Source organism: Sinorhizobium terangae, from assembly GCF_029714365.1.
Classification (GTDB): Bacteria; Pseudomonadota; Alphaproteobacteria; order Rhizobiales; family Rhizobiaceae; genus Sinorhizobium; species Sinorhizobium terangae.
This window is the reverse complement of sequence record NZ_CP121659.1, coordinates 3746627-3802523: the sequence shown is the minus strand read 5'-3', so window position 1 is coordinate 3802523 and position 55897 is coordinate 3746627. Positions and strand designations below refer to the sequence as shown.

The following is a 55897-nucleotide window of genomic DNA, read 5'->3' as shown; positions in this document are numbered from 1 at the left end:
CATGTAGGCCTGGGCGATGCGGCCGGTCTCGAAGGCGTTGGTAAGCGTGCGCACCATCGGCTCCTGCCCGACCATAAGGTCGGAGAAGTCCTTGGGCCGATATTTACGCGCCAGAACACGGTAGGCGGCTGGCTTCTGCTCGGATGAAATGGACTTTTCGTCGCTCATCGACCCTGCCGCTGCTCGAACTCTTGTCCCGACAGGACGGAGATACGAAGATAAGGTGGGAGGCTGGCACGATGACCCGTGCCGGGGCTCGTTAGGGCTGCTTCCTTCCGGACCTGACCCGGTTGGCGAGTGGCTCGTCCACCACCAACCTCCCGGCCTCCATATCGGCAATATCGCAAGCAAATGCAAGCCAAGGCATCAAAAAACTGGTATCGATATAAAAAACAAGGCGAATCCGCGCCTTCTAACAAGTTGAGACGCGGGATGCGGGCGGAAAACCGAACACACTTTTCCTCATCCCGCTCCTGGCTAGGAGAATCCGTTGACGACCTTCCCTCTTGACGAGCGACTTCAGCGCGACGGCATCCCGATCGCCTCTATCGGGCTGTGCCAGTTGCGGCTGATGAACGACCGCCGTTGGCCGTGGCTGATCCTCATTCCCCAGCGCCCGAACGTGACCGAGATTTTCGAGCTGTCACCCCTCGACCAGACGATGCTAACCTTCGAGACCAACTTGGTGGCAACAGCGCTCAAGAAGATCACCGCCGCCGACAAGATCAATATCGGCGCGCTCGGCAATATCGTCCGCCAGCTTCATGTGCATATCATAGCCCGCCGGGAAGGCGATCCGAACTGGCCGGGACCGGTTTGGGGCTTCGGCAAGGCCGAGCCGTGGCCGGCCGATGAGCAGCAGGCATTCGCAGCACGAATTCTGGAAAATCTCTGAAGATGACGAAATCGATCTTTGACCTTCGAAGCCCGCATCCGGAGCCGAGCACCCTCGTCGCCTTTGCGGAAAATCACCTGGACCGCCAGTCCGAGCACCGTCCCGACGATTGCGTCGAGGTGGCGTCGAGGCATCCGGGCGCACATTTCCTCGCCTTTTCCGGCGCGAAGCTGATCGTCAAGCACGACGAGAAGATCATCGATCCGCTCTTCGCGCCCTATGAGCTCGAAGGCCTCGAACCGGCACTCGACGAGGCGATTCTGCTCGGTTTTCTGCCGAACGGCGAGCCGCGGCTTGCCGTGCCGTCGGGGCTCACTGAAGAGAACTTGCCCGAGCCGTTCAAGATCGCCGATGCGCGAACGCTCTACCGCCAGCAGATGCTGCCGGAGGAATTGCTCGGCCAGTTCGCGCAAGGCTCCAGCCTGATCGTCTGGAACGCCAACAACCGGTTCTGCGGCCGCTGTGGCGGGCCGATGGACGGCGCGGCGGGTGGTTACCGGCGCGTATGCACGGCCTGCAACCACATGGTCTTTCCCCGCACCGACCCCGTCGTCATCATGCTGACAATCGATCTCGAGCGCGATCTCTGCCTGCTCGGCCGCAGTCCGCATTTTCCGCCGGGCATGTATTCCTGCCTTGCCGGCTTCGTCGAACCGGGCGAAACGATCGAAAACGCCGTGCGCCGGGAAACGCAGGAGGAATCGGGTATCCGCATCGGCCGGGTCCGCTACCATGCCTCGCAGCCCTGGCCGCTGCCGCATTCGCTGATGATCGGCTGCTACGCAGAGGCCAAATCGACTGTCATTAAACGCGACGAACAGGAGCTCGAAGACGTCCGCTGGTTCACGCGCGCGGAGACCGAAGCGATGCTGGAGCGCACGACCGGTGTGGCCGACACCGGAGACGAACACATCCCGCCGCCGAAGGGGGCGATTGCCCACCAGTTGATGCGCGACTGGCTGGCCTGGCCCGAGCGGAGCTGACCGGCCGGTCGCCTCGCGCGGAGAGAAAGAAGCCATGTCCAGATCGGAACGCTTGCTCGATCTCCTGCAGCTGCTGCGACGGCACCGTCTGCCGGTGAGCGGCCGACGGCTGGCGGAGGAGACCGGCGTCAGCCTCAGGACGCTCTACCGGGACATCGCCAGCCTGCAGGCCCAGGGTGCCCACATCGAGGGGGAACCGGGCCTCGGCTATGTTCTGAAGCCGGGATTCCTGCTGCCGCCGATGATGTTTTCGGAAGAAGAAGTCGAGGCGCTGGTGCTCGGCTCGCGCTGGGTGGCGAAACGCGGCGACAGCCGCCTCGCAATCGCGGCCGCCGACGCGCTTGCCAAGATCGCTTCCGTTCTGCCGCCCGATATGCGCGAAAGTCTCGACGCCTCGCCCCTTCTCGTCGGGCCGCGCGCACCGATCGCCGAAGGCATCGATCTCGCCCTCCTGCGCAAGGCGATCCGCAGCGAGCGCAAGCTCGATATCAGCTATGTCGACAACGAGGGGAGCGAAAGCCGCCGCATGGTCTGGCCTTTTGCGCTCGGTTTCTTCGAACAGGTGCGCGTGCTGGTCGCCTGGTGCGAACTCAGGCAGGACTTTCGCCATTTCCGGACGGACCGGATCAGTGGTGCGCAGGTGAGCGATCAGCGCTACCCGCGCCGCCGCCAGGCCCTGCTCAAGAACTGGCGCGCTGCGCAGCACGCGGCCCCCGGCTGAGAGATGAGACGCGGGCACACCGCTGCTGACAAAAATTGTCAGCAGCCTGCGCTAGTTTGCGGCCTCCAACCAAGGAGGCCGAACATGGCAAAACCCAATCTGATTGTGCTCTACGTCGCGAACCCGCTCGCGAGCGTCGATTTCTACAGCAAGCTTCTGGGCAGGGAGCCGACTGTCGCTTTCCCGACCTTCTCCTCCTTTGAACTGCCCGGCGGCTTCACGCTGGGGCTCTGGGCACAGGAATCCGTTGCACCAAAACCGTCGGTAGCGGGCGGCCGTTCCGAACTGGCGTTCATGATGGAAGGGGAAGAGGCCGTGCGCGTGCACTACGAGGAGTGGCGGGCGATGGGCCTGCCGATCGCGCAGGAACTGACGAAAATGGATTTTGGCCCGACATTCGTCGCACTCGATCCCGACGGCCACCGCCTCAGGGTTTGTCTTTACGACGACTGACGCATTTGCTGCGGATAAAACACTCGCACCCCGCACGGAATACCGGCGGGGTGCGGAAGACTTAACAGCGCCGCGCATCTTTTGCGACGCGCGCTGGTCGCTGCAGGACTTTTGTTATTAGCGGCCGAAAACGGCGGCTTGAATCTGAGAACGGGAAATACCGATGTCGCTCAGCACACGATCGTCGAGAGCGTTCAGCTCGCGGACAGCGCGGCGCAACTTTGCGTATTCCATGATCTTCTGGCGGATCTTCATCTTTGACACTCCATATCTTTCACAGGTGTCAAATAGGCATTTGCCTAAGATTTAAGTAGTTCCATGATTGCAAATTAGGCATGCGCCAAACGAATAGCCAGTTAACGAAATTCCACCATCCCCCTTCCGCTGCGGGATGGACAAAATCAGCTCATGGCAAGGCGTGATCGCCCGTTCAGAGCACACCGCGCATGGGATGCGCCCGGTAGGTGCCGAGGATGCGCACCTTTTCGGAGAAGAAACGCAGTTCGTCCATGGCGTGGCGGACACCCTCATCGTCCGGATGTCCCTCGATATCGGCATAGAACTGGGTTGCGACGAACTTGCCGCCGAGCTGATAGCTCTCGAGCTTCGTCATGTTGATGCCGTTTGTGGCGAAGCCGCCCATCGCCTTGTAGAGCGCAGCCGGAATGTTGCGCACGTTGAAAACGAAAGTGGTGATGATCAGCTCGTCGTCTGAAGTACGGGCGATCCGCTGCTCTTCGCGCGAAAGCACGACGAAGCGCGTGACGTTGCTATCCGTGTCCTCGACATTCTCGGCGATGATATCGAGCCCATAGAGATCCGCGGCAAGGCGCGGGGCAAGCGCCGCCATGGAGCGGTCTCCGGTTTCCTTGACAAGCTTGGCGGCACCGGCCGTGTCGCCCGCCACCACCGGCTTCCAGCCATTGGCGCGAACGATCTTGCGGCATTGGCCGAGTGCGTGGATATGGCTGTGCACCGTGCGGATCTCTTCATGCGAGACGCCCGGCAGCACCATCAGCTGGAAGCGGATCGGCATGAAATATTCGCCGACAATGTGCAGGCGCGATTCCGGCAGCAGGTGATGGATGTCGGCGACGCGCCCGGCAATCGTGTTTTCGATCGGGATCATCGCGAGATCGGCGTCGCCATTCTCCACCGCCACGAAGGCATCCTCGAAGGTCTGGCATGGCAGCGGCTCCATCGACGGGAACATGTCGCGGCAGGCCATGTCGGAATTGGCGCCGAAGTCGCCCTGGAAGGAGATCCTGTTGGTCTTGACGGTCACTTTCGAATTCCTTCTCAGGCTTTGACGGAGAGAATGCGACGGGCCTTTTCGAGATCGTCGGGCGTGTCGACGCCGAGAGGGACCGAGTTGACGATCTCCACGTCGATGCGCATCCCGGCCTCGAGCGCCCGCAATTGCTCGAGCGACTCGCGCTTTTCAAGGACCGAGGGCTTCAGCGAGACGAAGGTTTCGAGCGCCTTGCGCCGATAGGCATAGAGGCCGATGTGGTGATAGAGCGGCCCGGCACCATGCGGTGCGGTGGCACGGGTAAAATAAAGTGCGCGCAGGCGGCTCTCGGAAAGCGGCGAGCCCACGACCTTCACGACATTGGGGTTGGTCTTTTCGTGTTCGTCGGTGATCTCGACGGTCAGTGTCGCGATATCGGTCGCGGCATTCTCGAGGGGTTTCAGCGCCGCGCGGATCGGTCCGGGCTCGATCGTCGGCAAGTCGCCCTGCACGTTGATCACGATCTCGGTCTCGCCGCGAGGATCCGCCTTCAGCAGGGCTTCATGGATGCGGTCCGAGCCGGACTGATGGTCGACTCGCGTCATGATCGCCTCGAAGCCGGCATCGCTGACCGCTTCGAAGACGTCGCGATGGTCGACGGCGACGACGATTCGACCGACATCCGCTTCGGCCGCCCGCTTGGCCACCTGCACGATCATCGGCAGGCCGCAGATGTCTGCGAGCGGCTTGCCGGGCAGGCGTGTGGACGCCATCCGCGCCGGAATGAGCACGAGAGCTTTGGCAGAATTTCCCTGATTCATCGTCTAGCCCTAAAAAACCCCACTGAAAGTGTCAAAAAGTCTCACTTCAGGGTCGATAATCTCTGTTGCAACGCAGAGCCAAAAGACATAGGTTCCGCGCGATTTCAAGATGGGCCGGGTTTTTGTTGACGCCGGTGGCAAAGGGAGCGTTTGCAGATGAATTCATATGTGAACATGGGCATGGGTGCCTTGCTGGGTACGGTCTTCGTTCTGATGTCTGTATCCATTGCATCGGAAGGCATTTTCCATTCCGAAGCTCCCGAGAAGCCGGGCTTCACCATCGTGGCCGAGGAAACCGCGGGCGAAGGCGGTGAGGCCGGTGGCGGCGAACAGGCGACGTCCGAGCCGATCGCCCCGCTGCTCGCCAAGGCCGATCCGGCCGCCGGCGAGGCGATCTTCAAGAAATGCGCAAGCTGTCACACCGTGGAGAAGGGCGGACCGAACAAGGTCGGCCCGAATCTTTGGGGCGTCGTCAACCGCCCGGTCGCCTCGCACGAGGGCTTCAGCTACTCCGCCGGCATGCAGACCTTCTCCGAAGGCGGCAAGGTCGTTTGGGACTTTGACCACCTGAGCTTCTTCCTCGAAGCACCGAAGAAGCATGTTCCGGGCACGGCGATGGGTTTCGCGGGCCTCAAGAAGGCGGAAGAGCGCGCCAACCTGCTCGCTTGGCTGCGCGAACAGTCCGATAATCCGGCACCGCTTCCGGCGGAGGGCGGCTCCAGCGAAGCCAAGCCCGCAGAAGGACAGGCCGCCCAGGACGGCCAAGGCCAGGCCCCGGCGCCAGCACCGGCGAACTAAAGCGCCGTTGTTCCAAAACCGCTGCACACTTTTGGGCGACAGCGAGAGAGATGACTAAAAGCCCGGCCTCTGGCCGGGTTTTTTCGTTCCCGGACCGAGATGAGGCTATGCGCGGTTTTGCGCCGCATCCCCGCCCCCTAACTCACTGGAGTCGATCACAGCAGCAGGTAGGCCCAGGCCGAAACGCTGAGCACCCCCAGCGCCGTCGTCAGCGTGATCGTCGAGGAGGCGAGCGCATGGCCGACATTGAAATGATTGGCGATCAGCCAGGCATTGACGCCGGTCGGCACCGAGGAGGTCAAAACCAGCGCGGCCGTCCAGCTGTCGCTGAGCCCCAGGAGATGGCAGGCGCCAAACACGACGCCGGGCAGCACAAGCAGCTTTAGCGCGCTGGTGACGGCCGCAAGCCCGGTGTTTCCGGCCAGGCCGTATTTATCGAGCGCCATGCCGATCGACACGAGTGCGGCCGGCGCCGCAGTCGCCGCGAGTTGATCGACGACGGCCTTCACCGGGCCGCCAAGCGGCTGGTTCAGAAGATGGAAGAGCGCGCCGAAGGCGAGACCGATCACCAGCGGATTGCGAACGAGATTGCGTCCGACGCCGGCAAGCAGCTTCAACGGGCTTTGCCTCGGCTTGCCGCTCGTTTTGCGATCCGCACGCTCCATCAGCACGGTGCCGGCGATCATCATGACGGGCAGATGGACGGAGAGCAGGATCGACAGCGCCACCAGGCCGTCCTCGCCGACCACGCGCGAAACCAGCGGCAGCCCTATGAAAACGGTGTTGGCGAAGGCGGAGGACACGCCTGCGAGCACCCCCACGCGCGCGTCACGCCCGAAGGCAAAGGTCGCCGCCAGGTGGCCGGCTGTCCAGGTAACGGCGACACCGGAAAAATAGGCGACCCAAAGCGGCCAGGGCGAGCCCTCCTTGAAATCGGCTTCGGCAATCGTGCGGAACAAGAGGACCGGAACGGCGATGCGAAAGACAAAATCGCCGAGCGCATCGCCGACAGCCGGATTCAGATAGCCGAGCCGCACGACCAGCCAGCCGGTCAGGATCAGGACGAAGATCGGAAGAACATTCAGGAAAATATCGGACATGGTGAGCCTTGAGTGGAGGCAGAGGCATAGACCTGTTCTGTCGATCGAGGCAAGGGTGCATTGGAGGACAGACGGCAGCCCACAGCGCCGTGCGCCTTTTCAGAGGCGCAAAGCACGCCGTAGCACTTTGAATTGCTGCATGTTTTTGGAAACATGCAGTAGGTTGTGGTGCTGCTCGCCGGCAGCTCGGGCCCGGAACATTCGGTTGGCGCAAGCGTTTTTATGAACGACCGGGAAAACGCTGATGTCGACAGAGAAGACCATTTACTCACATCGGGACGACGATCCGCATCTCACCGACGACGATCTGGCCGAGAAGGTCCTGCGCTACATTCGCTATGCGACCTTCGTGGACACGAGCGGAATTTCCGTCATGGCGCTGCGCGGGACGGTCGTGCTTTCCGGCAATGTCGCCGAGGAGGCTGACATTGCCAGCGCCGGAGAGGCCGCCGCCTCGGTGATCGGCGTTTCGGGTGTCGAAAACCGGCTGACCGTACGGCCGGGCGACTCAACCGACTGAGCGCACTCTCTCGGAAGACACCAATTCCATAAAAGGCAACCTTTTGGTTGCCTTTTTCGTTTCCACCTGCAAGAATATTGGCAACCAGGAGGTTGCATCATGACAGATCGCATCGAGAAGAGCATTGAGCTCAACGCGCCGATCGAAAAGGTTTGGCATGCGCTGACGGATCATAAGGCGTTCGGCGAATGGTTCCGGGTAAGGCTCGACGGACCCTTCGTCGTAGGCGAAAAAACGACCGGGGAAATGACCTATCCCGGCCACGAGGGCACCAAGTGGACGTCGGTGACGGAGCGGATGGAGGCTCCGACATTGTTTTCCTTCCGATGGCCGCACGGCGAGGATCTTTCGACATCCCCATCCACGCTCGTGGAATTCCGCCTCGAGCCAACGACGCAGGGCACGCGTCTCACCATCGTCGAATCCGGCTTCGAAGCGCTGCCGGAAGATCGCCGCATGGAGACCTTGCGCGGCAACGAAGGCGGATGGGAGATCCAGGCGGGAAACATCAAGGCCTATGTCGAAGCCTGAACCTATCGATCGCGGCCCGGTCGAGGTCTTCGCCGCGCTCGGCGACCCGACCCGCCTTTCGCTTCTGACGAAACTCAGCGATGGCGCGACACGATCGATCGCCATGCTTTCGGCCGACACGAAGCTGACGCGGCAGGCCGTGACCAAACACCTGCACGTGCTGGAACGCGCCGGCCTCGTCCAAAGCATCCGCGTCGGCCGCGAAAGCCAGTTCGGCTACCGGCCCGGCCCGATCGCCGAGGCACGATCGTATCTCGACAGAGTTTCCGCACAGTGGGACGAGGCACTGGCGCGGCTCAAGGCACTGGTGGAGCGATGAATGCGTCGATGGGCGCTGCGCCAGCTGAATTCGAGCGCTCCGCTAGATCACGATGTTTTTAGGTCGAATCGACCTAAAATCATAAACGTGACCGATTCTAATAAGACGCGGGATGCGGGCGGAAAACCGCTCACGCTTTTCCTCATCCCGCTCTAACGATTGATCAGCCACAGTATGACCGAGAGCACGATGCTGAAAAGCAAGCCGGTGGTGATCGGGATGTATATGGTGAAATTCTCGCGCTCGATGAGGATATCGCCGGGCAATCGACCGAGGCCGATACGCGTGAGCCAAGGCCAGAAAATACCGACCGCAACGATAACAAGTCCGACGATGATCAGCACACGGGACATGGCGAAGGCACGTCGTATTTCACGCATTCAGCAGCCAACATCATGTTTGAATTCGCAACGCAGAGCAACGCGCTACAGCGCCGCGCGTCTTATCAGACGCGCAAGCGACACTTTGGATCATTGGTGATGGTGCGCTCCGCACCGACCGCACCGACGCTGACCGTGCTCGTCGGGGCGGTACCGGCGAAGGTGTAGGTCGTGCCGCCGATCACGGTGTTGGGCGTTGCCACCGCCGCCGAGACGGTCGAACCATTGCCGAGCACCACCGCGCCGGCGAGACCGGAGGCGACCGTCACGCCGCTGCCAACCACGAATGCGTTGTTGGCGTTTATGGTGTTGTTGTTGCCGAGCGACTAGGAGCCGGAGCCGGTAATGGTACTCGGATCGCCGATGGCGGCGGAATTTGCGCCGCTGACGATATTGCCCGTGCCAATGCTGATGCTGTTTGCACCCGTCGCCTGCGCGCCAGTGCCCATGGCGATGGCGTGCAGGCGATCGGCCTGCTGTTCATCTTCTCCGGCATCGTCAGAATGCTGCTCAGCATAAGCCACTGGCGTGAGGCAGGATGGACCATGATGCTGTCGGGAGTCTTCGGCGCCGGCGCAGGGTTGGTGATCCTGGCCGAATTCCCGAAGATGGTTCCTTGGGTCCTGGCGCTCTTGCTCGGGATCGATTTCCTGGCGCATGGCTTGGCGTGGCTGCGATATGCCTATTTCCCGCAGCCGAATGGAGGTGAAGACAAAGCGGCTTCACCGCCCGCATGACCGGACTGCAGCGATCACCGCTCACGCCGCAGCGCGATCCTGCTGCCTGTTTCCTTGGATGCCGGCTCTCGTCACAGCAGCCTTATCTTTCAGCCGCAAGCAGGCCGGAGGCCATTGACCGGAAAGCGTCGATGGCCTTTGGCAGGACTTCCTTCGGATTGTCGCTGGCGGCAACCCAAAGGGCTGCGTTCAGCGCCGCACCACTAAGGAGTCTCGCCGCGGCCTCCGCGTCAACCGGTTTGAAAACTTCAGCTTCCAGCAACCGCTCCACTGTCAGCCGTGTCGCATGAAGGCAACTGCTCTGACTGGGCCATTTCGACGGATCGCCGAGCACCGCAGGTCCATCGAGCAGTACGACCCGCTGCACTTCAGGATCGAGGGCCATCTCGATATAGGCGATGCCCTCGGCGAGCAGCCCCTGCCAATCGTTTTCTGCCCGAGCGCCGATCTCTTTGGCTCGTGAGGCCATTTCACCGTCAATCTGGTTTACGACCGCAGCCAGAAGCCCACGCTTGTCTCCGAAATTGTGGTAAAGCGCGCCTCGCGTCAGGCCGACATCGGCTGTCAGCTCGTCCATAGATGCCCCGGCATAACCCTTCTCGGCGAAGGCCTTTCGCGCCGCGGTAATCAGCTTGGCGCGATTCTCTTCCATCATCTCGTGGCGGCGTTTTGCCATCCTGCCCTCAAATTTCATATACGCTACGTATGTTGATTGACATACCCGTCGTATCCGAACTAGTCTGTATACGCGACGTATATCAAATAAGGCGAAGTTTGTGAAGCTCCCCGCAACGTCGCGCGTATCTCATCAGCTTCAAAGGCGCCAGCAATTTCAAGGAAACCAGACAAATGACCAAACGCGATGCGATCTTTCCCGCAAACAGACATGCTCTTTACGAGGCGCACGGCTATTCCGCGGCGATCCGGTCCGGTGACCTGTTGTTCGTCTCCGGCCAGGTGGGCAGCCGCGAGGATGGAACGCCTGAACCGGACTTCGGACGCCAGGTGCAACTCGCATTCGATAATCTTGAAGCGACCCTGAAGGCGGCAGGCTGCACCTTCGACGATATCGTTGACATCACAACCTTCCACACCGATCCCGAAAGGCAGTTCGAGACAATAATGGGCGTAAAGAACAAGATATTCAGCGAGGCTCCCTATCCGAACTGGACGGCAGTCGGTGTCAATTGGCTCGCCGGCTTTGATTTCGAAATCAAGGTCATCGCGCGCGTCACCGACGCTGTGCAATCCGTCCGGTAGCGGCAGCCTTCGGCGCCGCGTCCAAGGGGCGCATAAAGCACCGCCAGATCGCATGTCCGTACCCCGGGGGCGGAGTTTCCAGCGGCCGACGGTGCGCCGATCAGGTTGAGAGGCGGGAACGGCTGGCGCGAAGTCTGCCGCGCCGACCCGTTCAACTCGCGCTGCCATAGCGAGAGGCGGAGGTATCGCGCACGCGATCGGCGAGTGATCGGGCCTGCATCTTGCGCATCAGGTTGCCGCGATGGATTTTGACGAACAAGTGGCTTTGCGAAATCCGGTTTCGGCGATGGGAAGCGGCAAGATCGATCCACTGAGGTCAATGATGGCAAGCATGGTCCGGCAGCGATAGATGGCTTGCTGCGTCGCTGCAGCCTGCAGGCGTTACATACGATCAGTTCCTGCGCTCGCCCGAGACAGCCATCCGTTCAAGACCTCCCGCAAGGAAACTTACCGGGGCGGACCGAGACGTTGCTCCGAGCCAGTGGTTTCCTGTCCGGAGAAGCGCCGCGGCCGGCATCCGTCCAGGAAAAGGCGCGCGCAATAGCGAGCCCGCCCGGCGATCTCGGCGCGATCTGGCGGCCTACGCTGGCCCAGCATGACGGCGCGCTGCGGTTCCATGATCATCATGCCTCTGAGCATTCCGATGGCTGTCGACGGATCGTCGATCTCGATTTCTCGGCGGTCGAGCTGTCGCTTCAGCCACGCCTCCATGCTTTCGGTCGTGCGACGGATAGCGAGCTCCGAGAAAGCCGCGGCGATCTCCGGAAAGCGATCGCATTCGGCGAAGACGAGACGAAGACTTAAGACCGTGTCCTCGTCCAGGGTCAGGGTCCCGTAGGTGAAGAGTATGTGCTCGAGGGCTCGCTCGAGCGGAAGCATGTCGAGATGCTCCTCGTCCAGTTCCAGCATATAGCGCGAAATGCGCTCGGAGATGACACTTCCGAACAACTCCTCCTTGGTTGGGATCAAACGATACATCGTCTTGGTGGAGACGCCGGCGCGCTCCGCCACACGTGCCATGCTGGCGCCGGCATAGCCATTGGCGTGAAACTCCTGGCGCGCGGCGTCAATGACCAGCCGTCGCGTCTCCTCGTCCGGCCGGATCTGCGGTCGTCCGCGGCGTTTTGCGACTTTGGTATTATGAACCATGATCATTTTCCAAATTCCGTTGACTTCCGGAATATTCCTGCATATTTTAGAAAATGTCAATTTTCCTAATTTGCGGACGGCGCATTTCGCCCGCGACACCGGGAAGGAACCGGACATGAGCCAGCACCAGTCAGTCTTCACTGCCGAGAATCCCTTGCCTACTGCCGAGGCGGCGCCGGGGATAGACATGCCCCGCGAGCTTGTTCCCATGCCTCCCGCGACGGCTGAGACTGGGCCGAACGCGTCACGCAAGCGGTGGCTGCGTGCCCTGCTGTTCGCGTCGGTGGGCGTCGCTGCCTTGGCGGGCACAGCCGATTTCGGGTGGCAGTACTGGACCGTCGGCCGCTTCGAAATTTCGACGGACGACGCCTACGTCAAGGCTGACAGCACGACGATTGCTCCGAAGGTCTCCGGTTACATCGCCGCGGTGCTCGTGGGCGACAACGAGCCGGTAAAGGCGGGGCAGATCCTCGCCCACATCGATGACCGTGACTACAAGGTCAACCTCGAGCAGGCAAAAGCCGAGGTTGAGGCGGCCAAGGCCAATATCGCCAACAAGCAGTCGGCTCTCATCGCCCAGCAATCCGCGATCGACGCGGCGAAGGCGACGGTCGAGGCCGATAAGGCCGACGAGACCTTCGCCGAGCATGACGACAAGCGCTATGCCGAGCTCGCGAAGCAGGGTTTCGGCACTATCCAGAACGCGCAGCAGGCCGCCTCCCGCATCGCCGCCGCGCGGGCGGCGGTGACGCGCGATAGCGCAGCGCTCGCCAATGCAACCAAGCAGCTCGACGTGATAAAGGCGGAGCTCGCCCAAGCGAAGGCGGCGCTCGACAGCGCCAAGGCGGCCGAGGATCAGGCCGAATTGAACCTCTCCTACACCGCTCTCGCAGCGCCCATCGACGGCGTGATCGGCAACCGCACCTTGCGTGTCGGTCAATATGTCCAGGCGGGTACGCAGCTTATGGCGGTCGTGCCGACGGATGCCGCCTATATCGTCGCAAACTACAAGGAAACCCAGCTCACCGACGTCCGCCCCGGACAGAGGGTGGAAATCGAGGTGGACACGTTTCCCGGGCTGGTCTTCAAGGGGCACGTGGACAGCATCTCGCCGGCGAGCGGTCAGGAGTTTGCGCTGCTGCCGCCGGACAATGCCACGGGCAACTTCACGAAGGTGGTGCAGCGCATACCTGTGAAGATCGCGCTTGATCACGACAGCCCGGCTTCGGTGGTGCTGCGGCCGGGTATGTCTGTCTACCCGACCATCGACACCAAATCCGCCGCGACCGAGGTTGCCTCGGTGCCGAAACACATAAACTGAGGGCGTCAGACGCCCGTCTCACCAGCCAAAACTTGGCAGGAGGGTGCGATGTCCAACACGACGCAAACGCTTTCGTCCGGCTCCCCCGGCGCCGTCGCAACGGCTGCGACTCTTTCCGAGAACGCGAGCACCACAGCATGGATCGCAGTGCTCGCCGGCCTGATCGGCGCGTTCATGGCGATCCTCAACATCCAGATCACCAACGCCTCGCTGCTCGATATCGAGGGCGGCATCGGCACCGGCGTCGATAATGGCGCCTGGATATCGACCTCCTATCTAATCGGCGAGATCGTGGTGATCCCGCTCACCGATTACCTCAGTCGGGTCTTTTCCTTCCGACGCTACATGCTGGCGAACGCCATCCTGTTCCCTCTTTTTTCCGCCGCCTGCGCCTTCGCCCATGATCTCGGCTCGATGATCGCGCTGCGCGGCCTGCAGGGCTTCGCCGGCGGCGTGCTCATCCCCATGGCCTTCACCATGGTTTTGACCAAGCTGCCAAAGGCGCAGCAACCGTTCGGGTTGGCACTGTTTGCGCTGTCGGTCACCTTCGCGCCGGCGATCGGCCCGACCATTGGCGGCTATCTCACGGAGAACTACGGCTGGCAGTCCATCTTCTTCGTCAATACACCGCCCAGCCTCGTGATGGTCATCGCGCTCTATTTTACGCTCGAGAAGAAGCCCATGCAGCTTTCGCTGCTCAAGGAAGGCGACTGGGCCGGCATCGTCACTATGGCGATCGGGCTTTCGGCGCTGCAGACGGTGCTCGAAGAGGGCAACAAGGACGACTGGTTCCAGTCGCCGTTCATCGTCAAGCTCGCCGTGACAGCAGCCGTGTTCCTCACCGCCTTCGTCGTCATCGAGCTGACGGTTGCAAAGCCACTGGTTCAGTTGCGCCTGCTCAAGCAACGCAACTTCGGCGTGGGCGTTCTCGTCAACGTGCTGGTCGGCGTCGCGCTGTTCGGCACTGTCTACATCCTGCCCCAGTACCTCGGCCAGGTGCAGCGTTATAATGCCGAGCAGATCGGGTTCGTGCTCGCCTGGACCGGCTTGCCACAGCTCCTCATCATTCCGCTCGTGCCGCTGCTAATGAAGCGGTTTGACGCACGCTACATCGGCTTCGTCGGCATCAGCATCTTTGCGGCAAGCTGTTTCATGAACATTACCCTGTCGCTCGATAGCGCCGGCGACCAGTTTTTCGTGCCCAACATCGTGCGCGCCATAGGTCAGGCGTTAGTGTTGACGCCAATCACCGTGATCACGACAGCCGGCATTGCCCCGAGCGAGGCGGCTGCCGCTTCGGGCCTTTCCAACATGCTGCGCAATTTGGGTGGTGCAGTTGGCACAGCTACGCTCGCAACGGTATTGACCAAGCGCGAGCAGTTCCATTCGAACATCATCGGCCAATCCGTCACGATTTATCGCGATGAGGTGCGCGACAGGATCGGCGATTTGACGCAATACTTCATGGCACATGGTGTTTCCGACATCGCTGTTGCGCAACACAAGGCGATCGCCGCGATCGGCGCGACGGTGCGCCGCCAGGCTCTGATCCTCGGATTCAGCGACACGTTCGCCGTGATCGGAACGGTCCTTGCGCTCGCCGCCGTCGTGCTGCTCTTTACGAGAAAGATCCAGGTCGGAGCCGGCGCTGCGGGCGGCGCCCACTGAGCGGTCGATCGTCTCTCGCGGCAAGGTGATCAAATGAAGTGGCCTGCCCCAACGCGTCCTGGCGATACATGCACGTCGAGAGCGAGGTCGTCGAGATCACGCCTTCCCGCTCGAGGCCCGATCGGGGCATTGCAATCATTCTAAGCCGCACGATCAACCAGCGTGGCGAGGTCGTCCAAATTCTCGGATAAGGGCGCTTGGGAAAGGTTGATGGCGGACAGAGAGGGATTCGAACCCTCGATACGCTTTCACGTATACACGCGTTCCAGGCGTGCGCCTTCAACCACTCGGCCACCTGTCCATCCTTGAAGCAGCCGCTGGTCAATCCGGCTGGATGGGGAAGAGCAAGCTCTTCCGGCGTGCGCCGGACGAAGCGGCGGACGGGCGCGATATATACCGATGATCGACGCGGGATCAACTGCTTTCTGACAGTTTATTGACATCTTGTGCGATGGCCTTGGCGAAGTCGACCGTTGCACTCGCAACTTGCGGCGACTATTTCTTGGCGCACAAGCGTAAATGATCGGAGAAGCGCGCATCGGCGCGCATCGGGCTATGGAGGCCGAAGGGACGAAGATGCGGTTGCTGCTGAGGCTTGCAAGCTTTCTCGCGCTGGCGGTGGCCGTGCTTGCCGGGACCGTCGACGCGATCCAGTCGGTTGCCGCCTCGCAGCCGGCAATGACCTCGCTCGCCGATGCCATAGCCGCCCTTGGCCCGGATGCACTCAACTGGGTGCACGGCCTGCAGCGCACCGACGCCGGCCCTGCCATCTGGCTGGCGGCGCTGCAATGGCTCCTTGCCCGGCCCGCTTTCGCGGTGTTCTTGGCGCTCGCCCTGCTGCTGTGGATGGCAGGTTACAAGAAACGCCCCGCCGCCGGGCGATTTGCCGCCTGATCGCGGCTATAGCGCCGAGTCTGGTTAGATGCGCGGCGCTGTAGGAACGGCGTGCCGATTGCCCCTTGGAATGAGCGTCCGGCGACCTCTCGCCGGGCGCCGTATCTTTTTTACCATCCGAAAAATTTTGAGTGTTTTTTTGCGGAAGCCGTGCAAGGATGCGCCCACCCAAGCCTTAACAAGAGAGGGGCGGGTTGCGCGGAGGGGGCCTTGGCTGGGCTGCCGCCAGACCCGATAAGATCAATAGCACAACAGGGCTGCACGATGAAAAAAACCATTCTCGGTCTCTTTGCTTTCTCCATGATGTCCGCGACGGCACTGGCCGCCGACATCAAGCCGGCGATCATCTACGATCTCGGCGGCAAGTTCGACAAATCCTTCAACGAAGCGGCATTTAACGGCGCCGAAAAGTTCAAGACCGAATCCGGTATCGAATACCGCGAATTCGAGATCGCCAACGATGCCCAGCGCGAACAGGCGCTGCGCCGCTTCGCCAGCGACGGCAACAGCCCGATCGTGATGGCCGGCTTCAACTGGGCGGCATCGCTCGAGAAGATTGCCGCGGAATATCCGGATACGAAATTCGCGATCATCGACATGGTGGTCGAAAAGCCGAACGTCAAATCGATCGTCTTCAAGGAGCAGGAAGGCTCCTATCTCGTCGGCGTGCTTGCCGGTCTCGCCTCCAAGTCGAAGACAGTCAGCTTTGTCGGAGGCATGGACATCCCGCTGATCCACAAGTTCGCCTGCGGCTATGTCGGCGGCGCCAAGTCGGTTGGCGCGGACGTCAAGGTGCTCGAGGCCTATACCGGCACGACGCCGGACGCCTGGAACGATCCGGTCAAGGGCGGTGAAATCGCGAAGTCCCAGATCGACCAGGGCGCGGACGTCGTCTACCACGCCGCCGGCGGTACCGGCGTGGGCGTTCTGCAGGCAGCAGCGGATGCCGGCAAGCTCGGTATCGGCGTCGACTCCAACCAGAACATGCTGCAGCCAGGCAAGGTTTTGACCTCGATGCTGAAGCGCGTCGACGTCGCCGTCTATGAATCCTTCATGGCGGCCAAGAACGACAAGTTCGAGTTCGGCATTTCCAACCTCGGCCTCAAGGAAGACGGCGTCGGCTATGCCCTCGACGACAACAACAAGGCCCTGATCACGCCCGAGATGCACGACGCGGTCGAAAAGGTGAAGGCCGACATCATTGCCGGCAAGGTCCAGGTGCACGACTACATGAGCACCGAATCCTGCCCCTACTAATTGCGGTGACCTGACATCAAGAGGCCGCCTGCTTCGAGTGAAGCAGGCGGCCTATTCGTTTCGACTGTTACGGATCTTTGCGCGTCTCAAAAGACGCGCGGCGCTGTCGGCGGAGCATCATGAAACGCGGCTTGCGCCCCGTTCTCTCGACTGGCTTAGTAATGCGGCGGGCGGGTCACCGGTATCGCATCGCGCGTCTGCTCCTCGAGACTCAGGAAGCGCTCCGTCAGGCGGTCGAGCTTCGCCCGGGCCTGTTCGACCACCTTCCACTGCTCGGCCAACTGGTCCGACAGTTCCTCGATGACCTTCGTCTGGTGCGCCACCATTTCTTCGAGACGCGTGATCCGGTCGTCTGCGTCGCTCATATGATTGCTCCTGCGCCTGTGGTTATCGGCAAGTTGTCCAAGACGAACGCGCTGTCAAGCGATCGACACTACGCGCCGACTGCTGCCTTTTGAGGCGAAAAACCGGGATCGCGTGCCGAAAGCCTCTTGTGGAGATGCACCATCATGCCGGCAGCAAAGAGCGGTGTCAGCAGGTTGAGCAGCGGCACAGCCAGGAAGGCCGCCAGCACAAGCCCCGCCAGAAACACGGTCGAGCGGTGCTTGACACGAAAGAGCCGGGCCTCGGCAGGCGGACGATAGCGCATGGCGGCGAACTCAAAAAATTCCCGCCCGAGCAGATAGCCGTTGACGAGAAAGAAGGCGATGAGATTGACGCCCGGGACGAGCAGCAGCAGGAGCGCAACGATGTTGCCGAGGATGACGACGCCCAGGAATTTCGCCGATCCGGTCATTGCCGCCACGAGCGGCAGCGGCTTGCCCGGCGCGCTATCGGGATAGTCGCGCGTCTCGATCACCTCGGCAACGTCATCGAGGAAGAAGCCGGCGATGAGTGCGGTGACCGGCGCGAGTAGTAGGGCGAGCGCCAGAGCCAGGCCCAGGCTCGCGAAGATGCCAACGATGAATGTGAGCCAGCCGGCCCATTCTGGCGTGCCCGGCATCAGCGTGTCGAACCAAGGCAGCGCCAGCCAGACGAACAGCTCGCGCACCGCAAACCAGAGTGCGACGAGCGCCAGCAACGTCAGTCCGATGACCTTCCAGAAGACCGCGCGGGTCTCCGCCGCAAAGAGATTGGCGAAGGCAAGCCGCGCCGCATCGAGAATCATGACCGCTCTCCATCGAGAACAGCGCCGCGCGTCTGATAAGACGCGCAAAGGACGCTGCAGCACTTTCAGTTGCTGCATGTTTCATCCTTCAATCGGGCTATGATTGACGGAAACATGCAGAAGGTGGCTCAAGCCCATGTAGGCAGGTCGATTGCGAACGGCAAGATAGGCAGCAATTGCCGCCAGCGACGGTCCACGGGGCGCTGCCGGCCGTACCGCACCGCCGTCTCGCCACGCAAAAATCGCGGATCATTCTCCCGGCCGCTGGCAAACGGGGCGCAGGGCGATATGCTATGCCTAAAATCGATGCAGGGCTGCGTTGCGCCGGAAATGTCCCGCGGCCAGCCAGGGAGACCAAATGACCAATCAGAAAACGCTCGCGAGCCTCGCGGTCCTTGTTCAGTCGGGCAAGCTCGATCCTGTCAAACTCGTCGAAGAGACGTTTCATCGCATCGAAGCGCATCCGGACCGGTCGATCTTCGTTGGGCTGACGCGCGAGCGTGCAATCAAGGAAGCGCAGGCCGCCTCGATCCGCCTCAAGGCCGGGCGCTCGCTCGGGCTGCTCGATGGGCTGCCCGTCGCCTGGAAGGATCTTTTCGACCTTGCCGGCAGCGTGACGACGGCGGGTTCCGTCGTCTTCAAGGACAACCCGCCCGCAGCGGCGGACGCTCCCGTGGTCGGCGCGCTTGCGGCCGCCGGCATGGTCAGCGTCGGCCGTACGAACATGAGCGAGTTTGCCTTCTCCGGCCTCGGCATCAACCCGCACTATGGAACGCCGCGCAATCCCGCCTCGCCCGGTGTGCATCGGATCCCCGGCGGCTCTTCCTCCGGTTCGGCCGCGGCTGTCGCCGCCGGCCTTGTGCCGCTCGCGATCGGCACGGACACGGGCGGCTCGGTGCGCATCCCGGCGGCGATGACCGGCATCGTCGGCTACAAGGCGACGCGCGGCCGCTATGCGATCAAGGGCGTGTTTCCGCTCGCCGAGAGCCTCGATGCGCTCGGCCCCCTCTGCCATACGGTGCAGGACGCGGTGTGGGCGGATGCCGCCATGCACAGCCTGACGGCGCCGGTCATCCGCCGCGCCGAGCTTGCCGATCTCTCGCTTGTCATTCCGGAAACGATCGTCTTCGACGAGGCCGAACCGGAGGTGGTCGCGGCCTTCGAGGCGGCGATCAAGAGGCTGGAAGCAGCCGGCGTCAGAGTCAGGCGCGCAGCCTTCCCGAGCTTTGCCGCCGTGTTCGATCTGATGGCGCGCCATGGCGCACTGGTGACGGCTGAAGCCTACGCCCTCCACCGCGAGCGCCTCGCCGGCCCCGAAGCGGCAAAGATCGATCCGCGTGTCGTCACCCGCACCCGGCTCGGCGAGAAGATCACCCTCAGTGATTACATCGCCCTTCTCGACGCACGCGATCAATTGATTCATGAAACGGTCGAGAGCCTGGCGCTCGGCGAGCTGATCGCGCATCCGACATTGCCGCATGTCGCCCCGCCGGTCGCACCGCTTCTTTCCGACGACGAGCTTTTCTTCAAGATCAACGCGAAGACGTTGCGCAATACGTTGATCGGCAATTTCCTCGATTTCTGCGGCGTTTCCATCCCGTGCGGGACGGGCGCTGCCGGCATGCCGGTCGGCTTCCTGCTCTCCGCACCGCATCACCAGGACGACCGGCTGCTTGGCGCGGCGCTTGCTGCCGAGGCGACCATCCGGGGTGAGGCATGATCATCTGCTTCGACATCGGCGGATCTGCGATCAAGGGTGCCATTACGCACTCGCCGGAACGGATATTCCCTCTGCCGCGGCGCACCACGCCGCTTAACGACTTTCGCCGCTTTGTCGCGACACTCGAGTCGGTGCTCGACGAGGCGGGCGGCCTGCCGCAAAGGGTCGCGATCTCGATCACCGGCGTCATCGATCCGCAGACCCGCCGGATCAAATGCGCCAACATTCCCTGCATCGACGGCCGGGAGCTTGCCGCCGAGCTCGAGGCCGCGTTGCACCTGCCCGTGGTGATAGCCAATGACGCCGATTGCTTTGCGCTTGCGGAGGCCGGCATCGGTGCAGGGCGCGGTCACCGGATCGTCTTCGGTGCGATCCTTGGTACCGGGGTCGGTGGCGGCCTGGTGGTCGACGGCAAGCTGATCAATGCCGATGGCGGCTTTGCCGGCGAATGGGGGCATGCGCCCGCCGTCGCCTCCGAGGCGGGACATCCGCCCATTTCCATACCGATCTTCGACTGCGGTTGCGGGCAGCGCGGCTGCGTCGACACCGTCGGCGGTGCGCGCGGGCTCGAAAGGCTGCACATGACGGTGCACGGCAAGTCCCTCTCCAGCCACGAGATCATCGAGGCCTGGCAGAACGGCAACGAAGAAGCAGCACGCACGATCGATGTTTTTGTCGATCTCATCAGTTCGCCCCTGGCGCTCGTCATCAACATAACCGGCGCGACCGTCGTGCCGGTCGGCGGCGGCCTTTCCAACTCGGAAGCCCTGCTTGGCGAAATCGACGGCGCCGTGCGCGACCGAATCCTCCGGCAGTTTGATCGGCCGCTGGTCGTGCGCGGGGAATGCCGGCTGGAATCGGGCCTGATCGGCGCGGCGTTGCTCGGCTTTGGAGGAAAGGGCGCATGAGCGGCATCCTGCTCGAAGTCTGCGTCGACGACCCCGACGGCCTGGCGGCAGCGATCGAGGGCGGCGCCGATCGGATCGAGCTCTGCTCGGCCCTTGCCGTCGGCGGCTTGACGCCAAGCCCGGGATTGATGGCGCTCGCCGGTCCCCCTCCGGTGCCGGTCTACGCAATGATCCGTCCCCGCCCCGGCGATTTCGTCTACGGCCCAACCGATCTCGACGCCATGCGCCGGGACATCGATGCGGCCCGCGACGCCGGGCTTGCAGGGGTCGTCCTCGGCGCATCGCTCGCAGATGGCCGGCTCGACGCGCGGATGCTCCGCAAGCTTACCGGCCACGCGGCGGGATTGGGGCTGACACTTCATCGAGCCTTCGATCTCGTTCCGGATTTCGCCGAGGCGATAGCGATCGCAGAAGACTTGGGATTTGAAAGAATTTTGACCTCGGGCGGCGCGAAAAGCGCGCCGGAAGCGGTCGACACCCTGGCGCGCCTCGTCGAACTGGCGGCAGGCCGGATTTCCGTGATACCCGGCGCCGGCGTTAGCGTCGACACGATCGATGCGCTGCTGCCGAGGCTCGCCGTAACGGAGGTCCACTCCTCCTGCTCTGTTCGTGAGCCGGCTCAGGACCCGCGGCTGGTGGCAATGGGCTTCGTCTCGGGAGAGGGGCGCCGGACGGATGCGGCGACCGTCAAGGCACTGAAGGCGCGGATTGGTGCCGTCCGCATCTAAATTGAGTCGAACCGCCCGGAGACCACCCCTCCCCAACCCCTCCCCACAAAGGGGAGGGACTTAATCCGCCGCACCGTCTTCGCGCCCTTTTCCGCGTTGCGACAAACCCGGTGGTTCAAAGATGGTGGGCCGTTGCGCCGGCGCAAAAGCCCCTCCCCCTTGTGGGGAGGGGTTGGGGAGGGGACTCAAAGCCGCCTCCACTAATCCCAGCTACAGCCGAGGCATTACGCCGAAAAGACCTGCTCTCCGCCGATCCAGGTGGAACTCATGCCAAGTTCCGGCGTCAACAGCACGAAGTCGGCGTCCGTCCCGGGCAAGAGCCGTCCCTTATGGGAGGCAATGCCCATGACATCGGCCGGGTAGGCGGAGGCCATGCGGATCGCCTCCTCGATCGGCAGGCCGAGTTTTTCGTGTACGAAGCGGACCGAGGACAGCATGTCGATGTCTGCTCCGGCAAGCGTCCCGTCGGCGAGCGTCAGGCGGCCGCCCTGGCGCAGGATTTCGCGGCCGTTGAGATGGAAGGTGGTCATGTCGGTGCCGATCGGCGACATCGCGTCGGTCACCAGGAAAATCTGCCCCGGACCCTTCTTGCCCCTAAGCGCGATGCCCATCGACGCCGGATCGACATGGAAGCCGTCGGCGATCAAACCGGCATGCAGCGTGCCCGTCGCGAGCGCCGCGCCGACGACGCCGGGTTCGCGGTGGCCGAGACCGCTCATCGCGTTGAAGAGATGGGTGACCGTGCGGGCGCCGGCCCTGGCGTAGCTGCAAGCCGTGTCGTAGCCGACATCCGTATGACCCAGGCTGACGACGACGCCGGCGTCACAAAGGGCGCGCACCTGCTCTCGCGTCGCGGTTTCCGGGGCAACCGTCACCATCAGGCAGCCCAGGGCACGCGCGCAGGCGACCATTTCCCCAAGGTCGGCATCGTCCATCGGGCGAATGAGCGACGGATCATGCGCCCCCTTGCGGGCGATCGAAAGATGGGGGCCTTCAAGATGCAGGCCGAGAAAGCCGGCGACGGCAGCCTTCTTCGCCTCGAGGCCGGCCTGAATGGCCGCAGTCCGCACTTCGCGGGTGTCGGTGATCAGCGTCGGCAGCAGCGCGGTGGTGCCGAATTTCGCATGCGCGGCGCAAATTTGCCGAATGCCGTCGAGCGTCGGTTGCTCGTTGAGGAGCGCGCCGCCGCCGCCGTTGACCTGCAGGTCGATGAAACCCGGAACGAGAAGCAGGCCGTGCGCGTCGACCATATCGGCATCGGCGGGTGCGGCGGATGCCGGAACGATCGCCTTCACCCGGCCCGCCTCTACAACGAGGACCGCGCCGTCGTGCCAGTCGATGCCGTCGAAGATCCGCGCGCCGGTGATTTTCTTCTTCGCAGTCATCGTGTCTCCGTTACCTTCTTGAGGCTTTCCGGCGCATCCGGATTGAGGCCGCGCGAACGCGACCAGGCTTCGACGAAACCGTAGAACGGCAGAATCAGCGTCAGCGCATCGGTGATCGGATGTCCCGTTTCGACGAAGGGCAGGCGTTTCGCCTTCTGGGCCCGCGCCGAAGTGACATGCACGACCGCACCCTTGGTGCTCATGCCATCGGCGCTTTCGGCCACCGAGGCCTCTGCCGCGTCCCGGGCGGCGAGCGCCAGCACTGGAAATTTGGCCCCGACCAGCGCCACCGGACCATGCAGCACCTCCGCCGAGGAATAGGCTTCGGCATGCACGCCGGACGTTTCCTTGAACTTCAACGCCGCTTCGCTGGCGATCGCCAGCGCCGGGCCACGGCCAAGCACGTAAAGCGATTCGGCCTCGCCGAGATCGGCGGCGAAGTCCTGCCAATCGAGCTTCACAGCCTTGGCGAACTGGTTCGGCAGGTCGGCGACGGCACGCTTGAGTGCCGCGTCTCCCGTCCATTCGCCGAGTACGGTGAGGCCCGCGACGATCGAGTTAACATAGGACTTTGTCGCGGCGACGGCGAGTTCGGGACCGGCAAGAATATCGAGCGGATGGGTGCAGACCTCGGCGATCGGCGAGGGCACCGTGTTCGTGAGCGCGATCGACACCGCACCGGCGCGTGTCGCCGATTGCGCCATCGCCACGATGTCGGGACTCTTGCCTGACTGGGAAATCGCGATTGCCGCCGCGCTGCCGAGTTTGAGGTTGGCGCCATAGATCGAGGCGAGCGACGGCCCGAGCGAAGCGACCGGGCGGCCGGCCGTGAGCTCGATCGCATATTTCAGGAACAGCGCCGCATGATCGGAGGAGCCGCGGGCGATCGTCACCAGGAACGCGGGATCCTTGGCGTTCAGCGCCGCACCGGCCGCTTTCAGCGCGTTGGCAGAACCCTCCAGCAACCGCGCAGCGGCTTCCGGGATCTCATCGATTTCTCGCCGCATGTTGGTTTGCATCATCCATTCCTTTTTGTTGGCCATTTCCTGGCACGGGCGGATCAGGACTCCGAAAGCGTCAGTTCCGCGACAAAGTCATAGGCATCGCCCCGATAGAGCGAGCGGGTGAATTCAACGACGCGTCCGGACGCAAGATAGGAGACACGTTCGATCGAAAGGCCGGCGGCGCCGACCGGAACGCCGAGCATCGACGCGTCGGGATCCTTGATATTGCAGGCGGAAATACGCTGCACCGCCCGGACGGGTCGGGAGCGGGTCTTGTCGAGGGCGGCATAGAGCGACGAGGTCACGGCCAGCGGATCAGGCAGGAATTCGGTCGAGATGCTGGCGCGCTCGATCGCCAGCGGCATGCCGTCGGCGATGCGCAGGCGGCCGAGACGCGCGACCAGGGCATCGGCCGGAAGACCAAGCGTCATCATTTCGTCGGGCGACGGGTGGAACAGTCCCCGCTCCAGCCACTCCGCCCGTGCATTCAGGCCCCGCCGGGCCATGTCCTCGGTAAAGGACGTCAGCCTCGACAGCGACTGCTCGACGCGCGAGACGGGCCTGACGACGAAGGTACCGGAGCCATGCCGGCGCACGAGCAGCCCATCGCGCACGAGGTCATCGACCGCTTTGCGCACAGTCACCCGGCTGATATTGGCATAATCCGCGAGATCCCTCTCTGGCGGCAGCGCATCTCCATGGTTGAGCTTGCCCGAGAGGATCGCCTCCTCGAGCGACTGCCGGAGCTTCAGATAGAGCGGGCCAGCCCCGCCCGACTGCAGGCTTTCCAGCGGCAGGATGGCGGCAAGCTGCTGGGTCATGCACCAACCTCCGGCCTGGAGCCGAAGCGTTGGGCAGCGAGCGCCACCGCTCCGGTTAAGGCGTCGGCCTCGGCTTCGACAAAATGCTTCTGGTGGCGTTCGGCGAGCCACGGCCGATAAAGCGGCGCCAGACCGCCGAGCAGGCAGAGCCGCTCGCTTCCTCTCGACACCACCACGTCGAGCGCCTCGTCGACAGTGGTCGCAGCTGCCTTCAGCAGGCGCAGCGCCACGGCATCGCCGCGTGCGGCATGTTCGAAGACGCGCGGGGCGTAGCGTCCGAATTCGCCGGGCCTGGCCAGCCGTGCGAAGTCGACGACATCCCTCGGATCGTTGTTGAATTCTGCCATGACGGAGTCGGTTACCGGCGAGCCCTCGTGGATGCCATCGAAGGCAAGCAGGCTTTCCTGCAGCAGCGCATGGCCGATGCGCGCACCGCTGCCGTGGTCGCCGATCGTGAAGCCCCAGCCGCCGATATAGCTCACGGCCTCGCCGTGGCGCGCGATATAGATGGTACCCGTACCAAGAATGGCGACCGCGCCGTCCTTTTCGCCGAGCGCGCCCTGAAGCGCGATCAGTCCATCGGACTCGATCTCTGCCGCCGCAAAGGGAAGGCGCCGCTTCACGTAATGCACGGCATCGCCGACGTTGTGGCCCGCAACACCCAAGATCGCGCTGGCCGCGGTGATCCCAGACGGATCGAGGCCGGCCTCTTCAAACGCGGCCCGCGAGGCTTCTGCTATATTCGCGAGTGCCGTCTCCGGATCGGTAAGGATATTTGCGGCGCCAGCCTTTCCGCGGCCGAGAATCCGCCCGTCCGGCGCGGCCACGGCCGCCCGGCAACTCGTTCCGCCACCATCGATACCGATCAGATAAGACGTCATGGGCACCTCCGTCAGATAAGATACCAAAAAAAGACCAATAACCAAGCGAGATTTCCTCAAGCGTCTAACATTTGAAATAACTCATTGTTTTTTCGCGGCTATTTTCAGCATCTACCGCCCAAAACCACAAAACTTAAAATTCTCCTAGACAATTGGTATTTTTTTGGCATTAATTCACGGGAGAGGAGACACAGCCAATGCCGTCAGCGAGGACCGAAGAGCGCCACGACAAAGCCAAGGGCCTGGATGTGATGCATCCCGCGCTCGCGCTTCGACTGCTCGCCGCCGGCCAGCAGGCCGCGGCGAAATCGGTCGATGCGGCGATCGAGCAGATCTCGGCAGCGGCAGCGCTTGCGGCGCAAGTCCTCTCTGCCGGCGGACGGCTTGCCTATGCGGGGGCGGGAAGCTCCGGCCTCATGGCGATGGCCGACGCACTCGAACTGCCCGGCACCTACGGCATTCCGCAGGCGCAGATCGTCATTCTTCTCGCAGGAGGCGCGGCAAGCCTTACCGATCTCGCCGGTGGTTACGAAGACGACATGGATCTCGCTCGCGAGGATGTGCGCAACGCCGGGATCGCGGCCGGCGACTGCCTCGTCTCCGTCTCCGCCAGCGGCTCGACGCCCTATGCGCTCGCCGCCGCTGACGAGGCAAAGAAGCGCGGCGCAAAAGTCATCGCGATTGCCAACAATGCCGGCGCGCCGCTTTTCAAGGACGCCGACGTCTCCATTCTGCTGCAGACGCCGCCGGAAGTCGTATCCGGCTCGACCCGGATGGGCGCCGGCACGGCGCAGAAAATTGCCTTCAACATGTTTTCGACGCTGGTCGGCATCCATCTCGGCCACGTGCTCGACGGCCACATGGTCAACCTGCGCGCCGACAACATCAAGCTGCAAGGGCGCGCAATGCGCATCGTCTGCGACATCACCGGCGTCAGTGCTGCCGAGGCCGGCCGGCTGATCAAGGCGGCCTCTGGCTCCGTCAAGGTAGCGATCCTGCTCGCGTCAGGGGCCGACAATGTTGCTGCCGCCGAAACGGCACTCAAAGACGCCGATCAGAATTTGCGCCGGGCGATCGAAACCGTCTCGCGCTGATAAAACTGGGATCCAAACCGCGCCGTGGCGCGCCTATAAAAGGGAGAACATGCATGACCCGCACAACAATGAAAGGCTTGCTGCTCGCGTCGAGCATCCTCGGCTCGGCCGGGCTTGCGCACGCAGACACCACGCTCACCATCGAGAGCTGGCGTAATGACGACCTGGCCATCTGGCAGGAAAAGCTGATCCCCGCCTTCGAGGCGAAGAATCCAGGCATCAAGGTCATCTTCTCGCCGTCCGCGCCGACCGAATACAACGCCGCCCTCAACGCCAAGCTCGACGCCGGATCCGCGGGCGACCTTATCACCTGCCGACCCTTCGACCCTTCGCTCGAAGTCTACAACCGGAAGCACCTCGCCGACCTCACCGACCTGCCCGGCATGGAAAACTTCTCCGATGTCGCCAAAGCCGCCTGGACAACTGATGACGGCAAGACAACCTTCTGCGTGCCGATGGCTTCGGTCATCCACGGCTTCATCTACAACAAGGACGCCTTCGAACAGCTCGGCCTCTCCGTTCCGACGACCGAGGAAGAGTTCTTCGCCGTTCTCGACAAGATCAAGGCGGACGGCAACTACATCCCGATGGCGATGGGCACCAAGGATCTCTGGGAAGCCGCGACGATGGGCTACCAGAACATCGGCCCAACCTACTGGAAGGGCGAGGAAGGCCGCCTGGCGCTGATCAAGGGCGAGCAGAAGCTGACCGACGAACCATGGGTCGAGCCTTTCCGCGTGCTCGCCAAGTGGAAGGATTATCTCGGCGACGGCTTCGAGGCCCAGACCTATCCGGACAGCCAGAACCTCTTCACGCTCGGTCGCGCGGCGATCTATCCGGCCGGTTCTTGGGAAATCTCCGGCTTCAATACCCAAGCGCAGTTCAAGATGGGCGCCTTCCCGCCGCCGGTGAAGAAGGCCGGCGACACCTGCTACATCTCCGACCATAACGATATCGGCATCGGCCTCAACGCCAAAAGCCCGAATGCCGAGGCCGCCAAGACCTTCTTGAGCTGGGTCGCCTCGCCGGAGTTTGCGGAAATCTATGCGAACGCGCTCCCCGGTTTCTTCAGCCTGAATTCCACGCCGGTGAAGATGTCCGATCCGCTCGCCCAGGAGTTCGTCTCCTGGCGTGAAAAGTGCAAGCCGACGATCCGCTCGACCTACAAGATCCTGTCGCGCGGCACGCCGAATCTCGAGAACGAGACCTGGGTCGAGTCGGCGAACGTCATCAATGGCACCGACACGCCCGAGGCGGCTGCCAAGAAGCTTCAGGACGGCCTCGACAGCTGGTTCAAGCCGGCCAAGTAACGATGAAATGGGCGCGTGATCCCGCGTGGCTCACGCGCCCCTTCTTCTCGCACGAATTTACCGTCGTGCGCTGTGAACGACGCCGTATTTGTGTTTGGGTATCCGGCGAGAAGCCGGACGTGAGGGGACCTGGGAGCTCGGCTCAGCCGGCATTTTCCATGGTCGAGGCGGTGCCTTCGCCTGCACCACACCCTCATACTCGGCCTACAGCGCCGCACGTCTTTGGAGACGCGCAAGGGACGCTGTAGCACTTTGAATTGCTGCATGTTTTATCCTTAAATCGGTTGGGATTTAAGGATAAATGCAGTAGCCGGGCACCCGCGCCACGCTCCAGTGGAGAGGCGCAAGGGCGAACCGATCATGACCGGAAATCCCACGTTCGGACAAGATCGCCGAACGTGAAGGAGGACCTGAACCAAGGGACTGGGACGTCTCGACGCGTCATGCGGGCGCGCTGCATTTCGGATGAAACCGGAGCTGTGCCGATAACGGCCAGCCAATTTCTAGAGCGGGCCAGAGGCCGATGAACGCAAGCGACACTAAAAAGATGGACATCAGCGAGATCAAGCGTCCCCGGCGCTGGCACATCCTGGTATTCCTGCTGCCGGCGCTGATCGTCTACACCGCGGTGATGATCCTGCCGCTGATCGAGACGCTCAGGCAGTCCTTCTTCAACACCGTCGAAGGCCAGTACACCTTCGTGGGCTTAGGCAATTTCAAGGTGCTCTTCGGCGACCCGCGCTGGGCGGCGGACTTCTGGAATGCGCTCAAGAACAACTTCATCTTCTTCCTGATCCACATGGCGGTGCAGAACCCGATCGGTATTGCGCTCGCCGCCATGCTGTCGATGCCCAAGCTGCGCTTCAGCGCCTTCTATCGCACCGCCATCTTCCTGCCGACGCTCCTATCCTTCGTCATCGTCGGCTTCATCTGGAAGCTGATCCTGTCGCCGATCTGGGGCGTCGCACCATTCCTGCTCGATACCGTCGGTCTGAAATGGCTGTTCGCGCCCTGGCTCGGCAAGCCGGATACCGCGCTGATCGCGGTCTCGCTGATCTCCGTCTGGCAATATATCGGCATCCCGATGATGCTGATCTATGCCGCCCTGCTCAACATTCCCGACGAGGTGATCGAAGCGGCGGAATGCGACGGCGTCACCGGCTGGAGCCAGTTCTGGAAGATCAAGCTGCCCTTGATCCTGCCAGCGATCGGCATCGTCTCGATCCTCACCTTCGTCGGCAACTTCAACGCCTTCGACCTGATCTACACCGTTCAGGGTGCGCTCGCCGGCCCGGACAAGTCGACCGACATTCTCGGCACACTGCTCTACCGCACCTTCTTCGGTTTCCAGCTCCAGCTCGGCGACCGGTCGATGGGCGCGACCATAGCGGCGATCATGTTCCTGATCATCCTCGCCGGCGTCTCGCTCTACCTCTTCGCAATCCAGCGCCGCATGCGCCGCTACCAGTTCTAAGGGAGGATCCGAAATGTCGAAAGCACGCGCCTCCCTTGGCCGGACCGCCGGCGCTCATATCGCGCTGATCGCCTACACGCTCGTCGCGCTGTTTCCGGTGTTCCTGACGATCGTCAACTCGTTCAAGAGCCGCAACGCGATCTTCCGCGAGCCCTTAGCGCTGCCGACGCCCGAAAGCTTCAGCCTCATCGGTTACCAGACGGTGCTAAAGCAGGGCGACTTCCTCGGCTATTTCCAGAACAGCACCATCGTCACGGTCGTCTCGATCGCGCTCGTGCTGCTCTTCGGCGCCATGGCCGCCTTCGCGCTCTCCGAATACCGCTTCCGCGGCAATGCCCTGATGGGCCTCTATCTGGCGCTCGGCATCATGATCCCGATCCGCCTCGGCACCGTCGCCATCCTGCAGGGCATGGTCGCAACCGGCCTCGTCAACACGCTGACGGCACTGATCCTGGTCTATACGGCGCAAGGGCTGCCGCTTGCCGTCTTCATTCTTTCCGAATTCATGCGCACCGTATCGGATGACCTGAAGAATGCCGGACGCATCGACGGGCTTTCGGAATATGCGATCTTCTTCCGGCTGGTGCTGCCGCTGGTGCGCCCGGCGATGGCGACCGTCGCCGTCTTCACCATGATCCCGATCTGGAACGACCTCTGGTTCCCGCTCATCCTGGCGCCGGCGGAGACGACCAAGACGGTGACACTCGGCTCGCAAATCTTCATCGGGCAGTTCGTCACCAACTGGAATGCGGTGCTCTCGGCGCTGTCGCTGGCGATCTTCCCGGTTCTCATCCTCTACGTCATCTTCTCGCGGCAGCTGATCCGCGGCATCACGGCAGGAGCAGTCAAGTGAACTCACCCGTCAACCCGGTTCGCGTGCTGTGCGCAGGCCTCGGCAATATGGGGCGCAGCCACGCGCTCGCCTACCATGAAAACCCCGGATTCGAGATCGCCGGTCTGGTCAATCGCTCGAAGGTGCCGCTGCCGGACGCGCTTTCCGGTTACGAGATCCTGCCATCCTTCCCGGAGGCGCTCGCCGAGTTCAAGCCGGAGCTCTGCTCGATCAACACCTATTCCGACAGCCATGCGGACTATGCCGTCACGGCTATGGAGGCAGGCTGCCATGTCTTCGTCGAAAAGCCGCTCGCAACGACCGTCGCCGATGCCGAACGGGTCGTCGCGTGCGCCCGGGCCAACGGCCGCAAGCTGGTGATCGGCTACATCCTGCGCCACCATCCCTCCTGGATGCGGCTGATCGCCGAGGCGCGGAAACTGGGCGGCCCTTATGTCTTCCGCATGAACCTGAACCAGCAGTCCAGCGGACCGACCTGGGCGACGCACAAATCGCTGATGCAGACGACGCCACCGATCGTCGACTGCGGGGTGCATTATGTCGACGTCATGTGCCAGATCACCGACGCAAAACCGGTCGAGGTCCGCGGCATGGGCTTGAGGCTCTCGAACGAGATCGCCGCTGACATGTACAACTACGGGCATCTGCAGGTGATCTTCGATGACGGTTCCGTCGGCTGGTACGAGGCCGGCTGGGGACCGATGATCTCGGAGACCGCCTTCTTCGTGAAGGACGTGATCTCGCCGAATGGTTCGGTTTCGATCGTCATGGACCAGAACGCGAAATCCGATGATATCGACGTCCACACCAAGACAGCCGTCATTCGCCTCCACAGCGCCGCGACCGCCCCGGACGGCAGCTTCCTCAGGTCCGACGAGGACCTGACGATGGAAGGAGAGCCGGGCCACCAGGAACTCTGCGACCGCGAGCAGGCCTTCGTGCTCAAGGCCATTCGCGAAAACATCAATCTCGACCGCCACATGGAAGACGCCGTGCAGTCGCTCAAGATCTGCCTGGCAGCGGACGAAAGCGTGCGCGCCGGCGTGCCGATCAAGCTTTAACCAAGAGGGGCAACACGTGGGATCACTTGAGCTCAAATCCATCCGCAAGGCCTTCGGCGGCCATGAAGTGCTGAAAGGTATCGACCTCGAGGTGAAGGACGGCGAGTTCGTCATTTTCGTCGGCCCGTCGGGCTGCGGAAAATCGACGCTGTTGCGCACGATTGCCGGTCTCGAAGACGCCACCTCGGGCAGCGTACAGATCGACGGCGCGGAAGTCGGCCACGTCGCCCCGGCCAAGCGCGGTATCGCCATGGTGTTCCAGTCCTATGCGCTTTATCCGCACCTGACGGTCAAGGACAATATGGGGCTTGGCCTCAAACAGGCGGGCGCGCCAAAGAAAGAGATCGACGAGAAGGTCGCCAAGGCGGCCGACATGCTGTCGCTCGAGCCTTATCTCGCGCGCCGTCCGGCCGAACTTTCCGGCGGGCAGCGGCAGCGCGTGGCGATCGGCCGCGCGATTGTTCGCGAGCCAAAACTGTTCCTCTTCGACGAGCCGCTGTCGAACCTCGATGCGGCGCTGCGCGTCAACACGCGTCTGGAGATCGCCCGGCTGCACCGCAGCCTCAAGGCAACGATGATCTACGTCACCCATGACCAGGTCGAGGCGATGACGCTCGCCGACAAGATCGTCGTGCTCAATGCCGGCCGTGTCGAGCAGGTCGGTTCGCCGATGGAGCTCTACAATCGGCCGGCCAACGTCTTCGTCGCCGGCTTCATCGGTTCGCCGCAGATGAATTTCATCGAGGGCGAGCGGCTCGGCGATGCGCAAGCCAAGACCATCGGAATCCGGCCTGAGCATATCGGCCTTTCCCGCGAGAGCGGCCAGTGGAAGGGCAAGGTCATCCACGTCGAACATCTCGGCGCCGACACGATCGTCTATCTCGATTCGGAAGAGGTCGGCACGATCACCGTGCGGCTGTTCGGCGAACATCGCTATGCCGAGGACGATATCGTCTACGCGACGCCGGTCATCGGCGGCATACACCGTTTCGACGCGGACGGCCGGGTGATCAATTCCGGGCAGTGAGGGCGATGCCAGTGTGACTGCCCCTCTCCTCGGGTTTAATCCGAGGTTTAACCCTCTCCCGCGTACGTACAGGGAGAGGGACTTGCGGCGGGGTGAGGGGCTGATTGCCACCCTCAACACCGCTTCGACGCGGATCACGGCTGTGTGATCGCCGACAGCCACAGCGATCAAATCATTGCGACTCCTCGCTTTTTTCCCCTCCTACCGATCTTCGGAAATGGTGTTGCACTGCGGAAAAAATTAACATACATTTGTGTCTGTATATTAGATTTCCGGTATGTTCCCACGCCGATACCGGATCCGCTTCATCTCACAATCGGACCGCGCAACACTGCAAGGTGCAACGGCTGCGGGCGGTCCTTTGATTATGGACATTGCGATGCGCATGAACCGACCGACACTGGCCGCGACCCTGGCAACCGTGATTTTTCTCGCCGGCTGCCAGAAGAACGAAGAACAACAGGCAGCCCAGGCATTCCCACCCTCGGCCGTGGCCGTTTACACGACCGCCGCGGAAGCTTTGCCGATCACCAATGAACTGCCGGGCCGCATCACCGCGACGCGCATCGCCGAGGTTCGGCCGCGAGTTTCCGGCATCGTGGTCGAGCGCGTGTTCGAACAAGGCACCATCGTCAAGGAAGGCGATGTGCTCTATCGGATCGACCCGGCCCCCTTCCAGGTGAAGGTCGACAGCGCCGAGGCCACGCTGAAGCGGGCGCAGGCGGTGCTCGACCAGGCCAAGCGGACCGCCGATCGGCAGTCGCGGCTGAAGGACGCGCAGTTCACGGCAATTCAACAGTTCGACGACGCGATTGCGGCGGTCGCCCAGGCGGAGGCCGATGTCGGCATCGCCGAGGCGGGCCTCGCCGACGCAAAGCTCAACCTGCAATACGCGAATGTCACGGCGCCGATCGGCGGCCGCATCGGCCGGGCGCTCATCACCGAGGGCGCTTTGGTCAGTGCGAGCGACACGCAGAACCTCGCGACGATCCAGCAGCTCGACCCGATCTATGCCGACTTCACCCAATCGGCGACCGACCTCATCCGCCTGCGCAAGGCGCTCAAGGACGGCCAGATGATGAGCTCCGACAACGAAGCCGAAGTGCAGCTCATCCTCGACGACGGAACGCCCTATGCGCTGAAAGGCAAGCTGCTCTTCTCCGAAGCGGCCGTGGACGCGACCACCGGTCAGGTGACGTTGCGCGGCGAGTTCCCCAATCCCAACAACGATCTGCTGCCGGGCATGTATGTGCGCGTGCAGATCCAGCAGGGCCTGGAGAAAGATGCGATCACCGTTCCGCAGCAGGCTGTCCAGCGCAACAATGCCGGCCAGTCCCAGGTCTACGTCGTGAATGCCGACAACAAGGTCGAATTCCGCAACGTCACGCTTGGACGCACCGTCGGCGACCGCTGGCAGGTGACCTCCGGTCTCAAGGCCGGCGAAAAGGTGATCGTCGAGGGCTTCCAGAAGGTCGGCCCCGGCGCGCCCGTACAGCCGTCCGCCTGGGACCCGAATGCAAAGCCCGCGGCCGAACAGGCCAGCGCTTCGGCAGCCGACGGCGAAAAGCCCGCCACTGAAGTGAAGTGAGAGCTTGAACATGCCCAGTTTCTTTATCGACAGGCCGATCTTTGCCTGGGTGGTGGCGATCTTCATCATGGTCGCCGGCATCATTGCGATCCCGCTCCTGCCGGTTTCGCAATACCCGAGCGTCGCGCCGCCGCAAATCTCGATCAACACGAGCTACCCCGGTGCCTCGTCGCAGGACACCTATCAGAGCGTCACGCGTCTGATCGAGGATGAGCTGAACGGCGTCGAAGGCCTGCTTTATTTCGAGTCGACCACGAGTTCTTCCGGCTCGGCCGAAATCAGCGCAACCTTCGCACCGGGCACCGATCCCAGCCAGGCCTCGGTGGACATCCAGAACCGCGTCCAACGCGTCGAGCCGCGCCTGCCCGATTCGGTCAGGCAGCAGGGCGTGCAGGTCGATGAGGCCGGCTCCGGCTTCCTGCTGATCATCTCGCTCACCTCGACCGACGGTTCGTTGGATGCGACGGGCCTCGGCGACTATCTGAGCCGCAACGTCTTGAGCGAGATCCAGCGCGTGCCCGGCGTCGGCCGCGCGCAGCTGTTTGCGACCGAGCGCTCGATGCGCATCTGGCTCGATCCGGACAAGATGCTCGGCCTCAATCTGACGGCGGCCGACGTGACGGCGGCGATCCAGGCGCAGAACGCCCAGATCGCTTCGGGCTCGATCGGCGCCCAGCCGAACCCGATCACCCAGCAGGTCGCCGCTCCCGTTGTGATCAAGGGCCAACTCTCCAGCCCGGAAGAGTTCGGCGCGATCGTTCTTCGCGCCAATGCCGACGGCTCCGCCGTGCGGCTGCGCGACGTCGCCCGGGTCGAGTTCGGTGGTGAGAGCTACTCTTTCTCGACGCGCCTCAACGGCAAGCCTTCGGCGGCCATCGCAGTGCAGCTCTCGCCGAGCGGCAACGCGATGTCGACTTCGGCTGCGATCAAGGCGCGCATGGACGAACTCGCAGAATTCTTCCCTGAGGGGCTGGAATACTCCATTCCCTACGACACCTCGCCCTTCGTCGCGGTATCGATCGAGAAGGTGCTGCATACCCTTGTCGAGGCCGTCGGTCTCGTCTTCCTGGTGATGTTCCTGTTCTTGCAGAACATCCGCTACACCATCATCCCGACAATCGTCGTGCCAGTCGCCCTTCTCGGCACCTGCGCGGTCATGCTGGCGATGGGCTTCTCGATCAACGTGCTCACGATGTTCGGCATGGTGCTGGCGATCGGCATCCTCGTCGACGACGCGATCATTGTCGTCGAGAACGTCGAGCGCATCATGTCTGAAGAGGGGCTGACACCGAAGGAAGCGGCCCGCAAGGCAATGAAGCAGATCACCGGCGCGGTGATCGGTATCACGCTGGTGCTGGCTTCCGTGTTCATCCCGATGGCCTTCTTCCCGGGCGCCGTCGGCATGATCTACCGCCAGTTCAGCCTGACCATGGTCGTCTCGATCCTGTTCTCGGCGCTGCTCGCGCTGTCGCTGACGCCGGCGCTCTGCGCGAGCTTCCTGAAGCAGGTTCCGAAGGGACATCATCACGCCAAGCGCGGCTTCTTCGGTTGGTTCAACCGCAGCTTCGACCGCACTTCGCATGGCTATAGCCGCGTCGTCGGGGGCCTCGTTCGTCGCGCAGGCCGCTTCATGATCATCTATGTCGCGCTGCTTGCGGGCCTCGGCTGGGCCTTCCTGCAGCTTCCCTCGTCCTTCCTCCCGGACGAGGACCAGGGCTTTGTCATCGTCATGATGCAATTGCCTTCGGAAGCGACCGGAAACCGCACGACCGAGGTGATCGAGCAGGCGGAGAAGATGTTCGGCCAGGAGCCGTCGGTCGACACGATCGTTGCGATCAACGGCTTCTCCTTCTTCGGCACCGGGCAGAATGCGGGCCTTGCCTTCGTGACGCTCAAGGACTGGAGTGAACGTGACGCGAACAATGCAGCGCAGTCGATCGCCGGCCGCGCGACGATGGCCATGAGCCAGATCAAGGACGCGATCAGCTTCGCGCTGTCGCCGCCGGCGATCCAGGGCCTCGGCACCACCGGCGGCTTCTCGTTCCGCCTGCAGGATCGCGGCGGTCTCGGCGAGGCGGCCCTTGCCCAAGCACGCGACCAACTGCTCGGTCTCGCCGCGCAGAGCAAGGTGCTGGCCGGCGTTCGCTTCGAGGGCATGCCCGATGCGGCACAGGTCAGCGTCAATATCGACCGCGAGAAGGCCAACACCTTCGGCGTGACCTTTGCCGACATCAACTCGACCATCTCGACCAATCTCGGTTCGTCCTATGTCAACGACTTCCCGAATGCTGGCCGTATGCAGCGCGTGACGGTGCAGGCGGACGAGACGAAGCGCATGCAGACCGCGGACCTCCTGAACCTCAATGTTCGCAACTCGAACGGCGGCATGGTTCCGCTCTCCGCTTTCGCAAGCGTCGAGTGGGTCAAGGCGCCGACGCAGACGGTCGGCTACAACGGCTACCCGGCGGTGCGCATCAGCGGCCAAGCCGCTCCCGGTTATTCTTCCGGCGACGCGATTGCCGAAATGGAACGGTTGGCGGCCCAGCTTCCGGCGGGCTTCGGTTACGAGTGGACCGGTCAGTCGCTGCAGGAAATCCAGTCTGGCTCGCAGGCGCCGCTCTTGATTGCGCTCTCCTGCCTGCTCGTCTTCCTGTGCCTGGCCGCCCTCTATGAGAGCTGGTCCATTCCTGTCTCGGTCATCATGGTCGTGCCGCTCGGCGTCATCGGCGCAGTGCTCGCCGTCATGATGCGCGACATGCCGAACGATGTGTACTTCAAGGTCGGCCTGATCGCGATCATCGGGCTGTCGGCGAAGAACGCCATCCTGATCATCGAGTTTGCCAAGGAACTGCGTGACCAGGGCAAGTCGTTGATCGACGCAACGCTCGAAGCCGCGCATCTGCGCTTCCGGCCGATCCTCATGACCTCGCTCGCCTTCACCCTCGGCGTTCTGCCGCTGGCGATCGCGACGGGTGCAAGCTCCGGCAGCCAACGCGCCATCGGCACCGGCGTCATGGGCGGCATGATCTCGGCAACGGTGCTGGCGATCTTCTTCGTCCCGATCTTCTTCGTGTTCATCATGAAGATCTTCGGGCGAAAGAGCGCGTCAACGACCGGGCCGCAAACGGCCCCGGCTGACGCTAGCGCACCCGAAATCGCCGACGCTGCCGAGTGATCAATCATCGGCGGCCCGCCTCACCGGCGGGCCGTCGCGCTAGCGCATCGGCCCGAAAATCGGACCCGATTTCGGAAAGCACGATGCGTGGAATCAAAGAGTTACAGCGTCCTTTGTGTGTCCTAAAGGACGCACGGCGCTGTAATGCATGATTCCTTAAATCGGAAGCGATTTAAGGGCAAAATCATGCGGCAATTGAAAGTGCTGCAGCGATCTTTGCGCGTCCGATTGGACGCGCGGCGCTGTAGAGCGGGATGAGGAAAAGTGCGTGCGGTTTTCCGCCCGCATCCCGCTCTAACTTCTTGGAATCGATCACGTTTAAGACTTTGGGTCGATCCGACCCAAAATCACGTGATCTGGGAGGTACGCATGCGCAGAACCAAGGCCGAGGCCGAGGCCACACGAAGCCGGATATTGAACGCCGCCGAGCGGATGTTTTACGCCAAGGGTGTTTCCAATACGACGCTCGAGGAGGTGGCCAAGGCGGCCGGGGTCACGCGCGGCGCCATCTACTGGCACTTCGCCAACAAGACCGATCTTTTCCTGGCGCTCTACGATGCCGTTCCGCTGCCCCAGGAAGACATGATCGCGCGCGAGATCGAGGCCGAGGCCTCCGACACGCTCGCGATCGTCGAAAGCGCCACGGCCGACTGGCTGGACATGCTGGCCAAGGACGAGCAGCGGCAGCGCATTCTTGCGATCATGCTCCGGTGCGACTACGACAGCGAAATGTCCGCCGTGCTCGACCGGCAGAAGGAAATCGACGAGCGACACGACGCAGTGCTCGAACGTGCCTTCGCGCGTGCGCTTGAACGAGGGCAACTGCAAGTCACCTGGACGCCGGCATCCGCCGCACGCACCTTGCGCTGGACGATGATGGGTCTGTGCACCGAATGGCTGCTGTTTGGACGCCGGTTCGATCTGGCGGCCGAGGGACGCGACGCACTCAAACACCTCTTCGCCAGCTTCCGGCCGGCGCACCCCACAGAAACTGCCGCCTGAGGGCACCTCCAGCCGCTACACCCTGGATTTGGGCCTGGGTCACGATGGTTTTGGGTCGCGGCGCTTTAAGCGGCCAGCACTTTGGCGGCGGCGTCTACGAGATCCTGCTGGGTGGCCGGTTTGTCGACAATGACCGCGCCGTCACACTTCCGTTGCATCTCCGCGGGTAAGGTTTGTCCGGTGTAGAAGAGGAACGGGATGCCCCGTTCGGAGAGGAGATCGCTGACCTCCTCGGTCGTGGCCGCGCCAAGGCGAACATCGAGCACGGCGAGCGAGAGTGCTTCTTTCCTGACTGCGTCCAACGCTGACGCGAGTGTCGCACACGGGCCGACGATATCAGCGCCGGCATCTCGAAATGCCGCCTCCATGTCGAGTGCAATCAGCATCTCGTCCTCAGCGATCAGAATTCTTGCGCCGCAAAGAAGTTGGTTTTCGTCAGCGATCCGCTCCATTTTGTGAGGTCTCCGGAAGCTCGATGTCGATCGTGCAGACCACCCCGTCCGGGTGGAAATCACGATGAACCGTAGCTCCGGGCAAACTCTTTTCGATCAACACGCCGCCGAAACCTTGCTCTCCTGGCGGCTCGACCGGCGGGCCACCGCGTTCCCTCCAGGTAACAATCAGTTGGCGGTCATTGTTCCCGCGCTTCCAACTGAGTTGGACCCGTCCGTTTGCCGTGGCGAAAGCTCCGTATTTCGCTGAATTGGTGGCAAGCTCGTGGAGAACGAGGCCGAAGGGCGTCGCAGTATCCGCCGGAAGGGTCACAGGCTCGCCCTCAAGCTGCAGTCTGTGCCGATCACCGCTCGCATAGGCCTCAAGCTGGCTGCGCGCCAGTGCGCCAAGCTCCGCGCCGCTCCATTCCGATTCGACGAGCAGCTTGTGCGCGCTTGAGAGTGCTGTGAGGCGCCCTTCGAAACGCTCGACGAAGTCCTCCTGCGAATCCGAGGTGCGCATCGTCTGGCGCGCCAGCGATTGGACGACGGCCAGCGTGTTCTTGATGCGATGGCTCAGCTCGTTCACAAGGAGCTGCCGGCGCCGTTCCCATCGCCTGTGGTCGGTCACGTCCCGGGTGCTTTCGAGAACGAGGCGCCGCTCTCCCATTGACAGGAGCTCGATGTGGCTCTCCACCGTCAAGACCTGCCCGTCCTTTGTCGTGTGGTGCAGTTCGCCGCTCCAGTGGCCGCTCTCCAAAAGGGTCTGTCGCAGATTCTCGAAGGAGGAGCCGGGCACCTCGGTCTTGAGCAGCTTTTCCTTTGGCTTTCCGATGGCCTCTTCCCGCGAGTAGCCGTAGAGCTCCTCGCTGCCTCGGTTCCACTGCTTGATGCCGTCGTCGAAGTCCCAGACGAATATCGGTGCCCGCGACAGCTCCACAAGTCGCGCTTCTTGTTCGAGGCGCTGTTTGCTCTCCCGCGCATCCTCTTCGGCCTGACGCCGCTCGGTGATGTCGACGAAGGTCGCCACGACGCCGTCGATCTTGTCGTCTATCGTCCGGTAGGGGCGCATCCGCACCAGATACCAGCGACCGTTGCGGCCCTTGACCTCGTGTTCTGTGGGCGCGAGGTGCTCCAACACCGCGCGCGCGTCATCGGCCAGGGCGTCATATTCGAGCTGATGGGTGAAGTCGGTGATTGGTCGCCCTTCATCACTGGCGGTGACGTTGAAGATCTCCATCAGACGTGGGGTGAAACGCTTGATGCGCAGCGATGGATTGAGAAAGAGCGTCGCGACGTCGGTCGCCGCCATGAGATTCTGCAAGTCGCTATGGGCGCGCGAGACGCTTTCCAGTTTCAGTTTCAGCTCGTTGTTGACCGTCTGCAGTTCTTCGTTGATCGACTGGAGTTCCTCCTTGCTCGTCTCGAGTTCCTCCCCGGTCGAACGGTATTCCTCGTTCATCGACTGGAGTTCTTCGTTTGCGGCGCGCAGCTCTTCGTTGGCCGCTTCGGATTCCTCCCGCACCACCCGCAGCCGGTTCTGCGCAAGCTGGAGTTCCTCCTGCAACTGCCGGATCGTCTGGCTGGTAGCCGGGTGCCCGTCAATTGTCTCGGAAACGGCGCCGTCGCTCTTGTCGATCGCCTCGCCTTCTATGAAAAGCACCAGGGCATGCCGCGTCGGGTCGCTTCCCTGAATAACCGGCTTCACCTGAAGGTAGACGCGATGCGCCTGTCCGTTAACCTGGGCCAGGATCGGCATGCTCAAGGTAGCTTCGTTTCGCTCGAAGGCGCGATGCAGCGCCGCCCTGAGGTCGAAGCGAAACTCGTCGCGCACCAGATCGATAGCATCCGTGCTGACTGGCCCGCCCGACGGCTGCAGGAAGCGGCCGGCGTTTTCGGAAAGATGGACCGCGCGATGGCTCTCGTCCACCAGCATGCTCGGTGGGGCGATCTTCTCGAGCATCTGGCGGTGCAGGACAGCATCGCTTAAGCTGGCGGAGGGCGACGGCGGGCGGGCGACGACTGGAGCTCTTTCCGCCGTCTGGTACGGGCCGAGCAGCGCCGGCAGCGTCGGGCGCCGCTCTCCGGTGCCCGCCACCGACCGGTAAATGCGCGCCTCGCGGTCGACCGTGCGAAAGAGCCCGGCCGGATAGTCCGCGCTTTCCGACGATCCGAGGAAAAGGAACCCGCCCGGATTGAGCGCGTAATGAAATGTGCTGCACACCTGTTGCTGCAGCTGCCGGTCGAGATAGATCAGCAGGTTGCGGCACGAAATCATGTCCAGGTGGGAGAAGGGCGGATCTCGAAGAAGGCTATGGCTGGCGAAGAGAACGATATCGCGCAGTTCCCGGCGCACGCGATAATGATCGCCCTCGCGCTGGAAGAACCGGCGCAATCTCTCCTCCGACAGATCCCCTTCGATTGTCGCCGGAAACCATCCCTCGCGCGCAATCGCGAGCGCGGCGCCGTCGAGGTCGGAGCCGAACACCTGTATTTCCGGCGTGAGATCGCGACGCGCGGCTTCCTCGAGGAGAAGGATGCCGATCGTGTAGGTCTCTTCCCCGGTGGCGGAGCCGGGAACCCAGACCCTGATGCTGTCACCGGTTTCCTTTCCGTCGAACAGTTGCGGAACGATATTGTCGGCGAGCGACTTGAAGGCGGCCGGATCGCGAAAGAACGTGGTGACGGAAATCAGGAAGTCGCTGAAGAGAGCCTGCGCCTCCTCCACGTTCCCGCGCAGATAGGCATAATATTCCGCGATCGACTCCTTCCTGGTCACCTGCGCCCGCCGACCGATCCGGCGCAGAATGGTCGCCCGCTTGTACTGCGAAAAATCGTGCCCGGTTCTGACGCGCACATGTGCGAGGATCCGCGCGAGCACGTCTTCGTCGCTCGGCCGCCCCTCAGCAGTGGGGAGCGGTGTCCGGTTGGCCAGAAGCTCGGCCAGCCGTTCCGGAAGCTCCTGGACCGGCAGCACGAAGTCCGCCGCCTCCGTGGCAATCGCATTGCGGGGCATCGAGGCATATTCCGCCTCGTTCGGGTCCTGGACGAGCACGATGCCGCCCGCCTCCTTTATGGCCTTGACGCCGATCGCACCATCCGCCCCCGCGCCGGTGAGAATGACCGCGAAACCGGGGCCATGCTCCTCGGCAAGCGATCGAAAGAACAGATCGATCGGTGCGCGGTGCGCCCGGGCCTCCTCAAACGGGAGTGCCGAGATCGTGCCGTCACCGATCTTCAGCCTCCGGTTCGGCGGGATGACATACACGTGGTTGCGTTCGAGCCGGGCCTCGTTCTCCACCTGTGTCACGGGCATCTTGGTGCGTGACGCCAGGATATTGGCAAGCTCGCTCCTGGCGTCAGGATCGAGGTGGACGATGACTACGAAGGCCGCATCCGTATCGGTCGGCATGTGATCGAAGAAGGTCTGAAGTGCCTGGACACCTCCAGCCGAAGCTCCGATGCCCACAATCGGCGGATCCGATTCATGCCCCATGCCTCACTCCTCCTGCGCCCAGCGAATCACAGTTACCTGCACGACCGCGGCCTCGTTCGCCGGATTCCGACACCCCTTCAAAGCGAGAGTAGGTTATCATTTTACACCGACCGGCGCCCCGGCGTAACATTGTTATATCCGCTAAGGGGCGGTCACCAAGAGCTGCGCCTGGGAAAATCTTCCGTTGCTCCACGCGATCTGACTTTGCGTCGAACCTATCAGCGCATAAAACGTTATAGCTGAATGGAGCATTCCATGGCCCACCGCGACGTGATCGCGATAGGGGGGTCGATGGGAGCAATCGGCGCACTGAAACATTTGCTTCGCGAGCTTCCTTCCGACTTCGCCGCCACTGTATTCGTCGTCATTCATGTGGGCGCGCGCGGGAAAGATCTGCTCGCTGATATTTTCAACCAACATGTGGAGATTGCCGTCAAGACGGCAGTCGATGGCGAGCATGTCGAGTGCGGTTGCGTATATGTTGCGCCGGCCGACCGTCATCTCCTCGTTCTCGACAACAAGATTCGGCTCGGCCGCGGGCCACGGGAGAACCTCTCTCGACCGGCAGTCGATCCGCTTTTTCGATCGATTGGCCTGAGCTATGGGCCAAGGGCGGTAGGGGTCGTGCTCACCGGCATGCTGAACGACGGGGCAGCGGGCCTCGCCGACCTCAAGCGATGCGGCGGCATAACCGTTGTTCAAAATCCGTTGGATGCGGTTGAACCAGGCATGCCCATGGGGGCGCTCAAAGCCAGCGACGTCGACTATCGGGCTCCGCTCGCGGACCTCGGCTCGCTGCTCCTCAAGCTCACCGGCGAACAGGCCGGTCCGGCTGTTCCCATACCGTCTGATATCAGGCTGGAGGTCGATATAGCGCTCGGCCGCCCGGTCGATCCAGCCGCGATCGGCACGATTGCAGACACCGTGCCCCTGTCATGTCCGGCCTGCGGCGGCGTTCTTTCCGAGATCAGGAGCCGGCCGCCTCTCAGATTCCGCTGCCAGGTTGGCCACGCCTACACATCCGAGACGCTGGTCACAGAGAAGGAGGGTGCCGTGGACGAGGCGATGAGGGTGGCGCTCAGGATCATCGAGGAAAGGGTGACGCTCTGCGAGAAGATGGCGGACGACGCCTGGCGCAGCGGCTTGGACGCGGCCGCCAGGGCAAACAAGCAGCGGGCGGAAGAAATCCGGGGACACGCCGAAACCTTGCGCGGCGCCATTCTCGCCAAAACCGACGTGCCCGCCGATAAAGTCGACGATGCAGAGTAGATGCCCCAAGTCCCCTCCCAAACGCTCCGCGCTGGGAAGAGGTGGACGGTACGAATTCCGCTCTACTGCATGATGCTCTAATGCGCCTCGTCCCAATTGTGCGCGGCGCGGGCATCGACCTTCAGCGGCACTTTCATGTTAAGCGCCGGCATGGCAGCGTTTTCCATTACCGAGACGATCACCGGAATGGTGCGCTCAATTTCGCTGTCCTCGACCTCGAAGATCAGTTCGTCGTGCACCTGCAGGAGCATCCGTGCGGAGAGCTTCGCGTCGTCAAGAGCCGGCTCCATCTTCACCATGGCGCGGCGGATGATGTCGGCGGCGGAGCCCTGGATCGGCGCATTGATCGAGGCGCGTTCGTTGAAGGCGCGATGCGACGGATTGGAGGAGCGGATATCCGGATAGTGGGCACGACGGCCAAAGATCGTTTCGACATAGCCATGCTCGCGAGCAAAGGCCTTGGTGTTCTCCATATAGTCGCGGATGCCGGGGAAGCGCTCGAAATACTTCTTGATGTATTCACTCGCTTCCGAACGCTCGATCGAAAGCTGATTGGCGAGCCCGAAGGCGGAGATGCCGTAGATGATGCCGAAATTGATCGCCTTGGCGCGGCGGCGGATTTCGCCCGGCATGCCGTCGACGGGAACCCCGAACATTTCGGACGCGGTCATCGCGTGGATGTCGACGCCGTCGGCGAAGGCTTGGCGGAGCTGCGGAATGTCCGCCACATGGGCGAGCACCCGAAGCTCGATCTGGCTGTAGTCGGCAGAAACCAGCTTGTGTCCCGGCGTCGCGATGAAGGCCGTCCGGATCTTACGGCCCTCGGCGGTCCTGATCGGAATGTTCTGCAGGTTGGGGTCGGCCGAAGAGAGACGGCCTGTGGTCGTCGCAGCCAGCGCATAGGACGTGTGTACGCGCCGTGTTTCCGGATGCACGAAACCCGGTAACGCATCGGTATAGGTGGATTTCAGTTTGGTGAGCTGGCGCCAGTCGACGATTTTGCGCGGCAGCTCATGGCCTTCGGCGGCAAGCTCCTCCAGAACCTGCGCCGAAGTCGACCATTGGCCGGTCTTGGTTTTGGAGCCGCCCGGCAATCCCATTTTGCCGAAGAGAATGTCGCCGAGCTGCTTTGGCGAGCCGATCGTGAAGTTTTCCCCGGCCAGGCGATAGATCTCGTCCTCGAGCGCCGCAGCACCCTGCGCAAGCTCTCCCGAGAGACGCGAGAGAATCTGGCGATCGACGGTGATGCCGCGCTCCTCCATATGGGCAAGAACGCCGACCAGCGGTCTTTCGAGCCGCTCATAGACGCGCGTCAGCCCCTTGGAGGAAAGTTGCGGCTTCAGGACGTGCCAGAGTCGCAGCGTCACGTCTGCCTCTTCCGCCACATAGGCAGTCGCCCTGTCGATATCGACGAAATCGAACGTGAGCGAAGACCGCCCGCTGCCGGTGATGTCCTTGTAGGCCGTCAGCTTGTGATTGAGCCACCGCTCGGACAGGGAATCCATGCCATGAGCACCGTTGCCGGCATCTATGACATAGGACATCAACATGGTGTCGTCGAAGCTTTGCATGGTGATGCCGTGCCGCTTCATCAACAGAAAGTCGAACTTCAGGTTCTGTGCGACCTTCAACACCGACGGATCCTCGAGCAGAGCCTTTAGCCGGCTCAGCGCCTCGCGGACGGGGACCTGATTTTCGAGGAGACCGCCGCCAAGCAGATCGCCGGCGCCATTCTTGTGGATCAGCGGCACGTAAGCCGCCCGGATCTCCGCACCGGAGGGATTGTCGCGATAATCGGCGATCGCCAGCGAAAAGCCGACGAGATCCGCCTGCATGGCGTCGGCCGATGTCGTTGCCACGTCGAAACCAACCACGCCGGCATCGCGCGCATCAGCGATCCATCGGTCGAGCATCGCAAGATCGCGGATCGCGACGTAACCGGAACGATCGAAGGAAGCCTTGGCAAAGAATTCGGCGCGCGCCCGCGCAAGCCCCTGCGGCGTCGCGCCGGTGACGTCCGCATCCTCGGCGCCCGCAACGAAGGAAACGGCCGCCTTGGCCGCCGTTCCGCGCGGCGGAGCGGTGCTCGAGGACTCGGCAGACGGCGGTGGGCCGGCGGCCTCGCCGACATCGAGATCCGGTCCGTGCGCCTCGATGCCCCATTCGATCGGCACATGGGCCGGTTCAATTGCTTCGGCGTCCGTATCCGTCGCCGCCGCGACGCGGCGCGTCAGCGTGTTGAATTCCATGGTCTTCAGGAAGGCGATGAGCTTCGGGCCGTTTTGCGGCTCGAGTCTCAGATCCTCAAGCGGAACGTCGAGAGGGGTATCGTTCTTCAAGGTCACGAGTTCGCGGGAAAGGCGCGCAAGGTCGGCATTGGCGATGATGCTCTCGCGCCGCTTCTGCTGCTTGATCTCGCCGGCGCGTGCAAGCAGCGTATCGAGATCGCCGTATTCTTCGAGCAGTTGGGCAGCGGTTTTCGGTCCGATGCCGTGGATCCCCGGCACGTTGTCGGTCGAATCGCCCGTCATCGCCTGGAGGTCGATCATCTTCTCCGGCGGCACGCCCCATTTTTCGATCACCTCGGGGATCGTGATCTGCTTGTCCTTCATGCTGTCATACATCGACACCTTCGGCGTCACCAGCTGCATGAGGTCCTTGTCCGAGGAAACGATCGTGACATCGGCACCCGCTTCTTCCGCAAGCCTTGCGTAGGTCGCGATCAGGTCGTCCGCCTCATAGCCTTCCTTCTCGATGCAGGGCAGGTTGAAGGCGCGGGTCGCATGCCGGATCAGCCCGAACTGCGGGATCAGATCTTCGGGCGGCGCCGTACGGTTCGCCTTGTACTGGTCATAAAGCACGTTGCGGAAGGTCTTCGAGGAATAGTCGAAGATCACCGCGAAATGTGTCGGCGCCACCCCAACCGACGTATCGCGCGCGTCGGTCAGGAGCTTCCACAGCATGTTGCAGAAGCCGGCAACCGCATTGACCGGAAGACCGTCGGACTTGCGGTTGAGCGGCGGGATGGCATGGAAGGCCCGGAAGATGAAGCCGGAGCCGTCGACGAGGAAGAGGTGATCACCGTTTTTCATGCGGCCATGGATAGCGCGGGGTGAAGCAAACGTCCATTGCGGTTTTCACCGGCAGTGCCTATCTCGAGCTAACGCGAGCAGACGCCGACGCCGCCCGAAGGCTCACGGAAACGTTACACATTTGTAATGTGCGATTCAGTCGGACAATCCTTGAAAAGCCACATTTGGCTCCTCAAATTATTATCGAACGGCACTGCAATGATGCCGTCGTCTGGTGATTGGCCTGTCCCCCGCCCGCACCAGATGTGGACAAAGGCCTTATCCCCCTCTCCGGGCCTTTGTCCTGCTTTCAAAGAGCCGTCACGGCGCCGCCTCCGCGCCGCGACGGTTTTTTGTTGCGCAGTTTTCGCTCGCCTCCGCGCCGCCTACAGTGCCGCGCGTCTTAAATCGGGCGCCCCATTTATGGAGGCACGCATGGGCTCAAATCCCTGTGAAGTCAGGGTAAATCGGCTCCATCGCCGGCTTTGTAACTTGTCTTCGCCCCGGTTCACGCGTACCCATAGGCCATGGCCTTCAATCGTATGGAATCTGCGACATACCTGGCCAGCCTGCTGGCAAAAGGCTTTTCGCGCGCCCTGCAGGAGCGGGGCCAGAAGCTCGGCTTCGCGCCCGGCCAGTTTCCGGTTCTGCTTGAACTCTGGTCCGAGGAGGGCCTGACGCAAAAGCAGCTCCTCGCTCGGCTGGACATCGAGCAGGCGACCGTGGCCAACACGCTCGCGCGCATGGAGCGCGACGGGCTCATCACCCGCCGCAAGCACCCGAGCGACAGGCGCTCGCAACAAATCTTCCTGACGGAACGGGCGAGAGAGATCGAAGCGGCGGCGAAGGAAGCGGCAATCGCGGCGGAGCAATCGCTGCTGTCGGGCTTTCGCCGCTTCGAACGGGAGCTGATGCTCGAATTCATGCGCATGGCACTCGCCAATACCGCGCGCAACGGCGACGCTTCCTGAACCCGCGAAGGACAGCTTTATCGCTGGATCAACGATTTAGCCTGAAGCCGCACGCAGTCGATTCTCAGCACGCCGCGCAGCCAAATGGCCGCGGCAATACCTTGAGATGTACAAAATCCTTCTCTGAAACCGATTTCGTTTTTTCGGGGTTATAGGCTAGGTTCCGCGCGAAACGCACATAAGGATTCGCATGATGGCAGATATCATTCCCGTTCTGGAGCGCGCCGACGCCAACCTTCCGAAGAGCCTCAACCGGCTTTTCGACCTCGTCCGCATCAAGTCCATTTCCACCGACCCGGCCTTCAAGGCGGAGTGCCGCAAGGCGGCCGAGTGGCTGGTCGCGGAACTGAACGGACTCGGCTTCACTGCCTCCGTGCGCGAGACGCCCGGCCATCCGATGGTCGTCGCCCACCACGTCGGCGCAAAGGCCAACGCTCCGCACGTGCTGTTCTACGGCCACTACGACGTACAGCCGGTCGATCCTCTGAACCTGTGGGACGCACCTCCCTTCGAACCGGCGATCAAGGAGATCGAGCCGGGGCGTAAGGTCATCACCGGCCGCGGCACGTCCGACGACAAGGGCCAGTTGATGACTTTCCTCGAAGCGGTGCGCGCCTACAAGGAAATCCACGACGCGCTTCCCTGCCGGATCACCATTCTCTTCGAAGGCGAGGAAGAGTCGGGCTCGCCGTCGCTGAAGCCCTTCCTTCAGGCCAATGCCGCCGAGCTCAAGGCCGACTATGCGCTCGTCTGCGACACGAGCATGTGGGACAGCGAGACGCCGGCGATTTCCGCAGGCCTGCGCGGCCTCGTCGGCGAGGAGATCGTCATCAAGGCCGCGGACCGCGATCTGCACTCGGGCTATTTCGGCGGCGCGGCAGCCAACCCGATCCACATCCTGACCGATATTCTTGCCGGCCTTCACGATGAGACGGGCCGCATCACGCTCGAAAACTTCTACGATGGCGTTGAAGAGACGCCCGCCCAGATCAAAGCGTCCTGGGACACGCTCGGCCAGACGGCCGAGAAATTCCTCGGCCAGATTGGTCTGTCGATCCCCTCTGGCGAGAAGGGACGTTCCGTGCTCGAACTGACCTGGGCGCGCCCGACGGCCGAGGTCAACGGCATCACCGGCGGCTATACGGGCGAAGGCTTCAAGACGGTGATCGCGGCGCAGGCATCGGCCAAAGTGTCGTTCCGGCTCGTCGGCCATCAGGATCCGGCAAAAATCCGCGAGACCTTCCGCGCCTATGTGCGGTCGAAGGTGCCGGCGGACTGCTCGGTCGAGTTCCACGCCCATGGCGGCTCACCGGCGATCCACCTGCCCTATGATTCGTCCTTGCTGAACACGGCGAAGATGGCGCTTTCCGACGAATGGCCGAAACCGGCGGTCGTCATCGGCATGGGCGGTTCGATCCCGGTCGTTGGCGATTTCCAGCGAATGCTCGGCATCGAATCGCTGCTCGTCGGCTTCGGCCTTTCCGACGACCGCATCCATTCACCGAACGAGAAATACGAACTCGCGTCCTTTCACAAGGGGATCCGCTCGTGGATCCGCATCCTCGACGCGCTGGCCGCCTGATTGCCTCTCTCAAACCGTGGCGGAGCTTTCGCCACGGTTTGCCAAAGGGGACCCCGCAATGCCTTCACGTTTACACATCCCTGGCCTTGGACCCGCTTGCATCTTTCCGGATGAGCATCGGATATCCGGTCATCGCTGCTTGACCTCGTGGCTGCAGGATGCTTCCCTTTTCAAAACGATCAGAATGGGGAAATGGGCTGTTGGCTAGGTCGACGACCGAGACATCGCGTTGCGGACGCGGCCCTTTTGGAATGCGGAACAGGGATGGCATACTTCGCCGTCCTCCAAGGTCCCCTGTCAACCTCGCCCGCGGAAACACCCTGGCGCCGGCATGGAGAGGTTAAAAGCCTATTTTTGGCCCGCCGTCGGACTGGCGGCGATCCTGATTTCGGGCAATGCGCTCTACCATGAACTGCGAGGCCTTTCGGTCGATGAGTTCATCGCCAGTTTCCAGGCGATCTCGCTCGGAAGCTGGCTGCTTGCCATCGGCGCGACCCTCGTCGCCTACGCAGCACTTGCCGCCTATGACAAACTCGCACTCGATCATCTCGGCCACCATCACATTTCCATCTGGTACATTACGGTCTGCTCGTTCACGACCTACGCGCTCTCGCACAATCTCGGCGCGTCGGTGTTTTCAGGCGCCGTGGTGCGCTACCGGGCCTACCGGTCGAAGGGACTGACGGCCGGCGAGGTCGGCATCCTCGTCGCCTTCTGCTCCTTCACCTTCACGCTCGGCACGCTGACGCTGTCGGCCATCGTTCTGTTGGCGAAGCCCGACATCATCGAACGCTTTGCGGAATTCCTGCCGATCGAGATGTCGCTGACCTCCGGGGTCATCATCCTCGTGCTCATCGGACTTTACGTGCTCGGCAGCCTGATCGGCCTTCGCCCGATCCGCACGCGCTGGTTCCAGCTTCACTATCCAAGACCCGCGATCGTTCTCAGGCAGTTGGTGATAGGTCCCGTCGAACTCCTCGGCGCCGCCGGCATCATCTATTTCGCACTGCCAGAGGTCGGCAATCCCGGCTACATCGTCATTCTCGGCATCTTTCTCGCCTCCTTCTCGGCAGCGCTGCTGTCGCATGCGCCCGGCGGACTCGGCGTACTCGAGCTCGTCTTCATCGCGGCGCTGCCGGAGGTGGATCCGGCCGGCGTGCTGGCGGCACTCGCGATCTTCCGACTGCTCTACCTCCTCGTGCCGTTCGTCATGGCGCTCGTTGTCATCCTGATCTACGAGCGCTTGCGCTTCCTGGCGCAACGAAACGGCGGCATGCCGTAGCCGGCGGCTGAATCCCTGAAAGGCCGCTGCAGGGAGTCGATCAGGGCACGTCACAGACGGCAGGTACTGCCTGCTCGATCGGCCCCTCTACCTCCTTGAGCCGCGCCGTCTCGATCTGATAGGGCGTGAAGGGCGGCGCCTGCTGCGCCGGATTTATGATGCGGGCGACATAGCAGCCGGCAAATAGACGGATCTTTTGAGGCCGCTCGATGGATTTGACCGCGACGGGAATGGCGGCATAGACGCTGCCGGCTGCACCCTCGGTCGTCACCTTTCCAACCCTGACCTCGACCGAAACGGTATTCGCATAGCCGCGCGAGAAATCCGCGAACCCCCCGACCGGCTGCGTGTCGGCGAAATAACCATAAGCGCGGGCATATTCCTTGCGGTTGATGGCGTTGTAGAACGAACGCACGAGCGCGGCGCCGTCGGAGCGATCGTCGATATAGGGGAGCGCCTCCTCGGCCGAGGCTTCGGCCTTCACCACCGCGAGGGCTGCAAATGCGATCGCTGCCGTCAAACAAACCTTCATCGCCTTCTCCTTAACCGAAGGCCTATTCAAGACCCGGCAAGTGGCAGCCAGAAGGCAAGACAGGTTTCGCTGCCCGCGATGGCCGAGTGCGGAAGCGATGCGGGATCACTTCGGCGGCAGGCCGGCCTTGCGCCTCGCGACGACATGCTCGCGCCAGACCGTGAAGATGCCGGCTGCGACCACCAGGATGGATCCCAGAATCATGTTTGCCGTCAGCGTCTCGCCGAAGATGGTGACGCCCATGATCGAAGCGAAGACGAGTTGCAGATAGGTGAGCGGCTGGACGGCGACGGCATCGAGCATGTCGTAGGCGCGAATCAGGAAATAGTGACTCGAGGTCCCGGTGACGCAGAGCAGCAGCATCCAGCCCCAATCGGCCGGCGCCAGCGCCGTCCAGAAGAACGGGCCCACCAGGCTGATCGCAGCCGCGCCGACAATGCCGGTGTAGAAGAAGCTCGTCATCGCCGAATCGCCGCCGCGGCTCGCCAGTCGCGTAGCGATAATATAGATGGAAAACATGAGCGCCGCCGAGAGCGGCAGCAGAAAGCTCATGTCGAAGCCGCCCTGTTGCGGCTTCAGAATCAGGAGCACGCCGACAAGGCCCGCCGAAATCGCCGCCCAGCGCCGCCAGCCGACCCGCTCTCCAAGGAGCGGCATGGACAGGAGCGCAACGAAGAGCGGGGTGGCCGCCAGGATGGCCTGCGAATGCGCCAGGCCGACGATCGTGAAAGCGGTGATGACGATCACGATCTGCGCCGGCAGCAACACGCCGCGCAGCACCTGCAGCGCCGGCTTCTTCGTCACGATCGTCGCCTTGAGCCCGCCCGGCGCCCGCGCCGCCAGCACCACGGCAAAGGCGGCAAAGGCCCAATAGCGGATCATCGACACGAAGACCGGCGGATAGATGGCGCCAAGATGCTTGGAAATGCCGTCCTGGATCGCGAAGATAACGATCGCAAGAAGCGCGAAGACGTAGCCGTTTGCCCTGGATTTCATGACGAGTCTGATATACCGGCGCCGGGCGTGGAGCCATGGCTTTTTCGGTGTGCGGTCGGCTGATACAAAAAGACCCCGAGCCGGGAGGAGATGGCTCGGGGTCCTTGAACTCGATCGGTTCCTGGGAGGAGGAGTGAAACCGATCCGTGATCGGGCGCCGCGGGAGGAGGTGCAGCGCTTCGATGAGTTGAAGATAAATCATTTCGGCTGATTTAATACCGTCAATGCTGCAATGCAGCAATGCGTTTGACGCAGGGCAAAATGGCAGGGGCAAAGTGGTAAGGCTGCGAACCAGAATTTGGTCGCGCTTAAGTTTGTAAATTCGGCAGTCAAAATGGCCCGAACTCATTGATCGGCAACTCTTAACTCCCCCTTAAATTGCCGCATTTAGAGTCCAACGCATCGGCCGGTGCGGCGAGATGAGATCGAACCGCACGACAGCAATGGCGCCGCCGGGGATCGCTTTCGAGCGATCAAGGTCCGGCCTCAAGGGGACATATCCTTCCGGCATGGCAGCACGCGGCAAATCAGGACAACGAATCGAACCTTCCTTCGGCGGCGTCGACAGCGATGACGACGATTTGCGCGTCGAGGCGAGCGACCGCGTGAGCGGAAGCGCCCGCCGGCCCGCCCGCGGCAAGTCCGAATCAGGCAAGCGAAAGGCTCGCGGCAAGCGCGGCAGTCAGCGCGGCTCCGGCAGCGGCGGCGGCTTTTTCGGCCTCGTGCGCAGGCTCGCCTATTGGTGCATCGTGCTCGGCATATGGGGCGCAATCGGTATCGGTGGGCTGGTGCTCTATTACGGCGCGCGGATGCCGAGCGCCACCAGTTGGTCGATCCCAGACCGGCCGCCGAATGTCAAAATCCTTTCGGTCAGTGGCGACATCATCGCCAATCGCGGCGCGACGGGCGGCGAGGCGCTGTCGCTCGAAAACATGTCGCCCTACATCCCGCAAGCGGTGATCGCCATCGAGGATCGCCGCTTCTATTCGCATTTCGGCGTCGATCCGCTGGGCTTGGCGCGCGCCATGCTGACCAATCTGACGACCGGCCGCATGGTCCAGGGCGGCTCAACGCTAACGCAGCAGCTCGCCAAGAACCTGTTCCTTTCGCCCGAGCGCACGCTGGAGCGCAAGGTGCAGGAGGTGCTGCTCGCCTTGTGGCTGGAGCAGAAATACTCCAAGGACCAGATTCTCGCGATGTATCTCAATCGCGTGTTCTTCGGTTCCAACGCCTATGGCGTCGAGGCGGCGTCGAGGCGCTACTTCAACAAGTCGGCGCGTGACGTCAATCTCGGCGAGGCAGCCGTGCTCGCCGGGCTGCTCAAGGCGCCTTCCCGGCTCTCGCCCGCCCGCGACCCTGACGCCGCCGAGGAGCGCGCGCAGGTGGTGCTCGGCGCGATGCGCGAGGAAGGCTTCATCACCGACGCCGAGATCAAGACGGCCATGTCGCAGACGCCCACCAAGGCCAAGAGCTTCTGGTCGGGCGCCGAGCACTACGTCGCCGACATGGTCATGGATCAGCTTCCCGGCATGATCGGTGAAATCAACCAGGACCTGGTGATCGACACGACGATCGACCTGACGCTCGAAAAGAAAGCCGAGGAAGCCATTTCCGCGACACTCGATGCAGAGGGCGGGAAGCTCAACGCTTCACAAGCCGCCCTCGTGTCGATTGACGGCACGGGCGCCATCCGGGCATTGGTCGGCGGCCGCGACTATGCCGAAAGCCAGTTCGACCGCGCCTCCAAGGCCAAGCGCCAGCCGGGCTCTGCCTTCAAGCCCTTCGTCTATGCGGCAGCCCTCGAAATCGGCCGCACGCCCATGTCGGTCCGGAACGACGCGCCGGTCCGGATCGGCAACTGGACGCCCGAAAACTACGATCAGAAATACCGCGGCGAGGTCACGCTTGCCGACGCGCTCGCCAACTCGCTGAACACGATCGCGGCCGAGCTCGTCATGGAGGTGGGCCCGCAGAACGTGGTCAAGCTCGCGCATCGGCTCGGGATCGATTCGGAGATGCAGGCGAACGCTTCGATTGCGCTCGGCACGTCTGAAGTGAGTCTCGTGGAGCTTACCTCCTCCTACGCACCTTTCATGAATGGCGGCTTCAAGGCGACCCCGCACGTCATCCGCCGCATCTCCACCGCCGACGGCACGGTGCTTTACGAAAATACCTACGATAATCCGCCGCGCGTGCTCGACCCGGCGATCGTCAGCGAGATGAACCAGATGATGGTGCGCGTGCTGACGGACGGCACCGGCAAGAAGGCTCGCATCAAGGGCTGGGAGGCGGCCGGCAAGACGGGCACGACGCAATCCTTCCGTGACGCACTCTTCGTCGGCTTTACCTCTAATCTGACGACCGGCGTCTGGTTCGGCAATGACGACGGCAAGTCGATGAAGAAGGTCACCGGCGGCGGGCTTCCCGCCAAGGCCTGGCATGACTTCATGACCGCTGCCCACGAGGGTCTGTCGCCCTCGCCGCTGTTCGGGACGACCGGCGTGCAGCCCATGTTCGACAACGGTGGCGCGGTCGCCGGCCCCGGCACCCTGCCCGACGGTTTCGCAACCGCCAATCCCGATGCGTTTCCCGAGCCGCCAGCAAGCGTGGACGGCACGGCCGCCATCGAACAGGTGCGACCCGCCAGCGGTGAGAGCGCCGGGCCCATCCCGCCCGCGGGTGTCGGCGAGACGACCGGCGCGACCCGCCGGACGACGCTATTCGAGCTGTTGACCGGCGGTTGAGCCGTCGCGCCGACTGCGCCTTTCGACCGGATTCGCCGAAGGTGCCAACGTGCCGTGCCGATATCGCTTCATCCCGCGATCAAGAGCGCTTGCTTTTGCCCCTGATCCCCCCGCAGAATGCCTTGCAGTCCGAAACGCCGGTCCTTATATACGCCGCATCGACGCAGCCTCGGCTGCAATGAAATCCAAAGACCATCCCGTTAGGGGCTGTCCCATGAATGCCTGACCGGGTTCCGACAGTCCGCTGCAAGGAGAGAACGACATGGCTAAAGTTATTGGTATTGACCTGGGAACGACCAACTCCTGCGTCGCCGTCATGGACGGTAAGGACGCGAAGGTGATCGAAAACGCCGAGGGCGCGCGCACGACCCCCTCGATGGTGGCATTCACCGACGACGGCGAACGTCTCGTCGGCCAGCCGGCCAAGCGCCAGGCCGTCACCAATCCGGAAAACACTCTTTTTGCGATCAAACGTCTGATCGGCCGTACCTTCCAGGATCCGACCACCCAGAAGGACAAGGGGATGGTCCCCTACAAGATCACCAAGGCCGACAATGGCGATGCCTGGGTCGAAGCGCACGGTAAAGGCTACTCGCCGTCGCAGATCTCAGCCATGATCCTTCAGAAGATGAAGGAAACCGCCGAATCCTACCTAGGCGAGAAGGTCGAGAAGGCCGTCATCACCGTTCCGGCCTACTTCAACGACGCCCAGCGCCAGGCCACCAAGGATGCCGGCAAGATCGCCGGCCTCGAAGTGCTGCGCATCATCAACGAGCCGACCGCTGCCGCACTCGCCTATGGCCTCGACAAGAAGGACGGCAAGACGATCGCCGTCTACGACCTTGGCGGCGGCACCTTCGATATCTCGGTTCTGGAAATCGGCGACGGCGTCTTCGAAGTGAAGTCGACCAATGGCGACACCTTCCTCGGCGGTGAAGACTTCGACATGCGTCTCGTCGAATATCTCGCCGGCGAGTTCAAGAAGGAACAGGGCATCGACCTCAAGAACGACAAGCTCGCGCTGCAGCGCCTCAAGGAAGCTGCGGAAAAGGCGAAGATCGAGCTGTCGTCCTCGCAGCAGACCGAAATCAACCTGCCGTTCATCACGGCCGATGCTTCCGGTCCGAAGCACCTGACGATGAAGCTGTCGCGCGCGAAGTTCGAGAGCCTGGTCGACGATCTCGTCCAGAAGACCATCGCGCCCTGCAAGGCGGCGCTGAAGGATGCCGGTGTTTCGGCTGCGGAAATCGACGAAGTCGTTCTCGTCGGCGGCATGACTCGCATGC

53 protein-coding genes, 1 tRNA gene and 1 other RNA gene (2 of these 55 cut by a window edge) are annotated in these 55897 nt (G+C 62.6%); 32 read left to right on the top strand and 23 right to left on the bottom strand.

Annotation, left to right across the window (positions count from 1 at the left end; translation table 11 throughout):
* Nucleotides 1-168, bottom strand: partial view of a DNA polymerase III subunit gamma/tau gene (locus tag QA637_RS17875; RefSeq protein WP_283062594.1) — the beginning only. 1698 nt of this gene lie to the left of the window's left edge; only the first 168 of its 1866 coding nucleotides appear in the window; the start codon lies at nucleotides 166-168; its stop codon lies off the left edge, out of view.
* A 55-nt stretch (nucleotides 169-223) separates the two neighbouring features.
* Nucleotides 224-321, bottom strand: an RNA gene (gene ffs / locus QA637_RS17870) — signal recognition particle sRNA small type.
* A gap of 169 nt (nucleotides 322-490) precedes the next feature.
* Between ffs and QA637_RS17865 the strand changes: the two genes are divergently transcribed.
* From QA637_RS17865 to QA637_RS17850, 4 genes are all read left to right on the top strand, one after another.
* Nucleotides 491-895, top strand: a complete 405-nt coding sequence (locus QA637_RS17865; RefSeq protein ID WP_153442447.1) for an HIT domain-containing protein — start codon at nucleotides 491-493, stop codon at nucleotides 893-895.
* A gap of 2 nt (nucleotides 896-897) precedes the next feature.
* Nucleotides 898-1878, top strand: coding sequence for an NAD(+) diphosphatase (nudC, locus tag QA637_RS17860; RefSeq protein WP_153442446.1), 981 nt, complete (start codon nucleotides 898-900; stop codon nucleotides 1876-1878).
* Between the two features lie 34 nt (nucleotides 1879-1912).
* Entirely contained in the window at nucleotides 1913-2599 is a 687-nt protein-coding gene (locus QA637_RS17855) for a helix-turn-helix transcriptional regulator (RefSeq protein ID WP_283062592.1), read from the top strand.
* A gap of 84 nt (nucleotides 2600-2683) precedes the next feature.
* Nucleotides 2684-3052, top strand: a complete 369-nt coding sequence (locus tag QA637_RS17850; protein WP_283062590.1) for a VOC family protein — start codon at nucleotides 2684-2686, stop codon at nucleotides 3050-3052.
* Nucleotides 3053-3169: 117 nt separating this feature from the next.
* Here QA637_RS17850 and QA637_RS17845 read toward each other — a convergent pair whose 3' ends face one another.
* The 3 genes from QA637_RS17845 to QA637_RS17835 form a co-directional block, all read right to left on the bottom strand.
* Nucleotides 3170-3307, bottom strand: coding sequence for a DUF1127 domain-containing protein (locus tag QA637_RS17845; protein WP_153442443.1), 138 nt, complete (start codon nucleotides 3305-3307; stop codon nucleotides 3170-3172).
* A 175-nt stretch (nucleotides 3308-3482) separates the two neighbouring features.
* Nucleotides 3483-4337 carry a prephenate dehydratase gene (locus QA637_RS17840; RefSeq protein ID WP_283062589.1) on the bottom strand — a complete coding sequence of 285 codons (855 nt, stop codon included), beginning with the start codon at nucleotides 4335-4337 and terminating at the stop codon, nucleotides 3483-3485.
* A 14-nt stretch (nucleotides 4338-4351) separates the two neighbouring features.
* Nucleotides 4352-5104 carry a 3-deoxy-manno-octulosonate cytidylyltransferase gene (locus QA637_RS17835; protein WP_283062587.1) on the bottom strand — a complete coding sequence of 251 codons (753 nt, stop codon included), beginning with the start codon at nucleotides 5102-5104 and terminating at the stop codon, nucleotides 4352-4354.
* A gap of 156 nt (nucleotides 5105-5260) precedes the next feature.
* Between QA637_RS17835 and QA637_RS17830 the strand changes: the two genes are divergently transcribed.
* The gene (locus tag QA637_RS17830; RefSeq protein WP_283062586.1) at nucleotides 5261-5902 is read left to right on the top strand and encodes a c-type cytochrome; all 642 of its coding nucleotides are present in this window, start codon (nucleotides 5261-5263) and stop codon (nucleotides 5900-5902) included.
* 155 nt (nucleotides 5903-6057) lie between these two features.
* Here QA637_RS17830 and QA637_RS17825 read toward each other — a convergent pair whose 3' ends face one another.
* Nucleotides 6058-7002: an AEC family transporter gene (locus QA637_RS17825; RefSeq protein WP_283062585.1), complete on the bottom strand. Its 945-nt coding sequence runs from the start codon at nucleotides 7000-7002 to the stop codon at nucleotides 6058-6060.
* Nucleotides 7003-7246: 244 nt separating this feature from the next.
* Between QA637_RS17825 and QA637_RS17820 the strand changes: the two genes are divergently transcribed.
* The 3 genes from QA637_RS17820 (at nucleotide 7247) to QA637_RS17810 (ending at nucleotide 8372) form a co-directional block, all read left to right on the top strand.
* Entirely contained in the window at nucleotides 7247-7522 is a 276-nt protein-coding gene (locus QA637_RS17820; RefSeq protein WP_283062584.1) for a BON domain-containing protein, read from the top strand.
* A 99-nt stretch (nucleotides 7523-7621) separates the two neighbouring features.
* Entirely contained in the window at nucleotides 7622-8053 is a 432-nt protein-coding gene (locus QA637_RS17815) for an SRPBCC family protein (RefSeq protein WP_283062582.1), read from the top strand.
* Nucleotides 8040-8372: an ArsR/SmtB family transcription factor gene (locus QA637_RS17810; RefSeq protein WP_153442436.1), complete on the top strand. Its 333-nt coding sequence runs from the start codon at nucleotides 8040-8042 to the stop codon at nucleotides 8370-8372. Before QA637_RS17815 ends, QA637_RS17810 begins: the two co-directional genes overlap by 14 nt.
* A gap of 152 nt (nucleotides 8373-8524) precedes the next feature.
* Here QA637_RS17810 and QA637_RS17805 read toward each other — a convergent pair whose 3' ends face one another.
* The 3 genes from QA637_RS17805 to QA637_RS17795 form a co-directional block, all read right to left on the bottom strand.
* Nucleotides 8525-8752, bottom strand: a complete 228-nt coding sequence (locus QA637_RS17805; RefSeq protein ID WP_428843112.1) for a DUF2905 domain-containing protein — start codon at nucleotides 8750-8752, stop codon at nucleotides 8525-8527.
* Nucleotides 8753-8817: 65 nt separating this feature from the next.
* Nucleotides 8818-9036 (bottom strand): hypothetical protein, encoded by a 219-nt coding sequence (locus QA637_RS17800; protein WP_283062577.1) that lies wholly within the window; start codon nucleotides 9034-9036, stop codon nucleotides 8818-8820.
* 42 nt (nucleotides 9037-9078) lie between these two features.
* Complete coding sequence (locus tag QA637_RS17795) at nucleotides 9079-9201, bottom strand: hypothetical protein (RefSeq protein WP_283064998.1); 123 nt, start codon at nucleotides 9199-9201, stop codon at nucleotides 9079-9081.
* A gap of 9 nt (nucleotides 9202-9210) precedes the next feature.
* On the opposite strand from QA637_RS17795, the gene QA637_RS17790 reads away from it, so the two are divergent.
* Nucleotides 9211-9489 carry a DUF308 domain-containing protein gene (locus QA637_RS17790; RefSeq protein ID WP_283065052.1) on the top strand — a complete coding sequence of 93 codons (279 nt, stop codon included), beginning with the start codon at nucleotides 9211-9213 and terminating at the stop codon, nucleotides 9487-9489.
* 82 nt (nucleotides 9490-9571) lie between these two features.
* On the opposite strand, the gene QA637_RS17785 is transcribed toward QA637_RS17790, so the two are convergent.
* The gene (locus QA637_RS17785) at nucleotides 9572-10165 is read right to left on the bottom strand and encodes a TetR/AcrR family transcriptional regulator (protein WP_184108400.1); all 594 of its coding nucleotides are present in this window, start codon (nucleotides 10163-10165) and stop codon (nucleotides 9572-9574) included.
* A gap of 173 nt (nucleotides 10166-10338) precedes the next feature.
* Here QA637_RS17785 and QA637_RS17780 point away from each other — a divergent pair, with 173 nt between their 5' ends.
* Nucleotides 10339-10749 (top strand): RidA family protein, encoded by a 411-nt coding sequence (locus QA637_RS17780; protein ID WP_283062575.1) that lies wholly within the window; start codon nucleotides 10339-10341, stop codon nucleotides 10747-10749.
* A 447-nt stretch (nucleotides 10750-11196) separates the two neighbouring features.
* On the opposite strand, the gene QA637_RS17775 is transcribed toward QA637_RS17780, so the two are convergent.
* Nucleotides 11197-11898 (bottom strand): TetR/AcrR family transcriptional regulator, encoded by a 702-nt coding sequence (locus QA637_RS17775; protein WP_283062574.1) that lies wholly within the window; start codon nucleotides 11896-11898, stop codon nucleotides 11197-11199.
* Nucleotides 11899-12013: 115 nt separating this feature from the next.
* Here QA637_RS17775 and QA637_RS17770 point away from each other — a divergent pair, with 115 nt between their 5' ends.
* Together QA637_RS17770 and QA637_RS17765 are read left to right on the top strand one after the other, a co-directional pair.
* Nucleotides 12014-13219 carry an HlyD family secretion protein gene (locus tag QA637_RS17770; RefSeq protein ID WP_283062572.1) on the top strand — a complete coding sequence of 402 codons (1206 nt, stop codon included), beginning with the start codon at nucleotides 12014-12016 and terminating at the stop codon, nucleotides 13217-13219.
* Nucleotides 13220-13267: 48 nt separating this feature from the next.
* Complete coding sequence (locus QA637_RS17765; RefSeq protein ID WP_283062570.1) at nucleotides 13268-14887, top strand: DHA2 family efflux MFS transporter permease subunit; 1620 nt, start codon at nucleotides 13268-13270, stop codon at nucleotides 14885-14887.
* 211 nt (nucleotides 14888-15098) lie between these two features.
* Here the strand turns inward: QA637_RS17765 and QA637_RS17760 are convergent.
* Nucleotides 15099-15188, bottom strand: a tRNA-Ser gene (locus QA637_RS17760).
* Nucleotides 15189-15463: 275 nt separating this feature from the next.
* Between QA637_RS17760 and QA637_RS17755 the strand changes: the two genes are divergently transcribed.
* Together QA637_RS17755 and QA637_RS17750 are read left to right on the top strand one after the other, a co-directional pair.
* Nucleotides 15464-15781 (top strand): hypothetical protein, encoded by a 318-nt coding sequence (locus tag QA637_RS17755; RefSeq protein WP_283064997.1) that lies wholly within the window; start codon nucleotides 15464-15466, stop codon nucleotides 15779-15781.
* Nucleotides 15782-16045: 264 nt separating this feature from the next.
* On the top strand, nucleotides 16046-17038 hold the full coding sequence (locus QA637_RS17750; RefSeq protein ID WP_153441188.1) for a BMP family lipoprotein: 993 nt from the start codon (nucleotides 16046-16048) through the stop codon (nucleotides 17036-17038).
* A 155-nt stretch (nucleotides 17039-17193) separates the two neighbouring features.
* On the opposite strand, the gene QA637_RS17745 is transcribed toward QA637_RS17750, so the two are convergent.
* On the bottom strand, nucleotides 17194-17403 hold the full coding sequence (locus tag QA637_RS17745; protein ID WP_153441187.1) for a SlyX family protein: 210 nt from the start codon (nucleotides 17401-17403) through the stop codon (nucleotides 17194-17196).
* A gap of 68 nt (nucleotides 17404-17471) precedes the next feature.
* Nucleotides 17472-18206: a sulfate transporter family protein gene (locus QA637_RS17740; RefSeq protein ID WP_283062568.1), complete on the bottom strand. Its 735-nt coding sequence runs from the start codon at nucleotides 18204-18206 to the stop codon at nucleotides 17472-17474.
* Nucleotides 18207-18564: 358 nt separating this feature from the next.
* On the opposite strand from QA637_RS17740, the gene QA637_RS17735 reads away from it, so the two are divergent.
* The 3 genes from QA637_RS17735 to QA637_RS17725 are packed head-to-tail and all read left to right on the top strand — an operon-like array spanning nucleotide 18565 to nucleotide 21562.
* Nucleotides 18565-19926 (top strand): amidase, encoded by a 1362-nt coding sequence (locus QA637_RS17735; RefSeq protein WP_283062567.1) that lies wholly within the window; start codon nucleotides 18565-18567, stop codon nucleotides 19924-19926.
* Entirely contained in the window at nucleotides 19923-20834 is a 912-nt protein-coding gene (locus QA637_RS17730; RefSeq protein WP_283062565.1) for an ROK family protein, read from the top strand. Before QA637_RS17735 ends, QA637_RS17730 begins: the two co-directional genes overlap by 4 nt.
* Nucleotides 20831-21562: a copper homeostasis protein CutC gene (locus QA637_RS17725; protein WP_283062563.1), complete on the top strand. Its 732-nt coding sequence runs from the start codon at nucleotides 20831-20833 to the stop codon at nucleotides 21560-21562. Before QA637_RS17730 ends, QA637_RS17725 begins: the two co-directional genes overlap by 4 nt.
* A gap of 224 nt (nucleotides 21563-21786) precedes the next feature.
* Here QA637_RS17725 and nagA read toward each other — a convergent pair whose 3' ends face one another.
* From nagA to QA637_RS17705, 4 genes are read right to left on the bottom strand one after another with little or no spacing between them, the layout of a single operon-like run.
* Entirely contained in the window at nucleotides 21787-22947 is a 1161-nt protein-coding gene (nagA, locus tag QA637_RS17720; protein WP_283062561.1) for an N-acetylglucosamine-6-phosphate deacetylase, read from the bottom strand.
* The gene (locus QA637_RS17715; RefSeq protein WP_283064996.1) at nucleotides 22944-23966 is read right to left on the bottom strand and encodes an SIS domain-containing protein; all 1023 of its coding nucleotides are present in this window, start codon (nucleotides 23964-23966) and stop codon (nucleotides 22944-22946) included. The genes nagA and QA637_RS17715 overlap by 4 nt, the downstream gene beginning before the upstream one ends.
* Nucleotides 23967-24007: 41 nt before the next feature.
* The gene (locus QA637_RS17710; protein ID WP_153441180.1) at nucleotides 24008-24772 is read right to left on the bottom strand and encodes a GntR family transcriptional regulator; all 765 of its coding nucleotides are present in this window, start codon (nucleotides 24770-24772) and stop codon (nucleotides 24008-24010) included.
* Nucleotides 24769-25653 (bottom strand): glucosamine kinase nucleotide-binding domain-containing protein, encoded by an 885-nt coding sequence (locus QA637_RS17705; RefSeq protein ID WP_283062559.1) that lies wholly within the window; start codon nucleotides 25651-25653, stop codon nucleotides 24769-24771. The genes QA637_RS17710 and QA637_RS17705 overlap by 4 nt, the downstream gene beginning before the upstream one ends.
* A gap of 197 nt (nucleotides 25654-25850) precedes the next feature.
* Here QA637_RS17705 and QA637_RS17700 point away from each other — a divergent pair, with 197 nt between their 5' ends.
* From QA637_RS17700 to QA637_RS17660, 9 genes are all read left to right on the top strand, one after another.
* A complete protein-coding gene (locus QA637_RS17700) occupies nucleotides 25851-26747 on the top strand; it encodes an N-acetylmuramic acid 6-phosphate etherase (RefSeq protein WP_283062558.1) in 897 nt (298 codons plus the stop codon).
* A gap of 53 nt (nucleotides 26748-26800) precedes the next feature.
* Nucleotides 26801-28057 (top strand): ABC transporter substrate-binding protein, encoded by a 1257-nt coding sequence (locus QA637_RS17695; protein WP_283062556.1) that lies wholly within the window; start codon nucleotides 26801-26803, stop codon nucleotides 28055-28057.
* 523 nt (nucleotides 28058-28580) lie between these two features.
* Nucleotides 28581-29531, top strand: coding sequence for a carbohydrate ABC transporter permease (locus QA637_RS17690; protein ID WP_283062554.1), 951 nt, complete (start codon nucleotides 28581-28583; stop codon nucleotides 29529-29531).
* Between the two features lie 13 nt (nucleotides 29532-29544).
* Complete coding sequence (locus QA637_RS17685) at nucleotides 29545-30384, top strand: carbohydrate ABC transporter permease (protein WP_283062552.1); 840 nt, start codon at nucleotides 29545-29547, stop codon at nucleotides 30382-30384.
* The gene (locus QA637_RS17680; protein ID WP_283062550.1) at nucleotides 30381-31445 is read left to right on the top strand and encodes a Gfo/Idh/MocA family protein; all 1065 of its coding nucleotides are present in this window, start codon (nucleotides 30381-30383) and stop codon (nucleotides 31443-31445) included. Before QA637_RS17685 ends, QA637_RS17680 begins: the two co-directional genes overlap by 4 nt.
* 16 nt (nucleotides 31446-31461) lie before the next feature.
* Nucleotides 31462-32472 carry an ABC transporter ATP-binding protein gene (locus QA637_RS17675; protein ID WP_283062548.1) on the top strand — a complete coding sequence of 337 codons (1011 nt, stop codon included), beginning with the start codon at nucleotides 31462-31464 and terminating at the stop codon, nucleotides 32470-32472.
* Nucleotides 32473-32851: 379 nt separating this feature from the next.
* Nucleotides 32852-34060, top strand: a complete 1209-nt coding sequence (locus QA637_RS17670) for an efflux RND transporter periplasmic adaptor subunit (RefSeq protein WP_283062546.1) — start codon at nucleotides 32852-32854, stop codon at nucleotides 34058-34060.
* Nucleotides 34061-34070: 10 nt separating this feature from the next.
* Nucleotides 34071-37235: an efflux RND transporter permease subunit gene (locus QA637_RS17665; protein ID WP_283062545.1), complete on the top strand. Its 3165-nt coding sequence runs from the start codon at nucleotides 34071-34073 to the stop codon at nucleotides 37233-37235.
* A gap of 369 nt (nucleotides 37236-37604) precedes the next feature.
* Nucleotides 37605-38237: a TetR family transcriptional regulator gene (locus QA637_RS17660; RefSeq protein ID WP_153441171.1), complete on the top strand. Its 633-nt coding sequence runs from the start codon at nucleotides 37605-37607 to the stop codon at nucleotides 38235-38237.
* Nucleotides 38238-38302: 65 nt separating this feature from the next.
* Here the strand turns inward: QA637_RS17660 and QA637_RS17655 are convergent, their stop codons facing one another.
* Together QA637_RS17655 and QA637_RS17650 are read right to left on the bottom strand one after the other, a co-directional pair.
* Nucleotides 38303-38689, bottom strand: a complete 387-nt coding sequence (locus QA637_RS17655; protein WP_283062543.1) for a response regulator — start codon at nucleotides 38687-38689, stop codon at nucleotides 38303-38305.
* On the bottom strand, nucleotides 38673-42164 hold the full coding sequence (locus QA637_RS17650; protein ID WP_283062542.1) for a chemotaxis protein CheB: 3492 nt from the start codon (nucleotides 42162-42164) through the stop codon (nucleotides 38673-38675). The genes QA637_RS17655 and QA637_RS17650 overlap by 17 nt, the downstream gene beginning before the upstream one ends.
* Before the next feature lie 255 nt (nucleotides 42165-42419).
* On the opposite strand from QA637_RS17650, the gene QA637_RS17645 reads away from it, so the two are divergent.
* The gene (locus QA637_RS17645; protein WP_283062541.1) at nucleotides 42420-43433 is read left to right on the top strand and encodes a chemotaxis protein CheB; all 1014 of its coding nucleotides are present in this window, start codon (nucleotides 42420-42422) and stop codon (nucleotides 43431-43433) included.
* A gap of 77 nt (nucleotides 43434-43510) precedes the next feature.
* On the opposite strand, the gene polA is transcribed toward QA637_RS17645, so the two are convergent.
* Entirely contained in the window at nucleotides 43511-46525 is a 3015-nt protein-coding gene (gene polA / locus QA637_RS17640) for a DNA polymerase I (protein ID WP_283062540.1), read from the bottom strand.
* Nucleotides 46526-47031: 506 nt separating this feature from the next.
* On the opposite strand from polA, the gene QA637_RS17635 reads away from it, so the two are divergent.
* From QA637_RS17635 to QA637_RS17625, 3 genes are all read left to right on the top strand, one after another.
* Nucleotides 47032-47475 carry a MarR family winged helix-turn-helix transcriptional regulator gene (locus QA637_RS17635; RefSeq protein WP_283062538.1) on the top strand — a complete coding sequence of 148 codons (444 nt, stop codon included), beginning with the start codon at nucleotides 47032-47034 and terminating at the stop codon, nucleotides 47473-47475.
* A gap of 190 nt (nucleotides 47476-47665) precedes the next feature.
* A complete protein-coding gene (locus tag QA637_RS17630) occupies nucleotides 47666-49057 on the top strand; it encodes a M20/M25/M40 family metallo-hydrolase (RefSeq protein WP_283062536.1) in 1392 nt (463 codons plus the stop codon).
* Between the two features lie 331 nt (nucleotides 49058-49388).
* A complete protein-coding gene (locus QA637_RS17625; RefSeq protein ID WP_283062534.1) occupies nucleotides 49389-50339 on the top strand; it encodes a lysylphosphatidylglycerol synthase transmembrane domain-containing protein in 951 nt (316 codons plus the stop codon).
* A 40-nt stretch (nucleotides 50340-50379) separates the two neighbouring features.
* On the opposite strand, the gene QA637_RS17620 is transcribed toward QA637_RS17625, so the two are convergent.
* Both QA637_RS17620 and QA637_RS17615 read right to left on the bottom strand, forming a co-directional pair.
* Entirely contained in the window at nucleotides 50380-50871 is a 492-nt protein-coding gene (locus QA637_RS17620) for a hypothetical protein (protein ID WP_283062532.1), read from the bottom strand.
* 105 nt (nucleotides 50872-50976) lie between these two features.
* On the bottom strand, nucleotides 50977-51867 hold the full coding sequence (locus QA637_RS17615; protein WP_283062530.1) for a DMT family transporter: 891 nt from the start codon (nucleotides 51865-51867) through the stop codon (nucleotides 50977-50979).
* A 509-nt stretch (nucleotides 51868-52376) separates the two neighbouring features.
* Here QA637_RS17615 and QA637_RS17610 point away from each other — a divergent pair.
* Nucleotides 52377-54611, top strand: a complete 2235-nt coding sequence (locus QA637_RS17610) for a transglycosylase domain-containing protein (protein WP_283064995.1) — start codon at nucleotides 52377-52379, stop codon at nucleotides 54609-54611.
* A gap of 262 nt (nucleotides 54612-54873) precedes the next feature.
* Nucleotides 54874-55897 carry the 5' portion of a molecular chaperone DnaK gene (gene dnaK, locus QA637_RS17605; RefSeq protein ID WP_153441161.1) on the top strand. It continues 899 nt past the right edge of the window, so the window shows 1024 of its 1923 coding nt (coding positions 1-1024); its start codon is at nucleotides 54874-54876; its stop codon lies beyond the right edge, outside the window.

Excerpts from the sequence above, each read along its gene's own strand:
- nudC (WP_153442446.1), top strand. The coding sequence starts at position 898 with ATGACGAAATCGATCTTTGACCTTCGAAGCCCGCATCCGGAGCCGAGC.
- QA637_RS17855 (WP_283062592.1), top strand. The coding sequence starts at position 1,913 with ATGTCCAGATCGGAACGCTTGCTCGATCTCCTGCAGCTGCTGCGACGG.
- QA637_RS17850 (WP_283062590.1), top strand. The coding sequence starts at position 2,684 with ATGGCAAAACCCAATCTGATTGTGCTCTACGTCGCGAACCCGCTCGCG.
- QA637_RS17845 (WP_153442443.1), bottom strand. The coding sequence starts at position 3,307 with ATGAAGATCCGCCAGAAGATCATGGAATACGCAAAGTTGCGCCGCGCT.
- QA637_RS17835 (WP_283062587.1), bottom strand. The coding sequence starts at position 5,104 with ATGAATCAGGGAAATTCTGCCAAAGCTCTCGTGCTCATTCCGGCGCGG.
- QA637_RS17830 (WP_283062586.1), top strand. The coding sequence starts at position 5,261 with ATGAATTCATATGTGAACATGGGCATGGGTGCCTTGCTGGGTACGGTC.
- QA637_RS17825 (WP_283062585.1), bottom strand. The coding sequence starts at position 7,002 with ATGTCCGATATTTTCCTGAATGTTCTTCCGATCTTCGTCCTGATCCTG.
- QA637_RS17820 (WP_283062584.1), top strand. The coding sequence starts at position 7,247 with ATGTCGACAGAGAAGACCATTTACTCACATCGGGACGACGATCCGCAT.
- QA637_RS17815 (WP_283062582.1), top strand. The coding sequence starts at position 7,622 with ATGACAGATCGCATCGAGAAGAGCATTGAGCTCAACGCGCCGATCGAA.
- QA637_RS17810 (WP_153442436.1), top strand. The coding sequence starts at position 8,040 with ATGTCGAAGCCTGAACCTATCGATCGCGGCCCGGTCGAGGTCTTCGCC.
- QA637_RS17805 (WP_428843112.1), bottom strand. The coding sequence starts at position 8,752 with ATGCGTGAAATACGACGTGCCTTCGCCATGTCCCGTGTGCTGATCATC.
- QA637_RS17795 (WP_283064998.1), bottom strand. The coding sequence starts at position 9,201 with ATGGGCACTGGCGCGCAGGCGACGGGTGCAAACAGCATCAGCATTGGC.
- QA637_RS17785 (WP_184108400.1), bottom strand. The coding sequence starts at position 10,165 with ATGGCAAAACGCCGCCACGAGATGATGGAAGAGAATCGCGCCAAGCTG.
- QA637_RS17780 (WP_283062575.1), top strand. The coding sequence starts at position 10,339 with ATGACCAAACGCGATGCGATCTTTCCCGCAAACAGACATGCTCTTTAC.
- QA637_RS17775 (WP_283062574.1), bottom strand. The coding sequence starts at position 11,898 with ATGGTTCATAATACCAAAGTCGCAAAACGCCGCGGACGACCGCAGATC.
- QA637_RS17770 (WP_283062572.1), top strand. The coding sequence starts at position 12,014 with ATGAGCCAGCACCAGTCAGTCTTCACTGCCGAGAATCCCTTGCCTACT.
- QA637_RS17765 (WP_283062570.1), top strand. The coding sequence starts at position 13,268 with ATGTCCAACACGACGCAAACGCTTTCGTCCGGCTCCCCCGGCGCCGTC.
- QA637_RS17755 (WP_283064997.1), top strand. The coding sequence starts at position 15,464 with ATGCGGTTGCTGCTGAGGCTTGCAAGCTTTCTCGCGCTGGCGGTGGCC.
- QA637_RS17750 (WP_153441188.1), top strand. The coding sequence starts at position 16,046 with ATGAAAAAAACCATTCTCGGTCTCTTTGCTTTCTCCATGATGTCCGCG.
- QA637_RS17745 (WP_153441187.1), bottom strand. The coding sequence starts at position 17,403 with ATGAGCGACGCAGACGACCGGATCACGCGTCTCGAAGAAATGGTGGCG.
- QA637_RS17740 (WP_283062568.1), bottom strand. The coding sequence starts at position 18,206 with ATGATTCTCGATGCGGCGCGGCTTGCCTTCGCCAATCTCTTTGCGGCG.
- QA637_RS17735 (WP_283062567.1), top strand. The coding sequence starts at position 18,565 with ATGACCAATCAGAAAACGCTCGCGAGCCTCGCGGTCCTTGTTCAGTCG.
- QA637_RS17730 (WP_283062565.1), top strand. The coding sequence starts at position 19,923 with ATGATCATCTGCTTCGACATCGGCGGATCTGCGATCAAGGGTGCCATT.
- QA637_RS17725 (WP_283062563.1), top strand. The coding sequence starts at position 20,831 with ATGAGCGGCATCCTGCTCGAAGTCTGCGTCGACGACCCCGACGGCCTG.
- nagA (WP_283062561.1), bottom strand. The coding sequence starts at position 22,947 with ATGACTGCGAAGAAGAAAATCACCGGCGCGCGGATCTTCGACGGCATC.
- QA637_RS17715 (WP_283064996.1), bottom strand. The coding sequence starts at position 23,966 with ATGCAAACCAACATGCGGCGAGAAATCGATGAGATCCCGGAAGCCGCT.
- QA637_RS17710 (WP_153441180.1), bottom strand. The coding sequence starts at position 24,772 with ATGACCCAGCAGCTTGCCGCCATCCTGCCGCTGGAAAGCCTGCAGTCG.
- QA637_RS17705 (WP_283062559.1), bottom strand. The coding sequence starts at position 25,653 with ATGACGTCTTATCTGATCGGTATCGATGGTGGCGGAACGAGTTGCCGG.
- QA637_RS17700 (WP_283062558.1), top strand. The coding sequence starts at position 25,851 with ATGCCGTCAGCGAGGACCGAAGAGCGCCACGACAAAGCCAAGGGCCTG.
- QA637_RS17695 (WP_283062556.1), top strand. The coding sequence starts at position 26,801 with ATGACCCGCACAACAATGAAAGGCTTGCTGCTCGCGTCGAGCATCCTC.
- QA637_RS17690 (WP_283062554.1), top strand. The coding sequence starts at position 28,581 with ATGAACGCAAGCGACACTAAAAAGATGGACATCAGCGAGATCAAGCGT.
- QA637_RS17685 (WP_283062552.1), top strand. The coding sequence starts at position 29,545 with ATGTCGAAAGCACGCGCCTCCCTTGGCCGGACCGCCGGCGCTCATATC.
- QA637_RS17670 (WP_283062546.1), top strand. The coding sequence starts at position 32,852 with ATGCGCATGAACCGACCGACACTGGCCGCGACCCTGGCAACCGTGATT.
- QA637_RS17665 (WP_283062545.1), top strand. The coding sequence starts at position 34,071 with ATGCCCAGTTTCTTTATCGACAGGCCGATCTTTGCCTGGGTGGTGGCG.
- QA637_RS17660 (WP_153441171.1), top strand. The coding sequence starts at position 37,605 with ATGCGCAGAACCAAGGCCGAGGCCGAGGCCACACGAAGCCGGATATTG.
- QA637_RS17655 (WP_283062543.1), bottom strand. The coding sequence starts at position 38,689 with ATGGAGCGGATCGCTGACGAAAACCAACTTCTTTGCGGCGCAAGAATT.
- QA637_RS17650 (WP_283062542.1), bottom strand. The coding sequence starts at position 42,164 with ATGGGGCATGAATCGGATCCGCCGATTGTGGGCATCGGAGCTTCGGCT.
- QA637_RS17645 (WP_283062541.1), top strand. The coding sequence starts at position 42,420 with ATGGCCCACCGCGACGTGATCGCGATAGGGGGGTCGATGGGAGCAATC.
- polA (WP_283062540.1), bottom strand. The coding sequence starts at position 46,525 with ATGAAAAACGGTGATCACCTCTTCCTCGTCGACGGCTCCGGCTTCATC.
- QA637_RS17635 (WP_283062538.1), top strand. The coding sequence starts at position 47,032 with ATGGCCTTCAATCGTATGGAATCTGCGACATACCTGGCCAGCCTGCTG.
- QA637_RS17630 (WP_283062536.1), top strand. The coding sequence starts at position 47,666 with ATGATGGCAGATATCATTCCCGTTCTGGAGCGCGCCGACGCCAACCTT.
- QA637_RS17625 (WP_283062534.1), top strand. The coding sequence starts at position 49,389 with ATGGAGAGGTTAAAAGCCTATTTTTGGCCCGCCGTCGGACTGGCGGCG.
- QA637_RS17620 (WP_283062532.1), bottom strand. The coding sequence starts at position 50,871 with ATGAAGGTTTGTTTGACGGCAGCGATCGCATTTGCAGCCCTCGCGGTG.
- QA637_RS17615 (WP_283062530.1), bottom strand. The coding sequence starts at position 51,867 with ATGAAATCCAGGGCAAACGGCTACGTCTTCGCGCTTCTTGCGATCGTT.
- QA637_RS17610 (WP_283064995.1), top strand. The coding sequence starts at position 52,377 with ATGGCAGCACGCGGCAAATCAGGACAACGAATCGAACCTTCCTTCGGC.